The sequence below is a fragment of the Pseudomonas rhizophila genome, from assembly GCF_003033885.1.
Taxonomy (GTDB): Bacteria; Pseudomonadota; Gammaproteobacteria; order Pseudomonadales; family Pseudomonadaceae; genus Aquipseudomonas; species Aquipseudomonas rhizophila.
In genome coordinates, this window is record NZ_CP024081.1 from 5,666,551 (window position 1) to 5,724,221 (window position 57,671).

Sequence of the window (57,671 nt, forward strand, 5' to 3'; positions counted from 1 at the left end):
TGACGCCGACATTGAAGTCGCCATCGGTGGCCAGCAGGATGCGATTGATGCCTTTGTCGATAAAGCTTTCCTGAGCCATCTGATAGGCCAGCTCGATCCCCGACGCACCTGCGGTGGAACCGCCGGCGTCCAACTGATCGATTGCGTTGCGGATCTTGACCTTGTCGCGGCCCGAGGTCGGCTTGAGCACCACCCGGGATTCGCCGGCGTACACCACCAGAGACACCCGGTCCTGCTCGCGCAATTGCTCCACCAACAACTTCAGGGTGCTCTTGACTAGCGGCAGGCCCTCGCGTCGGTCCATGGAGCCGGAAACATCCACCAAAAACACCAGGTTGGCCGGCGCCAGGTCCGCCACGGCGCGATCGCTCGCCTTGATGCCGATACGCAACAGGCGCGTGTGAGGGTTCCATGGCGACGGGGCTACTTCAGTGGTCACGCCGAAGGGAGATCCGTCGGTGGGCAAGGCATAGTCGTAAGGGAAATAGTTGACCATTTCCTCCAGTCGTACGGCGCCTTCGGGCGGCAGGCTACCTTGATTGAGGAAACGTCGCACATTGGCGTAGCTGCCGGTATCGACATCGACGCTGAAGGTCGAGACCGGCGTTTCGGCAACACTATGAATAGGATTGTCCTGCAGTTTTTCATACTGCTCGCGGGGCTCGGCGCGGTAATCCCCCGCGACAGCATCGGTCCTCACCCTTGGCGAGGGCATCGAAGCCGGAGCGGCCATACGCTTGACCAGAGGCTCGCGCACGTTAGCAACTTCGCTTTGCCGCACCGGGGCGGGGGACGCAGACGGTGGTTCGGCCGGCGTGGCAGCCTCCCGGGACGAAGACAACCCACAACCGGCCAATGCCACCAGCAAGGTCACGGCGAAGCCCTGGGCAGCAGGACGTAGGAATGAAGGAGGACAGGACATGGGTTGAACCTCGTGAATGAATGATCCGTTCACAGGGTCAGACGCGAGGCACTCGTGGTTCGGGTTAACGACCACGATATTCTTTTAATACGCGAGCATGCCTAGCGGGACGGAATGGCCCGCAGGTCGTCGGCGATAAAGCGGCTCAGTTGGCCGGTGTAAAAGCCTTCGACATCCGAGTTACCTCTGTTGGTCAGAGCGCCCACCATGCTTCTCATGTTCTGAAATTGCCCGATCGCGTCATGCTCGCAACCAATTCACCACCAGGACGACTCAGCACCCAAGGCGTCACGTAACTGCGCCGCAGTAATGCGGCGCTGTCCCGGATCAAACGTCAGCGCCAAGCGCAACGCCGCCCAGCAACGCCTGGGCAAATTGCGCGGTGCCTTGAGTTCGCGCTCCATGCGGGCATCTCGAGCTTGGGTTGAAGGTAAACGGCGGAACGGGTGTTTGCCGCTCGCCAGTTCATACAGTAAGCAAGCCACCCCATAGGCATCGGCCCCCTCTGACAACGGTGCGCCGTCAAGCAACTCAGGGGCGGCGTAGCTCGGGGTCCAGGCGTTGAGGCGATCTCGACTCAGGTTTGGCAGGCTCTTCAAAGGCCCTTCTTGCGCCAGGCCCAAGCCGAAATCAAACAAACGCACCCCCTCCTCGCTGAGCATGACGTTGCTTGGCTTCATGTCCCCGTGCAGCACGCCCCGGCTGTGGGCATACGCCAAGGCGTCGAGCAGCGGCGCGGCGATGGCTTGCAATTCATACCAGGGCAAACCCAGCGGCCGCTCGCAAAGCAGTTGGTCCAAGGTCAAGCCACGCATCAGTTCCATGGTGATAAAAGCCCGTCGATGGTCAGCGTCCACTTCGAAGGTGTATGGACGCAACACGTTCGGGTGATGTAATCGCCTACTCAAGGCGAACTCACTGTAGAGCAGCGCGCTCGCGTCAGGTGAGCCATCGAATTGCTCACTGAGCATTTTCAACGCAACGTATGGATCGGGATCACCGTATTGTTCGTGTAGCAGGTCCCGTACGCGGTACACGATCCCCATGCCGCCTGCTCCGAGCAGGCGTTCTAGGCGATAGCGACCTGCGAGTATTTGCGATAGTCGCTGATACGACGCTCGCCCGATGCCATCGAAGCAGACGCATTGGCGAAGGCAGAATTCGTGGCATGGCTACCCGCCCCACCTATTTAGCACCCCTTTTCCATCAAGCTACGCATCCTTGCGCCTTTGCCTACAACTACGCCAGAATCCACCCGCTTGTGCGCCTTGCCCATGGGTTCTATCGTTTCCCTGCCACTGCCCATCAGTGGTCGGGTTTAGTAGCCCTGGTTGGAAATACATAATGGTTGCATGAGTCTCATCAGTCAGGCGTCGCCTGCATTTGATGGTGGCTGTGCGCATGGCGCCTTCGGGCGCGCCGGGCTTTTATGTATTTTCCACCGGTCTACTAACTTGCGCACAGCTGCCACCCCCTTCGTTTAGTAGCGAGATGGTTGCGGCCTACTAGAAGGAAAAATGCATATGTTCAAGATAACGCCGAACCCTCCAGAAACAGACCCAACCTCGACTCATTCCGGTAGCAAAAATAAAAAGCACGACGAAGCCGCCAAACGCGCCTTGGATCACTACCTGCTACCGAAACCGGAAAAGTCCGAAGAAGCATCCAAACCGGGCCAGTTGTTCACCGTGGCAAAAAACGCCGACAACGAATGCCTGCTCGCCAACCTCAGCGAAAACCTGGCATCCGCCGACGCGATGATCAGCAACCTGGCTTTCGACCTCGAAGGCCCCCGCCGCCACATCGCCCTCGGTGTCCAGCAACTGATCGAACTGAGTTCATTGCTTGCGAACCGGGTGCTGGATAACGTCGATCCGCGATAACAACCATCCGATATCAAACCCGACGTCTTGCGTCGGGTTTGAGGTATTTGCATCTGACCGCAGCTTTCCTAGCGAGCCTGTTTCATCTCATCACTGGGCTGCGCTTTCGTTTCGCTGCATCCCTTACAGACGCCTAGCAAACGGCCCAAAAACTAACGACTATCGACTCTTCTGCTATCGGCCAATAGCTGCCTTGCGGGTATTAAGGCTGCAGCTAGTAACCACAGTCGGTGATCGCGGTCAGGTCGTGCAATAGCGTGCTTGGTACGTTGATGGCTAAGCACCTACGTTGTGCCCGCCCGAAGATGGACGCCTAATCCTGTAAGTCCTTGTCAATGCGCGCCGAATAGCCGTCGACCGAATCGGCGCAGACGCGATGGTCCAAAATGCCCCAGTTGCTTTTCAACCTCGGCGGATACGGCATTCTGCTTAAGCGCAAACATCAGGCCAAGGAAACTGGTGAGATGAGCTGACAGCTTTGAGGACGTATCGTGGTTATTTTGCCACCGAATGTTCAAGTTTTTGAGTGTAGATACCAGCGTATTTCCGCAGATGGTCCATCCCGCAGACGGTTGGTGAAGCTCGCGCCAGCGCGAGAAAACCCAGTAAATGTAGATCGACGTCGGCAGATATCCCTCATACCACGCGAGGAATTCATCGAACTGGAGACTCCAGAATCTATCGAAGAATATCTCAGCTTCAACGTTAAGGCGTTCGGAGCTCCATGCACTTGCAAATCCTGAGGCCGATTCTGACTGTGCGATCAGCAGCTCACAGCGCTTCTTCTGAATTTCGTCAAATTGCTTGTGGAAGTGAATGATGAGGTCCGCTTGCTTGTTTTGAATGCTGAAGCGTGCATTCATATAAATAAAAACCAGAGTCAATAAGGATGTGGCGATCGGCATGATCTGCCAAAAACCGATTTCGGGTTGAGTGCTCATCTTTGCTCCCTAACGAACTTGACGTAAACACACGCTGCCTGTGGCGGGATACCCACATCGCTATGAGCATAGACCTGAACCGTCATTTGGTACTTTAAGGAGCTGCCTTAAGGCAACATTCGCGACCGACGGCTTTTGGCCGTTTTCTGCCTTTAGCGACAGGCAGAAAGCGGCCAGAAGCGGCCTGTTCCATGGTGCTTCAAGTTTGCTGCGAGCCGATTTTGGACTGGTATCTTTAGGTGCACACTGCGAGCGCCGCGGCGCTCGGGCTCTAGCAATCACGTCCCCCAGCGAGCATCATCACGAGGGCATTATTGCACCTACATTTTTCTCATTCTCTCCGAGATGATAGTCTCCTGATACAGCTTAATTAGATGGAATTAACAATGCTTACTGAAGAGATTCTCAACGCTCAGCGCCAAGTTCGGACTGACGCGTACCAAATGTCGATTGGCGAAATTGTAGGCATGTATGACAACAAAGAAATCATCATTGACCCAGAGTTTCAGCGCCTTTTCCGGTGGGACATCGGTCAGAAGTCAAAGCTGATTGAATCGTTGTTGCTTGGAATCCCGTTACCATCGATCTTCGTTTTCGAGCGGGACGATGGGGCTTGGGAGCTAATCGACGGTCTCCAGCGGATATCGTCAATCCTTGAATTCATGGGGCGCTTACGGCACCCAGACGATGGGTTGCTGGCGCCGTCCGTCTTAGAAGCCACTAAATATCTGCCCTCATTGCATAACGTGGTCTGGGAGACTTCCGACCTCGCTGACCTTCCAGCAGTGGACCAGCAGCCTCTCGACAAAACGCAACAGTTAGCCATCCGCCGAGCTCGACTCGGCGTCGAAATATTGAAACGCCCTAGCGATGACCAGACCAAGTACGATCTATTCCAGAGGCTGAATGCCGGAGGCACCCAAGCAAACGCTCAGGAACTTCGGAACTGCATAATGCTGATGATCAACCGTGACTACTTCCGGTCTGTGAAGGCCTCGGCGGAGCAGGACGCCTTTAGAAGTGTGGTATCTGTCAGCGATGAGCAGGCTGAAAAGCAAAGACATATGGAGTTGGCCGTACGGTTCTTAGTCCATACCCAGGTGCCGTACGATGGCCGTCTTGATGTTGAGGAATATATCGACGAGGGAATCGTGACCCTAGCGCAGAACGGAGATCCCGCGGACGCAGCATTGCTTATCAATCAAACGTTCCAGCTCCTTTACGAAGTTGCTGGAAATAGCGCCCTTCGACGCTTTCAAAATGGCGCACATGGCGGAAAAGTAGGCCTTGTCGGTCTAGAAGGGATAGCCGTAGGTGTAGCTAAAAATCTTCACGCGATCCTTGCTCTCGGTCCTGTGGCATCTCGAGATTTTGTAAGAGAGCGAATAGAAAACTTCTGGATACAGCCGGCGACCGCGACCTTCACGTCACTCGGCCTCCGCGGGACAGTTCGTATTCAGCGTACCGTTCCATTCGGAGAGGCATGGTTCCGTCCATGAGCAAACCCTATACCGAGGCTAACTTCTCCGAGCAAATAACAGAAGACCGCAACTGGCGTATCAAAGAAATCTCCGACCTAAAGACGGCAATCAGGCGAGGTGACGAGGGCGTACGTAGGGTACTGCTACGAGCCCTAGTTGCCATTTGTTACGCTCACTGGGAAGGCTACGTTAGGTTTTCTGCAAAGAAATACCTAGAGCATGTGGCGTTAAGAAAATTCCAATACGGTGAACTTAATACGCAATTCTTCCGTAACTACTTTCTGCCGAGATTAGCCGCCCTCTCTACGTCGAAAGCTAGCATCGCAGAGCGAAGTGCCTTAGTTGATGAGATTTTGAACTCTGCGGATCAACGCTTCACCAGGGTGAACGACGACCTAATCAATACAAAAGCGAACCTTAATTCTGAAGTGCTTACAGATATATGCTTAGTATGTGGAGTCCCTCCTGAGCCATTTGCAGAAAAAGCTACCTTCATAGACGTTGTTCTCCTTAAGCGAAGGAATGCCATTGCCCACGGTGAAAATACCTTAGTGGCACTCGCTGACCTCGACGAAATCACCAACGAGTCCATTGGGCTAATGCGAGCATTCGGTGACGCTTTAGAAAATCATGTGGTACTGCAAACTTATAAAGCTGTTTAGTTGATGTTGTATTCTCAGAATAGCGGAGGCCATGGCCCCCTCCGTCGCATTAGCATCCGCTTTTGGGCCAGGCTGTGTGAAAACATTTTAGAGCAGGTTTGAGGGTCCGATCCGGAATGAAAATCGCGCGCCTACGCAAATTTCAGGTCTGCTGACTAAACAAACGCTGGCGGATTTGACGTAGCGACGCAGACTTCAAAACGGTGCCTGCGTTTTTACACAGCCTGGGCCGTTTTCAGCCCTTCGCGACAGACAGAAATCGGCCATAAGCAGTCAGTCGGAAATGTCCACGAAACCATGGGCGACTCATCACAATTTTGAACGTCATCAAGATCGCCGAAGCACTAGATATAAAGCCTTCAGCCCTACTAGAAATAGCAGGGCTATAGGTCTCACAAATTCCTCTTAGAAACTAATCAATTATACAAACGAAATGGCAGGTCTTCTGCGACGGCTTGCCCAGGAGTGCATAGCCACTGCCACACTTGTTGTTGTGTTAGGCTTCCCTCGCACAATCGCAATAGAGCCTCACCCAAATCCCCGCTTTCAACTACGCTTAACCGGCCACAGGATGCAATTTGTTGTGGCACACTCGGATCTACTCCGGGATGGCAAAGAGTCACGCAAAAACAATCTCTAAAGCTATGAATTTCGGAGGCCGCCAAAACCTCTACCGCTTTATTGTAATCGACAAGCTTATCTCCCTCTTTAGATTTTAGCTCGACCACAACCGAAGGCGAATCGAAGAATTTGACTAGATAGTCGGGCGCTCCAGTTTTTGTTTTGTCATCTAATTTCTCAAACGCTACACCTAGCTGAACAAGCACCTGTTCGAACGCCACTTCAAACGCATCACCTTTTGCTTCATAATAGTTCTCAATTAGAACCTTGCTCTCGCATCTGCTAGCTCGTTTTAGATGCCTAACAGACATTCGCTTCCGCTGGTCAACTTTCCAATCTCGACAAGCGTCTCGTACCCAATTTGCTTTAGCTTGCGCATTAGGCTTAGATTTTACAAAAGCTAAAATTCTTGCTGAATTCGCCTCAGGACTGCCAAGCATAAGCAATTGCGGCGTTGTGACTCCATGGTGCTTCAAGAGCAACATTTCATGCCTATACAGCTTTAAAGCACTACCCGCCGCAGATACGCCTGTCATCCAGAGAATGTCGTCCGGCAATCCCTCTTGGACTCTGTATGCTAATCTTCGAATGTAGCGCGTCAGCTTAGATATAGCGCGCAGTAAAGTATCTTCCGCTCTTAATTGTGGCGGACGAAGAAGTGGCGGCACGCGCTTATCGGCGGCGGACATAGCTATCCCAGCTAATCCCTGTAGGACCCAGGATAGGTTTCTGTTCATTTCTTTGACAGCGCCAGCACTCAGAGATTTAACTTCACGCTCGATTGCCCTAATCTCAACACCGCTAGTCCATTTCTGGCACAACCATGCCGCATTAGTAGGTGCTGGATCAACTTGCCAAATTGATTCCATTAGGTCATCCGCGAGGTGCTGCGCATCATAAATTGGATCTTTCAACTGATAAGGCAGGAACCGAGTAGGTTTAACTCCATTTCTCGGACGAAACTCAGGGCTGGATAAGCATGCGGAAAAGATAAGCATCTCTAGCCTGGACTTGAGATCCGTCGATTCAAGATGCCCAATGAGCTCTGCCAAATAAAGTGATTTCCTAGACAGAAAGTTGATTAAAAACACCCCAGTTTCAGGTAGCAAACCACTGAACCCGACCGCTCGCCCCACAGGCGTAGGGCTTAGGTCCCCACCAGATGTTTCAACGACGAAGCCAGCATCAATCAACCCGGCCAGAGCAAGACCGACTTTACTCGGCCACGTCTTAAATGCAGTTAAGTTGTTATCTTCTTCCTTTAACGCACTGAACGTTGTGCAAACAAGCTCTTCAAGCTCGGCTCTGTTGTTGCACAACCCTGAAGATATCAGTTGCAGTGAAAGCTGACCGAACCTAGCAGGCACAATCCGCGCTTTGATTTCAGGAAGCTGCTCTATTGATAGATAACTTGTAGCTAATGCGCGTTGCGGCCCGGTACCAAAATATATTACACGCCCTTCTGCATGTTCAAACCCCATACGCCCGACCCGCCCGGACATGTTGTGGAACTCTGCGCTATCTATTGCGACATACTGCCTTTGCTGGCCGTCCCAACGCTCCCAATTGGCAAATACTGCTGCCCCTAGAGGGAAATTCACACCTGCTGCTAAAGTACTTGTAGCAAATACAACATCCAGCTTATTTTCTGACAAGTAACGCTCCACTACTCCTCGCTCTTCGTCAGTCAAGTCCGCATTATGACTCGCAACTCGGAGATCCAGTATCTTCGCCAGCATCGTGTTAGCTGAAGTTTCAGGCAAGGTATCGAACTCTAACGACAACTGTCCTTGCTTACCCTTGTGGTACGAAGCTACAAAAGCCTCAGCAAGATCATAAGTATCTTGCTTTTTCATGCAAAAAACTATGATTGGGAGTGGTGGGTTATCTTGCTTAAGCAGATATGTTAAAGCTGAAATCGTTTCCGCTTTAACTCCAGCAGGCAGTCGCTTGTCCGATTCCATCACATCAGGTTTCGCACTGCTTACTGAATAGATCTGATCGCCAATCCAGCATTCATACCGTAAATGTTTCTCGCGCTTTTGCTCGAAAATAAGCTGAACCCGCAGCCAGTTCGCTAAGTCCTGGGCGTCCTTGCTTTTTAACACTGCTGACAATCCTACAAACTGTTTCCAACCCGCGTTCCGCATAAGTGTTAAAAGGACTTCAACATTTTGCCCGCGGTTTTCGTCTCCCATCAGTTGAATTTCATCGCACACGACAATCGTATTTTGCATGCTTTTCGGCACCCCAGATGCCGACAGTAGCGCTAAATATTTTTCATATGTAGCAATTACCAGAGGAGCACTTAGAGGAGTCGCAGAATACTGTCCCGTGGCATCTTCGACATAGTCCCCCGTGGCAATAACTATGGAAGCACCATCGCCCTCCAAATATCTGTCCAACAACAACGTTTTGAAGTCTTCAAATTTCTGCTTGGCCAGTGCGCGATGGGTCACCAAATAAACTGTTTTATTCCCAGCGAGCAGCCCTTCAGCAATAGCCCAGAGCCCAATTTGAGTCTTTCCCGTGGAGGTAGGGGAAACCACCAGCATGCTTTGTCCATGCGCCACGCCAGACTCCAACGCGAGGTACTGAACATCAGTGAGGGAAATCGCCCCCTCGGATCGGTAGACCAACCCATCGGCCACAGATGCGGACAGACCGTGTTCTACTGGAAAGGTATCCCTCATGCCTAGCAACTCCTGTCATGCGTTGGGGTACAAGCGCCCAGAGCAATCTGGGCGCCGAGTGTCCGAATCCGGCAGAAGCATACGTAGCATTAAATGGCCATATTGGCCATCCTACTAAGCGTCAGAGCGACAATCTGGGGAAAACAGGGCGGTAAAATGCATAGCCATATAATCTGTAACTACATAATTTTTAATAGATTTACACTGGATCATGTAGTGGATTCGCTTTTTCACCACCACTTTAAATCGCGCCTAGTTTCTCAGAGACCGAATGACTGGTTCTGGCCGATAGCTGCCCGTCGGAACGAACCGCACAAGCCCGTATGCGCCCTATAGATTCACGCGGACAACCTCCAAGCGGCTTCAAAATTTGCAGTTCCCCCTAGCGCCCCGTAACTCAGCAGAAAAAATATCAATCTGCCACTATTGTTCCGCCCGATCCTGCCGACACAAGCAGCATCGTTTTTAAATCATAAGGACTTGATGCATGTCTTTTCACACCTTCCGCACCCTCGCTGCACTGACGTTACTCGCCTGCCTCACGCTCACCGGCTGTGCCCACGTTCAACCGCCAGTACCACTGGATCATCAATTCTGGGACGCCAAGGAGCCTACTATCGGCGTGGCGATTACCGTGGTGCCGGAGCCTGTGCTGGCGCTGACCGGCAACCAGGGTCTTCTGGATTTGGCCATCAACAAGGGTGTTAACAGCACGCTCAGCGACAATGTCGAGAAATGGCAAGTCAAGGACCTCAACACGCTGCCGGACGCCATTGTCGCCAAGTTGCAGGCCAAGGGTTACAAGGCCAAACGAATCGACGAGCCGGTGGATCTGAAGGTCTATAAGGAAGTCAGTTTCCGCGAAGGCTACACGGTCCGCGACCTGACGCCGCTCAAGGCGACTTACGGGGTGGATCGCCTGTTGTTGGTCAACATTCTGGCTACCGGCGCCACTCGCAGCTATTACAGCGTCGTGCCGACCAGCGTGCCGATGGCGCAGGTGGGCGGGCAAGGCATGGTGGTTGATCTGGCCGACAACAAGCTGCTGTGGTTCAAACCTTTTGCCGTCGTGCAGGCCGCTCAGGGTGAGTGGGACGAGCCCAACTACGCCAATCTGACCAACGCGTTCTATCAGGCGATGGATACCAGCCGCCAGCAAATGATCACCCCGTTCGAACAACAATGAAACGGGCACTGTTAGCGGCCGGCACGCTGGTCCTGCTGGTGCTGGCCGGTTGCGCGCAGAAGCCTGCGCCGCCGGCCGGTTTCAAGTCGCAAGAGGCGGTGACTTACGTCCAGGCCCATGGGGTCAAGGTGGATGTACAACTGCCGCCGGCGTTCGTGGGGGCCAGCACTGTGGTCGACGCCAAGGCCGCGCAGCAGGCCGCGTCGTCGAGCCATAATCTGATTGCCAGTTCCGGCAACACCGCCGGGCTTGCCGGTTTGCTGGTCGCCAGCCTGATCAATACCCAGATGGGCAGCGGCAGCTTGCAGCGGGATGCGGAAACCGCTGCGGCCAAGGAGTCGCGCCCGCTGGCCGACCTGTTGGCGGGCGTGCCGTTGCAGGAACGTCTGCAACAGCGTTTCCAGCAGGCTTCGCTGGCAGCCGGCCTCAAGCAGGGAGCGGGGCCCGTGACTGCGCGCCTGCTGGTGGAACCTAAACTGATGCTCACTCCCGATCGCGGCAGTTTCGTGCTGATCAATCAGGTGCAGGTCCAGGATATTGCCGGTTCGGCGCTGTACCGCATGCGCATCGAAGTCACCAGCCAGCCGATTCGGCGTTGCGGCAGCCGCTGCATTGATGATGGCAGCCTGGATCTGACGCAAGTCACGGCGGTGCTGGACGAGTGCATCGACGAATCGATGCGCGTGCTGACCACCGACCTGATGCTGCCGACCCCACCGCCAGCCGCCCAGGAAACCTTGCGTTATGTGCTCGATGGTCAGCGCGTGGTCGAGCGCGGTTATCAACTGGCCCACAACGGCAGTTACTGGCGTTATCGCAACCTCTACGGCGCGGTGAAATCAGTGCCGGTGCCGTTCGAGGATGCGCTGACAGAGGCGCAGTTGCAGAAGGTATACGGGCGTTAATCTAGGTTGCGCCGCCGAGCGGGGATAAATACCCTCGCCCAACCAACAGGCGGCCATCGCGAGCAGGCTCGCTCCCACATTGGCGGTTTGGGGCCTTCGACGTTCGGGAAAAAGCCATAAAAAAAGGGCATCCGACTCAATCGGCATGCCCTTTTTTTCTACCGCTTGCCCCCTAACTGGGGAACCCGCGGCGATTATGGATTGACGCTGGCCTTCAACATTTTGCCCGGCTTGAAGGCGACGGTGTTGCTGGCCTTGATCTTCACCGGCTCACCGGTCTGTGGGTTTTTGCCGGTACGCGCGCCGCGGTGGCGCTGCAGGAAGGTGCCGAAGCCTACCAGGGTGACGCTGTCCTTGCGGTGCAGGGCGCCGGTGATTTCTTCGAGAACGGCGTTGAGGACGCGGTTGGCTTGCTCTTTAGTGAGGTCAGCCTTTTCCGCGATGGCGGCGGCGAGTTCTGGTTTACGCATGAATGAAGCCCCTTTTGACGGTTTTTTTGTTGTTATGTCTGGGCTGTACTCATGGAAACAGCCCCTAAGGCGCCGCAGGCTCTACTCTGCGGCAGACGGGAGTGAGGATGGCACGGGGCCGCAGGCGGCGCCAGTGTCAGGGCGGCCTTTGTCGCGCCGAAAGCAGGGTATTTACGACAGAAGGACAGGCATTTACGCCAGCAACGCTGGAAGCTCTTTGTTCAGTGCCAGTTTTTCCATCACCGCCGCGCCGGTCAGGGCGTAACCCAGCAGATTGCCGTTGGCGTCGCGGCACAGGGCCTTGATGTCACTGCCCTGCCCTTCGACGCTCCACACGCCTTCGCTGCCCCGCGGTGGTGGCGAAACCACCAGTGGGCACACCGGGGTTTTCACGGTAATTGGCATGGCACCGTAGCGCACGGCGGTCGGGTTGCCGGCCAGGGTTTGGGCCAGGGCGCGGGCGCAGCTCATCAGCGGCATGACGTACAGCAGGTTCAGGCCGTCGACCTCGGCGCAGTCGCCCAGGGCGTAGATGTTGGCGTGGGAGGTTTTCAGGTGGCGGTCGACCACCACGCCGCGATTGACCACCAGGCCGGCAGCGGCGGCCAGGTCGATGCGGGGGCGCAGGCCGATGGCCGAGACCACCAGGTCGCAGGCGATCACCTGGCCGTCGGACAGGTGCGCCTCCAGCCCGTCGGCCACCCGTTGCAGGCGATTGAGCACCGGCCCCAGGTGGAAACGCGCACCGAGGCTTTCCAGCCCGGCCTGTACCGCAGCGGCGGCCGCAGGGTGCAGCAGGGTCGGCATGACTTGCTCGCACGGCGCGACCAGTTGCACTTCGTAACCGCCCAGGATCAGGTCGTTGGCGAATTCGCAGCCAATCAGCCCGGCACCGAGCAAGAGCACCCGGCGCTTGCCGGCGGCCGCTGCGCGAAAGCGTGCGTAGTCTTCCAGATCGTTGATGGGGAAGATCAGGTCCGAGGCATCACCCTGTACCGGCACGCGCACGGTTTCTGCGCCCCAGGCCAGGATCAGGTCGCGGTAGTTCACCGTTTCTTCGCCGATCCACAAGCGTTTGTGGCCCGGATCGATGCCGCTGATGCGGGTGTGGGTGCGCACTTCGGCGTTCAGTTGCTCGGCCATGGCGCCCGGCTCGGCCATGCTCAGGCCGTCGGCGTCTTTGTTTTTGCCAAAGCCTGTGGAGAGCATGGGCTTGGAGTAGGAGCGACCGTCATCGGCGCTGATCAGCAGCAGCGGAGTTTCGCTGTCGAGTTTGCGAAACTCCCGGGCCAGGTTGTAACCGGCAAGGCCCGTACCGACGATGACGACAGGTGCACTCATGTTGCTCTCCATGTAGCTCTCCATGCAGGAAACGATCAGATAGCGATCATTTCGAAATCCGATTTACCCACGCCGCAGTCCGGGCAGAGCCAGTCTTCGGGTACGTCTTGCCAGGCAGTGCCGGGCGCGATGCCGTCATCCGGCCAGCCAAGGGCTTCATCGTAGATCAGGCCGCAGACAATACATTGCCACTTTTTCATTCAGGTACTTCCTCAGGTGTCGGCATTTGCCGGTATGGTTGGGTCGATGTAAAGCTGCCCCTTCCGGCTCAGGGCGTTTTGTACTGATCGGTCGCGATAGATGCAAGCATGATCGACGCTAAGACCGCCCCGCTGAATCAAATTCGCCAACCGACATGGTAAGCTCGCGGCCTCATTTGCTGCCATTCAAGACCTCTGTGCCGCATACAAATTCGATATTTCCTACACTCCAATGGTTGCCCCAGCCCCTGCTGTCGCCTCGCCCTGACGCCTGTGTGCTCGACTGGCTGTTCGACGAAGGGTCCCTGACCCGGCGCCTGACGCGGCTGTCGGATGAGCGTTTCAGCGTGACGCCGCTGTTCGAAGGTTGGCAACCCTTGCGTGCCGATGAATGTGCCGCGCTGGATCTGGCCGAGGGCAGCGAAGGCTGGGTACGCGAGGTGTATCTGCGCGGCCATGGCGAGGCCTGGGTGTTTGCCCGCAGTGTGGCGGCGCGTAGCGCGTTGCAGGGCGACGGTTTGCAGATGGACGAGCTGGGCAGTCGCTCTCTGGGCGAGTTGCTGTTTTGCGACCAGGCGTTCCAGCGCCGGGCCATCGAGGTTTGCCATTACCCCGAACAATGGTTGCCGGCTGAGGTGCGCGCTCGTGAACTGTGGGGCCGCCGTTCGCGTTTTGATCGCGGAACGTTGAGTGTGCTGGTGGCGGAAATTTTCCTGCCGCGCCTGTGGACCGTCGCCCGCGCCTATTCGGAGAACTGCTGATGTACGTGCAACTGCTCAAATCCTTGAACCGCCTGAACCCGCGGGCGTGGGACTTCGTGCAACTGACGCGCCTGGACAAGCCCATCGGCATCTATCTGCTGTTATGGCCGACGTTGTGGGCTTTGTGGATTGCCGGGGAAGGTTCGCCGTCCCTGGCCAACATCGTGATTTTCGTGCTTGGCGTGGTTCTGACTCGCGCCGGTGGTTGTGTGATCAACGACTGGGCCGACCGCAAGGTGGACGGCCACGTCAAACGCACCGAACAGCGCCCGCTGGTGAGCGGCAAGATCAGTTCGAAAGAGGCGCTGGTGTTCTTCGCGGTGCTGATGAGCGTGAGCTTCCTGCTGGTGCTGTGCACCAATGCACCGACCATCTTGCTGTCCCTCGGCGGGCTGGCGCTGGCGTTCAGTTACCCGTTCATGAAGCGCTACACCTACTATCCGCAAGTGGTGCTGGGGGCAGCGTTCTCCTGGGGCATGCCGATGGCGTTCACTGCCGAAACCGGGAATTTGCCGGCGGCGGCCTGGCTGCTGTACATCGCCAACCTGCTGTGGACGGTGGGCTACGACACCTATTACGCGATGACTGACCGGGACGATGACTTGCGGATCGGCGTCAAGTCCACGGCCATTCTGTTTGGCGATGCCGACCGCGTGATCATCCTGACGCTGCAGGGCTTGGCCTTGGGTTGTCTGCTGCTGGCCGGGTCGAAATTCCAGTTGGGCGGCTGGTTCCACTTGGGGCTTGTGGCCGCTGCCGGGTGTTTTGCCTGGGAATTCTGGTACACCCGCAGCAGGGACCGGATGCGCTGCTTCAAGGCGTTTTTGCACAACCACTGGGCCGGGTTGGCGATTTTCGTGGGGATTGTGCTGGATTACGCGTTGCGGTGAGACCGCTGACCCAACGCTGAACCCACGGTCATGAAATCTTTGTGGCGGGGGAGCTTGCTCCCCGGCCACAAAAGCGTTTTAGCACCGATCAGCTACTTGGGCTTGGCAACCTTCCAGGCACCGCCCATCACGCCGTCACCGGTCTTGTCTCCGGCTTTCTTGTCCTTCACGAAGGTGTACAGCGGCTTGCCGTCGTAGGCCCACTGCGACGACCCGTCGTCGCGCGTAATCACGGTCCATTTACCCATGGGCATGGCAGCGCTTTCAGCCTTGAGCGGTGGCCAGTTCTCGGCACATTTGGCAACGCACGCTGACTTGCCGCCTTGGTCATTCTCAAAGGTGTACAACGTCATGCCCTTGTGGTCGGTCAGCATGCCATCTTTGATCATCGCCGGTTCGTCAGCCGCGTACGCCAGCGCCGGCAGCACCAAGGCAACCGCCAGGCCCAGAGCCTTGATGGATTGGGTAAGGTAAGTCATGGAAACCTTCTTTTGCAGTTGTCAGGAATCGGACTCAAAAGCTTAGTCCAGGATCCTCTACACTGCCGGGTGCCGAAACAAGTGTCACACGACTGCAATAATTCCGTTATCTAATGCGGCGCAAGACAGTTAAATGACAAGAGGATTACCCCATGGTTGGCAGGAGCATTCTGATCGTCGACGACGAAGCGCCCATCCGCGAGATGATCGCCGTTGCGTTGGAGATGGCCGGCTATGACTGCATGGAAGCAGAAAACTCCCAACAGGCCCACGCCATCATCGTCGACCGCAAGCCCGACTTGATTCTGCTGGACTGGATGCTTCCCGGTACGTCTGGCATTGAACTGGCGCGACGCCTCAAGCGCGATGAGCTGACCGGTGATATCCCGATCATCATGCTCACCGCCAAGGGCGAAGAAGACAACAAGATCCAGGGCCTGGAAGTCGGCGCCGACGACTACATCACCAAGCCGTTTTCCCCTCGGGAGCTGGTGGCACGCCTGAAGGCCGTGTTGCGGCGCGCCGGTCCGACCGATGGCGAGGCACCGATTGAAGTCGGCGGCCTGCTGCTGGACCCCATCAGCCACCGCGTGACCATCGACGGCAAACCCGCCGAGATGGGCCCGACCGAATACCGTCTGCTGCAATTTTTCATGACTCACCAGGAGCGCGCCTATACCCGTGGGCAGCTGCTGGACCAGGTCTGGGGCGGTAATGTTTATGTCGAGGAGCGCACCGTGGACGTGCACATTCGTCGCCTGCGCAAAGCCCTCGGCGATGCCTATGAGAATCTGGTACAAACTGTGCGCGGCACCGGTTACCGTTTTTCGACCAAGGCCTGACCCGAGCCCTTACCGCCCGACAAGCTGACAAGGACGCGCGTTCAATTGAATCAAAACTGGCATGGCACCCTGATTCGCCACATGTTGTTGCTAGTGACCGGCTGTCTGGTCGTGGGCCTGATCACCGGCTTCTACGGCTGGAGTCTGGCTGCGGGCCTGGCGCTGTACCTGGCCTGGACGCTCAAGCAATTGCTGCGCATGCATGAGTGGCTGCGCCTGCATAAACCCGACGAGGCCCCGCCCGACGGCTATGGCCTGTGGGGTGAGGTATTCGACAGCATCTATCACCTGCAACGGCGCGACCAGCGCGTGCGTGGCCGCCTGCAAGCGGTGATCGACCGGGTCCAGGAGTCCACTGCGGCGCTCAAGGACGCGGTGATCATGCTCGACAGCGATGGCAACCTGGAATGGTGGAACCGCGCCGCCGAAACCCTGCTGGGCCTCAAGACCCCCCAGGACAGCGGCCAGCCGGTGACCAACCTGGTGCGCCACCCTCGCTTCAAGGAATACTTCGAACAGGAAAACTACGCCGAGCCGCTGGAGATTCCTTCACCCACCAATGACCGGGTGCGCATTCAGCTGTACCTCACGCGCTACGGCAACAACGAGCACTTGATGCTGGTGCGTGACGTGACGCGCATCCATCAGTTGGAACAGATGCGCAAAGACTTCGTCGCCAATGTCTCCCATGAGTTGCGCACGCCGTTGACCGTGATCTGCGGGTATCTGGAAACCCTGCTGGACAATGTCGAGGAAGTGAACCCACGCTGGAGCCGGGCCTTGCAGCAGATGCACCAGCAAAGCGGGCGTATGCAGACCCTGCTCAATGACCTGCTGCTGCTGGCCAAACTTGAAGCCACCGATTACCCCTCGGACAACCAGCCGGTGCCTGTCGACGACTTGCTGCAAATCATTGTTGAGGATGCCCAGGAACTCTCCGGGCCCAAGAAGCAGACCATCACCCTTGAAGCCGACCCGAACGTGCAGCTCAAGGGCAGCGAGGCCGAATTGCGCAGTGCCTTCTCCAATCTGGTGTTCAATGCCGTCAAGTACACGCCGGAACAAGGCCGGATTCACGTTCGCTGGTGGGGCGACGGCCAAGGCGCACACCTGAGCGTGCAGGATTCGGGCATCGGCATCGACAGCAAACACCTGCCGCGCCTGACCGAACGTTTCTACCGCGTCGATTCCAGCCGCAACTCCAATACCGGCGGCACCGGGCTGGGCCTGGCGATCGTCAAGCACGTGTTACTGCGGCATCGCGGGCGCATGGAAATCAGCAGCGTGCCCGGCCATGGCAGTACGTTTACCTGCCATTTTGCCCCGGCACAGACGGTTCGCGCGCGCCTCACCCGCGCCGCCGATTGAGACCGGCCAGCACTCGCCACTAGGCAACGGCCCAGTCAGCCGCTACATTGGCTGACTTGTGCCTGCCTTTTCAGGCACTCATTTCCAATCCTTTCGAATATACGGAACCCGCAAAACTCCATCATGGACCCTTCCCCTGGCTTGTCCCTGGCAACACTCTTCGCCGAATTCGGCATGATTCTTTTTGCTCTGATCCTGGTTCTGCTCAACGGCTTTTTCGTTGCGGCCGAATTTGCCATGGTCAAACTGCGCTCGACCCGGGTCGAGGCCATCGCTGAGAAAAACGGCTGGCGCGGGCATATCCTGCGTACCGTTCACAGCCAGCTCGATGCTTACCTGTCGGCCTGTCAACTGGGTATCACCCTGGCCTCCCTGGGCCTGGGCTGGGTCGGTGAGCCGGCGTTCGCCCACGTTCTGGAGCCGCTGCTGGGCGCGGTCGGCGTTGAGTCACCGGAAGTGATCAAGGGCGTGTCGTTCTTCACCGCGTTCTTCATCATTTCGTACCTGCACATCGTGGTCGGTGAGCTGGCGCCCAAATCCTGGGCGATCCGCAAGCCCGAGCTGCTGTCGCTGTGGACCGCCGTGCCGCTGTACCTGTTCTACTGGGCCATGTACCCGGCGATCTACCTGCTCAATGCCAGCGCCAACGCCATCCTGCGTATCGCCGGCCAAGGCGAACCCGGCCCGCATCACGAGCACCATTACAGCCGTGAAGAACTGAAACTGATCCTGCACTCCAGCCGTGGCCAGGACCCAAGCGACCAGGGCATGCGTGTGCTGGCCTCGGCTGTGGAAATGGGCGAGCTGGAAGTGGTGGACTGGGCCAACTCCCGGGAAGACCTGGTGACGCTGGAGTTCAATGCGCCGCTCAAGGAGATCCTGGCGATGTTCCGTCGCCACAAGTTCAGCCGCTATCCGGTGTACGACAGCGATCGCCAGGAGTTCGTCGGCCTGCTGCACATCAAGGACCTGCTGCTGGAACTGGCGGCCCTGGATCACATTCCCGAGTCGTTCAACCTGGCCGAACTCACCCGCCCACTGGAGCGCGTGTCGCGGCACATGCCGCTCTCGCAGCTGCTGGAGCAGTTCCGCAAGGGCGGCTCGCACTTCGCCCTGGTTGAAGAAGCCGACGGCAACATCATCGGTTACCTGACCATGGAAGACGTGCTGGAAGTGCTGGTGGGCGACATCCAGGACGAACACCGCAAGGCCGAGCGCGGCATCCTGGCCTATCAGCCGGGCAAGCTGCTCGTGCGCGGCGACACGCCATTGTTCAAGGTCGAGCGCCTGCTGGGTATCGACCTGGACCACATCGAGGCCGAGACCCTCGCCGGGCTGGTCTATGAAACCCTCAAGCGCGTGCCGGAAGAGGAAGAAGTGCTGGAAGTCGAAGGCCTGCGGATCATCATCAAGAAGATGAAAGGACCGAAGATTATTCTGGCGAAGGTGTTGATGCTCGATTGAGCGTCAACCTGATATTGAACACCCCTGTGGCGAGGGGATTTATCCCCGCTGGGCTGCGAAGCAGCCCCAAAAGCTGACATTCCAGGGTGACGGGTCAATTGAGTTAGCAGTGCTGAGGCTCGCTTCGCGCCCCAGCGGGGATAAATCCCCTCGCCACAAGAGCCCCCTGCCTATTCAGGACTTACTGCTTGCCCAACGCAAAGTTGGGCAAGTCGCCCACCGGTTGATTGAACTGGTAGGGAATCGACACCAGCCCCAACCCGGTATTGCGCTGCACCACGAAATGCAGGTGCGGACCTGAACTGTTGCCGGTATTGCCCGACAGCGCCAGCGGCGTTCCCACCATCACCCGTTGCCCTTCCCGCACGCTCACCGAGCCTTTTTGCAGGTGCAGGTACACGCCCATGGTCCCGTCATCGTGCAGCACCCGCACGAAGTTGCCCGACGGGTCGGTGCCACGGCCGGTCTGGTGATTTTCCGTCTTGACCACCACGCCGCCGCGCGCCGCGATGATCGGCGTGCCCTCGGGCATGGCGATGTCCATGGCATAACGGTTTTTGGGGCCATAGTGGCTGTATTGACCGTTGGCCCCCTGGCTCAGCCGAAACGGACCACCACGCCACGGCAGCGGGTAGCGATAAGCCTGCGCCGTGCCTGCAGGGTCGCCCAGGGAGTATTCGAACCGCGGGGTATACACCAAAGGCTTTCCGGGGCGCGTGGCCGTGAGCAGCGCCAGACGCAGGTTACTGCGCGCCGGCAGCACCCGCCGGATCGGCCGGCTCGGTGCCCCGCTGACGTTGCGTAGCCCGGCAAAACTCAATTCGATCTCCACCGGCGCGTACAAGTCGTTGCGCACGAACACCGCGTCCGCGCCCTTCTGTTTCTTGATATCGAGAAACACCTGGCGCTCGAGACGTTCGACCATGCGATCACGGAACACGAACACCTGCGCGCCCTTGCTGGGGCGATCGCTGTAGGACACCACGCCATTGGCATCGGTGGATTTGTAGATCGTCATGGCCACGGCCGAGGTGGAGGCCAGGACAAGACCACAGGCAAACAGCAGGGACAAAAACATGGGCAAAAATTCTGTCGAAATGAAGGCCTGTACAGCAGCCTAGCAGCTGGATGGACCAGCGTAGTCGACGGATGTTTCAAAATGGGTAGGCCGATAGGGCTCTAGTGCCGCGGGTGACCCCATCGCGAGCAGGCTCGCTCCCACACTGGATCTGCTGTGGACACAAATTTTGTGAACAACAGAGATCACTGTGGGAGCGAGCCTGCTCGCGATGACTGACAGAAGGACGCCGCCGAATCAGGCGCCAGGTACGAAGTGCTTCTGCGCTGTACCGCGGGCAATCAGGCGGGAGATGTAGTCGAGCTTCTGTGGGTCTTTATCGACAAAACGGAAGGTCAGTTGCAGCCATTCGCTGTCGGGGGTCTGCTCGTGAGCAACGATGGCGTGCAAGTAACCGTTGAGGCGAGCGGTTTCGGCGTTGTCGCCCTGCTCCATGTCCAGCACGGCGCTTTCCAGCACCTGTGGCAGGGTGTCGGTGCGTTTGACCAGCAGCAGCGCTTCCTTGAGGCTCAGGGCCTTGATCACGCATTGCTGGGTGCCGCTGGAGAGGCGCAACTGGCCCTGACCACGGTTGGCGCCAGCCGGGGCGGTGGAGGCTGAAGGCGCCTTGACCGGCGGGCTGTTGAGCATGCCGCGGGCTGGAGCAGCAACAGCGGCGGGCGCGGCAGCTGCAACGACAGCAGGCTTGGCAAATGGATTGACCGCCGGAGCCGCCGCCGCAACCGGAGCCGCCTTGCCGCCGGTAAGCGCGCTGAGCGAATCATTGCCGAACGCCGAGTTCATCTTGGTCGGAGCGCTGTTCATCAGGGTATCGAGCTTGCCAACCTTGTGCAGGGCCTGCTTGACCTTGGTCAGCAGTTGCTCGTTGGTGAACGGCTTGCTGACGTAGCCGGAAACGCCGGCCTGGATCGCCTGGACCACGTTTTCCTTGTCGCCGCGGCTGGTGACCATCACAAACGGCATGCCCTTGAGATTGTCCTGCTGGCGGCACCAGGTCAGCAGCTCCAGGCCCGACATTTCCGGCATTTCCCAATCGCACAGCACCAGGTCGAACGCCTCACGGGCCAGCAGGGATTGGGCTTTCTTACCGTTCACCGCATCTTCGATGCGGATGCCCGGGAAGTAGTTGCGCAGGCACTTCTTCACCAGGTCACGAATGAACGAAGCGTCGTCCACGACCAACACACTGACCTTACTCATCCAGATACACCTCTAAAAAATCCCGGCAAGCATACCGCTTTTACTGATGGCATATTGCCAAAAAACCTTCAGTCACGCCGGGACTCTTCGTTCGCGGGGTGCTGCTTTCGATTAAAAAAGCCGCAAAAAAAAGCCCGACCAGAAGGCCGGGCGCTTTTCTTGGGCAATCTTACTTATCGTCAGTTTCGCCCGGAACATTAGCGGTTTCGGACGAGGTGCCCTCCACTTCGGCCTTCATGCGCTTGAGCCCCAAGTGCCGCACGTCGGTGCCGCGCACCAGGTAGATCACAAGTTCCGAGATGTTGCGCGCATGATCGCCGATACGCTCCAAAGAACGCAGCACCCAGATGATGCTCAGCACCCGGGAGATGGAGCGCGGGTCTTCCATCATGTAGGTCGCCAGCTCACGCAGCGCGGTCTTGTATTCGCGGTCGATGATCTTGTCATACTGGGCCACCGACAGTGCCAGGTCGGCGTCGAAACGGGCGAAGGCATCCAGTGCGTCGCGCACCATGTTGCGCACCTGGTCGCCAATGTGACGAACTTCGACGTAACCGCGCGGCGCCTCGCCTTCTTCGCACAGCTGAATGGCGCGACGGGCGATCTTGGTGCTTTCGTCGCCGATTCGTTCCAGATCGATCACCGACTTGGAGATGCTGATGATCAGGCGAAGGTCGGAAGCGGCCGGTTGACGACGGGCCAGGATGCGCAGGCACTCTTCGTCGATGTTGCGCTCCATCTGGTTGATCTGGTCGTCGATCTCGCGCACTTGCTGGGCCAGGCCGGAGTCGGCCTCGATCAGCGCGGTCACCGCGTCGTTGACCTGCTTTTCCACCAGCCCGCCCATGGCCAGCAGGTGACTGCGCACCTCCTCGAGCTCGGCATTGAACTGTGCGGAAATGTGGTGAGTAAGGCCTTCCTTCGAAATCATCTTGTGCGCTCCGCGAAAGTTGCAAGCTTCAAGCTGCAAGCTTCAAGCAGTTGAATGTTGATCCTGATACCGCACCGCTTCTGTATCGCCGCGTCAAACGTGCGGCTTGCAGCGGCCTCGACTAGCCATAACGACCGGTGATGTAGTCCTCGGTCTGCTTCTTGGCCGGGTTGGTAAACAGGGTGTCGGTGTCGCCGAATTCCACCAGTTTGCCCATGTACATGAAGGCGGTGTAGTCGGAAACCCGCGCCGCCTGTTGCATGTTGTGGGTCACGATGACGATGGTGAATTTGGATTTGAGCTCGTAGATCAGCTCTTCGACTTTCAGGGTCGAGATCGGGTCCAGGGCCGAGCAAGGTTCGTCGAGCAACAAGACTTCCGGCTCAACGGCGATGGTACGGGCAATCACCAGACGTTGCTGTTGACCACCGGACAGGCCCAGTGCCGATTCGTGCAGACGATCCTTGACCTCGTCCCACAGCGCCGCGCCCTTGAGCGCCCATTCCACGGCTTCGTCAAGAATGCGCTTTTTGTTGATACCCTGGATGCGCAGGCCGTAGACCACGTTCTCGTAGATGGTTTTGGGGAACGGGTTAGGCTTCTGGAACACCATGCCCACCCGACGACGCAGCTCGGCCACATCTTCGCCCTTGCGGTAGATGTCGTTGCCGTAGAGGTTGATTTCGCCCTCGACGCGGCAGCCGTCCACCAGATCGTTCATACGGTTGAAGGTGCGCAGCAAGGTTGACTTGCCGCAGCCCGACGGACCGATGAACGCGGTGACGCGCTGCTTCGGGATGTTCAGGCTGACGTCGTACAGCGCCTGCTTCTGGCCGTAAAACAGGTTCAGGCCGGGCACTTCGATGGCGACGGTTTCCTGAGCCAGGTCCAGGCTCTGCTTGTCGCGGCCCAGGGCCGACATGTTGATGCCGCGTGCTTGTGTCTCGTGTTGCATGGGAGGCTCCCTGTGCTAACAAATTCGGTTCGGTTGTCTGGGAGCGAGCCTGCTCGCGATTCAGGCAACTCGGTTTGGCTTTAAAACCGAGGTGATGCCATCGCGAGCAGGCTCGCTCCCACAAAAGATCAGTGTGAAATCAGCTATCGAGTGCTTTGTACTTCTCGCGCAGGTGGTTACGGATCCACACCGCCGACAGGTTGAGCGTGGCAATCACCAGCACCAGCAACAGCGCCGTGGCGTATACCAGCGGTCGCGCCGCTTCGACGTTCGGGCTCTGGAAGCCTACGTCATAGATGTGAAAGCCCAGGTGCATGATCTTCTGGTCCAGGTGCAGGTACGGGTAGTTGCCGTCCAGCGGCAGCGACGGGGCCAGTTTCACCACGCCTACCAGCATCAATGGCGCCACTTCACCCGCGGCGCGAGCCACCGCGAGGATCATGCCGGTCATCATCGCCGGGCTCGCCATGGGCAGCACGATTTTCCACAGTGTCTCAGCCTTGGTCGCGCCCAGGGCCAGGGAGCCTTCGCGCACAGTACGCGGGATACGCGCCAGGCCTTCTTCAGTGGCGACGATCACCACCGGCACCGCCAGCAGCGCCAGGGTCAGGGACGCCCAGAGCAGGCCCGGGGTACCGAATGTCGGTGCCGGCAGGGCTTCGGGGAAGAACAACCGGTCAACCGAACCACCTAACACATAAACGAAGAAGCCCAGGCCGAACACACCGTAGACGATGGCCGGTACGCCCGCCAGGTTGTTCACCGCGATGCGGATCAGGCGGGTCATCGGTCCCTGGCGAGCGTATTCGCGCAGGTACACCGCTGCCAGCACACCGAATGGCGTCACCACCATCGCCATGATCAGGGTCATCATGACGGTGCCGAAAATCGCCGGGAAGATCCCGCCTTCGGTGTTGGCTTCACGAGGATCGTCGCTGAGGAATTCCCAGACCTTGCTGAAATAGAAACCGATCTTGGTGAAAGTCCCCATGCCGTTCGGCTGGTAGGCATGCACCACTTTGCCGATCTCGATTTCCAGTTCTTTGCCATTGGCATCGCGGGCGGTCAGGCTGTCGCGGTTGAACTGCGAATGCAGGTCGCCCAGACGCGCTTCGATGTCTTTGTAGCGGGCATCGAGCTCGGCGCGGTCAGCGTCCAGGTCCGCTTGTGCAGCAGCGTCCAGCTTGCCTTCCAGCTCCAGCTTGCGGCCTTTGAGACGAATGCGCTCAAGCCCTGCGTTGATTGCGCCGATGTCGGATTTTTCCAGGGTCTTGAGCTCAGCCGCGAGTTTGTTGACCCGGGCCACGCGAGCTTGCAGTTCCGGCCAGGCCGCTTCGCCTTCGGCGATGACCTTGCCGTTCTCTTTGACGTTGACCAGGTAGCCGTAGAAATTACCCCACTCACGACGCTCGATGGCCATCAGCTCCGGCGGCGTGGTCTGGTTGGTCAGCCAGTCACCGACGATCCAGGTGAAATCCGTGCCGTTGAGGTCCCGGTTGCCGACCTTGATCAACTCGCGGGTCATGAACTCGGGGCCTTCGTCCGGCACCGGCAGGCCAGCGCTTTTCAGACGCTCGCGGGGCACTGATTCCTTCTGCACCACTTCGCCTACAACCAGATGCGCGGGCATGCCCGGCACGTTGTAGCTGGCGTGGATCAGGTCCGCCGGCCAGAAATGGCCCAGACCGCGCACGGCAATCACTGCCAGCAGGCCAATGGTCATGATGACCGCGATGGACACCGCACCACCGCTGATCCAGACGCCGGGGGCGCCGCTCTTGAACCATCCTTTCAGGGAGTTCTGTTTCACAGACTTCTACCTTTCTTAAAGCGACGAATATTTCTTGCGCAGACGCTGACGGATCAGCTCGGCGAGGGTGTTCATGATGAAGGTGAACAGCAGCAGCACCAGTGCCGACAGGAACAGCACGCGGTAATGGCTGCCGCCGACTTCCGACTCAGGCATTTCCACCGCCACGTTGGCCGCCAGGGTGCGCAGACCTTCGAACAGGTTCATTTCCATGACCGGCGTGTTACCGGTGGCCATCAGCACGATCATGGTTTCACCGACCGCACGGCCCATGCCGATCATCAGCGCCGAGAAGATGCCGGGGCTGGCGGTGAGAATCACCACGCGGGTCATGGTCTGCCACGGCGTGGCACCGAGGGCCAGCGAGCCCAGGGTCAGGCCACGCGGCACACTGAACACGGCGTCTTCAGCGATGGAGTAGATGTTCGGGATGACCGCAAAACCCATCGCCAGGCCGACTACCAGGGCGTTGCGCTGATCGTAGGTGATGCCCAGGTCATGGGAGATCCACATGCGCATGTCGCCACCGAAGAACCAGGCTTCCATGTACGGGCTCATGTACAGCGAGAGCCAGCCCACGAACAGGATCACCGGGATCAGCATCGCGCTTTCCCAGCCCTCTGGCACCTTCAGGCGCACGGACTCAGGCAAGCGGCTGAAGACGAAACCGGCCACCAGGATGCCAACGGGCAACAACATCAGCAGGCTGAAGATACCTGGCAGGTGCCCTTCGACGTAGGGCGCCAGGAACAGGCCGGCGAAGAAACCGAGGATCACCGTCGGCATCGCTTCCATCAGTTCGATCACCGGCTTGACCTTGCGGCGCATGCCCGGGGCCATGAAGTACGCGGTGTAGATCGCGGCAGCAATCGCCAGCGGCGCAGCCAGCAGCATCGCGTAGAACGCCGCTTTCAGGGTGCCGAAGGTCAGCGGCGAAAGGCTCATCTTGGGTTCGAAATCGGTGTTGGCCGCAGTCGATTGCCAGACGTATTTAGGCTCGTCGTAGTTTTCGTACCAGACCTTGCCCCACAACGCGCTCCACGAGACTTCCGGGTGCGGGTTATCCAGCAGCAACGGTTGCAACTTGCCGCCTTGCTCCACGATCAGACGGTTGGCCCGGGGCGACATGCCGAACAGGCCCTGGCCGTCGACCACCTGGTCCACCAGCAAGGTGCGGTGAGCGGTACTGTGGAACACGCCGAGTTTGCCGGAAGCGTCCAAGGCCACGAAACCTTTACGCCGTTCCTCGGCGGTGATCTCAACGATCGGCGCAGTGCCCATCTGGAACGTACGAATCTGTTTCAGGCGTTGCTCACCGTCCGCATCGCGGGCCATGAACCACTGAGCCAGGCCACCTGTGGAGTCACCAATGATCAGGGAAATCCCGCCTACCAATTGGGTGCTGGCGGTGACCTGGGCGTCGCCGTTCTCAAGCAGCTTGTAGCGACCGTTGAGGCTCTTTTCCCGCAGGCTGAACACATCGGCCTGGGCACGCCCGTTGACCACATACAGCCATTGCTGACGCGGGTCGACGAAGATGTTTTTGACCGGCTCGGTCATCTGCGGCAGATCGATACGCGTCTGCTCGCTGGTGACTTCACCGGTCATCATGTTTTCTTCGCTGGTGATCGACAGCACCTGCAGTTGCGCGCCCGTGGAACCGGCGAGCAACAGGGTCGAATCAGTGGCGTTGAGCGATACGTGCTCCAGCGGCGCGCCCTGCTCGTTGAGCACAATCGGCGTTTCGCCGTACGGGTACTCGATGGCCGGCGAAATGGTTTTCTTGCCGTCCGGATAGCTGACTTTATAGGTATGACGCACCACCAGTGCCTGGCCGTTGGACAGACCGATCACCACCAGCGGGCTGCCGGGTTGGTCTTCGCCGATGGAGGTCACGCTGGCACCCGCCGGCACCGGCAGGTCGACACGACGCAGCTCTGCTCCGGTATCGATGTCGAAGAACAGCGCCTGACCCTTGTCGGAGATCCGCATCGCCACCTGGTTCTGCTCTTCGATGGCGATCATCAGCGGTTTGCCGGCGTCCTGCATCCAGGCAGGAGTAATCGAGTCCTTGGAGGTCAGGTCCGCGCCCTGGAACAGCGGGAGGACCACATACGCCAGGAAGAAGAAAATCAGGGTAATGGCCGCCAGCACGGCGAGCCCGCCGACCAGAACGTACCAGCGGGTCAGGCGATCCTTGAGCGCGCGGATACGGCGCTTGCGTTGCAGTTCAGGCGTATTGAAGTCAATGCGCTTGGGAGGGGAAGTCGTAGTCATTGTGGAATTGGCCAGATCATTCATGCGCACACCCTAGCGATCCTGTATGACAGAAAGATGACAATGCAGTGACGCAACAAATCCGCCGCCCGTGAATACCGGCAGCGGACAGAAATTGGGGTGTGGGGGGGCTTGCTCGGGATGGGGTCATCACATTCAAACCTCAATGTTGACTGACCTACCGCTATCGCGAGCTAGCTCGCCCCCACAAAAGCCCGGGTGTGGCCCGGGCTCAGGTGTTACTTCTTGGCGACGTTGCCGCCTTCGGACAGACCCAGGTCAGCCAGGGCCTTGGCGGCAACCTTGGCTGGCAGCGGGATGTAGCCGTCCTTGACCACAACTTCCTGACCTTGCTTGGACAGAACCAGCTTCAGGAACTCAGCTTCCAGCGGGGCCAGAGGCTTGTTCGGAGCCTTGTTGATGTAAACGTAGAGGAAACGCGACAGTGGGTACTTGCCGTTCAGGGTGTTTTCTTCGGTGTCTTCGATGAACTCGCCGCCTTCTTTCTTGGCAAGAGCAACGGTTTTCACGCTGGCGGTCTTGTAGCCGATGCCCGAGTAGCCAACGCCGTTGAGCGAGCTGCTGATGGACTGTACAACCGACGCCGAACCAGGCTGTTCATTGACGTTGGACTTGTAGTCGCCTTTGCACAGGGCTTCTTCTTTGAAGTAGCCGTAGGTGCCGGATACCGAGTTACGACCGAACAGCTGGATTGGCTTGTTGGCCAGGTCACCGGTCACGCCCAGGTCACCCCAGGTCTTGACGTCAGCCTTGGCGCCGCACAGGCGGGTCGACGAGAAAATTGCATCGACCTGAGCCATGGTCAGGCCTTTGATCGGGTTGTCCTTGTGTACGAACACCGCCAGGGCGTCCACGGCCACTGGAACAGCAGTAGGCTTGTAACCGTATTTGGTTTCGAAGGCCTGCAGCTCGTTGTCCTTCATCTTGCGGCTCATCGGGCCCAGGTTGGAGGTGCCTTCAGTCAGAGCAGGTGGCGCAGTGGAAGAACCGGCGGCCTGAATCTGGATATTTACGTTCGGGTATTCTTTCTTGTAGTTCTCGGCCCACAGGGTCATCAGGTTGGCCAGAGTATCGGAGCCGACGCTGGACAGGTTGCCCGACACACCGGTGGTCTTGGTGTAGCTCGGGATGGCTGGGTCGACAGCGGCAACCGCGTGGGCGGTCGCAACGCCAGCGGCGACAAAGGTCATTGCCGTCATCAAACGCTTCAGTTTCATGCCTTACTCCTAGCAGATAGGTGTGTTAAGTCGGCCAAGTATCGGTAAGCCGTGTGAACACTCTATGGCTGAAATATGACAATTGGATGAAAGGCCATTATTGAGATTTAAAAGACGATCGCGCAGGCCCAATCGCGAGCAGGCTCGCTCCCACAGGGGATGTGCGGTGAACGCAGATCCGGTGTGGGAGCGAGCCTGCTCGCGATGAAGTCAATACAGTCAATAACTGCTTAACGACCTTCCTTCCAGAGATACGCCCCCACCGCAATCCCGATACCGCAGATAACCGCCACGTAATAGGCCGGCCCCATCGGGCTTTCCTTGAGCAGCAAAGTGACGATCATCGGAGTCAGGCCGCCGAAGATTGCATAGGCCAGGTTGTAGGAGAACGACAGGCCGCTGAAGCGCACCACGGCCGGAAACGCCTTGACCATGACATAGGGCACCGCGCCGATGGTGCCCACCAGCAGCCCGCTCAGGGCATAGAGCGGAAAGAGCCAGTCGGGGTGGTTGAACAGGCTGTGGTAGAAGGTCCAGGAGGTGATCAACAGCAACGCGCTGCCGAACACGAACACTCGCCCGGCACCGAAGCGGTCGGCCAGCACGCCCGAGCCGATGCAGCCAAAGCTCAGGAATACGATCGCCAGGCTGTTGGCCTGCAACGCGGTGGTCGGGCTGAAGTGATACACCGTTTGCAGCACGGTCGGGGTCATCAGGATGATCACGATGATGCCGGCCGACAGCAGCCAGGTCAGCAACATCGAAAGGGCAATGGCGCCACGATGATCACGCAGCACCGCTCGCAACGGTACTTCCGCAGCCAGGGCCTTGCGCAGTTGCAGCTCGGCGAATATCGGGGTTTCGTGCAGCCAACGGCGCAGGTACACCGAGAACAGGCCGAACACACCCCCCATCAGGAACGGAATCCGCCAGGCGTAATCCGCGACCTCCACCGGCGTATAGATGCTGTTGATGGCCGTGGCCACCAACGAACCCAGCAAAATCCCCACGGTCAGGCCACACGTCAGCGTGCCGCAGGCGTAGCCGATGTGGCGCGCCGGAACGTGCTCGGAAACGAACACCCAGGCTCCCGGCACCTCACCACCAATGGCCGCGCCCTGGATCACGCGCATCAGCAACAGCAGAATCGGCGCCCACATGCCGATCTGGGCATAGGTCGGCAGCAATCCCATGATGAGGGTCGGCACGGCCATCATGAAAATGCTCAAGGTGAACATTTTCTTGCGTCCCAGCAGGTCACCGAAGTGAGCCATGATGATCCCGCCCAGCGGCCGGGCCAGATAACCGGCGGCAAAAATGCCGAACGTCTGCATCAAGCGCAGCCACTCAGGCATTTCGGCGGGGAAGAACAATTTGCCAACCACGGTGGCGAAGAACACGAAAATGATGAAATCGTAGAACTCCAGCGCACCGCCCAAGGCAGAAAGCGACAGGGTCTTGTAATCGTTACGGGTCAACGGACGAGCCGATTGAACGGGTGTCGCCGTGCTCGAAGGCGCAGTGGTCATGGCAAGGGCTTCTCTTATAGTCAGTTCTGCAACCCCGGACAACGGTGGGCAGGCTCGGCACGATAGCAAATTGTTCAAAAAAGCACATAGAGGTGCGTAATTGACAGTCAAAATCGGAACCGGGTGGTCGTCTCGACGTCTATCGCTCGATATACTCGCAACCTTGCAACACTCTGTAAGGGGTTGCTGTGCGAAAACGTCGTTGGTGGCGTAGTAACCTGCCAGCCGGTTTCGCAGAGTTTCCCTTTGGCACGCCTTTACGAAAAACGTGACGAACGCATGTTCGGGCTGAATCGTTTTTTTCAAAGACGGCTATTCACCTGATACATAAGACAGAGTTACGGGTCAGAGGCACCCCCGGCATGATAGAGCTCGAACAGGAAGATCCAATCCCGCAAGGCGACCTGGCCCTGCAAATCACCGCGCTTCCCCGCGAAACCAACGGCTTTGGCGATATTTTCGGCGGCTGGCTGGTTTCCCAGATGGACTTGGCCGGCACGGCCATGGCCAGCAAAGTGGCCGGTGGACGCGTGGCCACCGTGGCGATCGACCGCATGGCATTTCTGGTGCCGGTGGCCGTGGGTGCCCAGCTGTCTTTTTATACCCAGGCGCTGGAGATCGGCCGCAGTTCGATCCAGATGATGGTCGAGGTCTGGAGTGACGATCCGCTGTCCAGCGAATGGCGCAAGGTCACCGAGGCGGTGTTTGTGTTCGTCGCCATCGATGGCAGTGGCCGTACCCGCTCGGTTCCGCCGCGCGCCCGTTAAACACGGGGGCCGTTTTGCGGTCCATTGCAGTTCATGTTCCTGAGCGAGACTTGCAGTATGCCTACGCCCCATGTCGAAGCCGTCAAACTGGATGAACTGAACGGCTGGCGCATCCGCCACGGTCAGGCCGAGTTGCTGGTGGCCCAGCAAGGCGCGCACATCCTCAGCTATCAGGTCGACGGCCAGCCGCCGCTGATCTGGCTCAACGACCAGGCAACGTTCAAGGCGGGCAAGAGCATCCGTGCCGGGGTGCCGGTGTGCTGGCCGTGGTTCGGCAACCTGACGCGCAACCCCGACAGCGTGCAGGCCATGCGCGTGAGCAACGATCCGGCCACCGCTCACGGCCTGGTGCGGGCCATGGATTGGGAGCTCAAGGGCATCGAAGCCCAGGGCGAGAGCCTGAAAGTGGAATTCGTGCTGCCCTACCCCGAAAACGGCCTCTCGGGCTGGCCCCATCAGGTGGACCTGACGCTGACTATCGTGATGGACGAGCAGTTGCACATCCACCTCACCAGCCATAACCGCGGCAGCGAAACCGTCAGCCTGAGCCAGGCGCTGCACAGTTACTTCGCTGTCAGTGACGTGCGCAACGTGCATGTCGAAGGCGTGGATGGCTTGCGTTATATCGAAACACTGGACGACTGGAATACCGTGACCCAGGCCGGCGATCTGCACTTTGCCGGCGAGACTGATCGCATCTATCTCGATACCCCAGCGAAGCTGAGCATCGTTGACCCGCACTGGGAACGACGCATCGAACTGACCAGCAGCGGTTCACGCTCGGCGGTGATCTGGAACCCCTGGACCGAACGCGCCAAGGCCTTCAGCGACATGGCCGACGATGGCTGGCAGCGCATGCTGTGTATCGAGACGGCGAATGTGATGGACGATGTGGTAACGCTGTTGCCGCAGGCCAGTCATACCCTCGGGGTGAGCATCGGTAGCAAGCCGCTCTAAGCCACACCACAAAACTTTGTGGGAGCGAGCCTGCTCGCGATAGCGGACTGACCGTCAATATCGTTGAGACTGACCCACCGCTTCGCGAGCAGGCTCGCTCCCACATTGGGATTTGTATCAGGCCAGCCGGCCGTTACAGATCCGCCTCCTGCACCACCCTCACCTTTTCCGCTTCCAGCGCGTACGCCGCGCTGGCCAGGTCGTTGTCGACCTTTTCGATCTTCAGCGTGCCGGTCACCCAGAGCGGTGTGTAGATGTCGTCCAGCTTCAAACCCTTGGGATAGCGCACCAGTATCAGTTGATTGGGCGGTGGTGGCGGGACGTGAATGCAGGCGCCGGGGTAAGGCACCAGGAAGAACAGCGTGCTGCGGCCCTTGGCGTCGGACTCCAGCGGCACCGGGTAGCCGCCCAGGCGGATATGCCGGTCGTTCATCGACGCCACGGTCTTGCTCGAATACATCACCGCCGGTAAGCCCTTGCTTTGTTTCAAGCCACCTTTTTCGGTGAAGGTGCCGCTGGCTTCGGGGGTGTTGTGGTCAATCTCGGGCATGGCCTCGAGGGCTTTCTGATCCGACTTGGGCATCAGTTCGAGCCAGTCGGTTTCCGGCAGTTCGGCGGCGTGGGCCAGGCCGCTGCCCAGCAGAAGGAGGGTCAAGACTAAACGGCGCATGAATGAGCTCGGCAATAAGTAGGAAGTACGACGCCGGGCATTCTAGCCCTCCCTGCGCGCCAACGCAGAGGGGGCTTTGTCACAGAATCAGTTTCTTTTGATCAGACCGTAGATCACCAGCAACACCACCGCGCCCACCAGGGCACCGATGAAACCGGCGCCTTCGCCAGCCTGGTAGATGCCCAGGGCCTGGCCGCCGTAAGTGGCTGCCAACGAACCGCCGATACCGAGCAGGATGGTCATGATCCAGCCCATGCTGTCATCGCCCGGCTTCAGGAAGCGCGCCAGCAGGCCCACGATCAAGCCGATAAAGATGGTTCCAATGATTCCCATGGCATTTCCCTCTGAGGTAAGTCGCTAGACCAAAGCCCGTTCGGGCTTTGGCACCTAGCCATCAGAGAAGTTAGCCGACCAATGGTTCCACCGACACTGAAGACTATTGTTCGGCGATCAGTGTCTCGACCTTGATGATCTGCTGGGCCAGCGTGGCCCGGTCAGCGCAGCGCAGGTTGGCGTGACCGACCTTGCGCCCGGCCTTGAACGCCTTGCCATAGTGATGCAGGTGGCAATCGGCAATCGCCAGGACTTTCTCGCTGTCCGGCACCTTGCCGATGAAATTGAGCATCGCGCTTTCGCCGACTTTGGCGGTCGAGCCCAGCGGCAGCCCGGCCACCGCCCGCAGGTGGTTTTCAAACTGGCTGCACTCGGCGCCTTCGGTGGTCCAGTGCCCGGAGTTGTGCACGCGCGGGGCGATTTCATTGGCCTTGAGGCCGCCGTCCACTTCAAAGAACTCGAACGCCATCACGCCGACATAGTCCAGTTGCTTGAGCACACGGCTGGAGTAGTCCTCGGCCAGGGCCTGCAGCGGATGATCGGTGCTGGCAACGGACAGCTTGAGAATGCCGTCCTTGTGGGTGTTGTGCACCAGCGGATAGAAACGGATTTCCCCGTCGCGAGCCCGCACGGCGATCAACGAGACTTCCCCGGTGAACGGTACAAAACCTTCCAGCAGGCAGGCCACGCTGCCCAGCTCGGCGAACGTGCCGGCCACATCCTCAGGATTGCGCAGGACTTTCTGGCCCTTGCCGTCGTAGCCCAGGGTGCGAGTCTTGAGGACGGCCGGCAGGCCGATGGAAGCAACGGCGGCTTCCAGGTCGGCCTGGGACTGGATGTCGGCGAACGCGGGTGTAGGGATGCCCAGGTCCTTGAACATGTTCTTTTCGAACCAGCGGTCGCGGGCGATGCGCAAGGCTTCGGCACTCGGGTAGACCGGGACGAACTGGGACAGGAAGGCAACGGTTTCGGCCGGGACGCTCTCGAACTCGAAGGTCACCAGATCGACTTCATCGGCCAGTTGGCGCAAATGGTCCTGATCACCGTAGTCGGCCCGCAGGTGTTCACCCAGCGCGCTGGCGCAGGCGTCCGGCGCCGGATCGAGGAAAGCGAAGTTCATTCCCAGCGGCGTTCCCGCCAGGGCCAACATGCGACCCAACTGGCCGCCACCGATTACACCGATCTTCATTCGTCAACCACCTCAGGCAATGCGTGGGTCTGGATTGTCCAGGACGCTGTCTGTCTGCTCAGCACGGAATTTTTTCAGCACGGTATGAAATTGTGGGTGCTTGGCGCCCAGGATGCTCGCCGACAGCAGGGCCGCGTTGATCGCACCGGCCTTGCCGATGGCCAGGGTCGCGACCGGAATGCCGGCCGGCATCTGCACGATCGACAGCAGCGAATCGACGCCCGAGAGCATCGACGACTGCACCGGCACGCCCAGCACCGGCAGGTGAGTCTTGGCCGCACACATGCCTGGCAGGTGGGCCGCGCCACCGGCACCGGCGATGATCACCTCGATGCCACGCGCCTCAGCCTCTTCGGCGTACTGGAACAGCAGGTCCGGGGTGCGGTGGGCGGAGACCACTTTCACCTCGTAAGGGATGCCGAGCTTTTCCAGCATATCGGCGGTGTGGCTAAGGGTGGACCAATCGGACTTGGAGCCCATGATCACGCCAACCAGTGCACTCATCGTCGTGCCTCTTCTCTCTGGGCGCCCGCAGGCGCGTCAAAAAACAACAAGCCACGCAGGAAACCGGCGTGGCTTGTTGTACGAATTATGGCCGATCTGGACCGGCCGAAGGCCGCGCAGTATACCTCAATGAAATAGATAAACAGCCCCTGTCGCGACCATCTGTCATTTGTGGTTAAACGGCGGTTTTATTGACTCTCAGGTCAGCGAAAAAGCACCACAATTCCCCTGTGGGAACGGGCTTGCTCGCGATAGCGGACTGACATTTAACATCATCGTTGCCTGACACACCGCTATCGCGAGCAGGCTCGCTCCGACAGAGGATCTTCGTGGTATCAGGTGCCAGTCACGCCTTGCGCCGCGCCGCCCTCGAGCTTGCGCCACAACAAGCGCACGTTGGCCTTGCGCACCAGCGCGCAGCGATACAGGCGGATTTCCAGGGGCACGTGCCATTGCGCGCCGCCGCAGACCACCAGTTCGCCTCGGGCCAGTTCGGCACGCACGCTCAGTTGTGGCACCCAGGCGATACCCAGGCCCTCCAGCGCCATGCTTTTGAGGCTGTCGGCCATGGCCGTTTCGTAAACCGTGGTGAAACGCAGGGCCCGCTGGCGCAGCAACTGGTTCACCGAGCGTCCGAGAAATGCACCGGCGCTGTAGGCCAGCAAGGGCACGCTGGCCTCGCCTTCAAGGTCAAACAGCGGTTTGCCCTCAGCATCGGCGGCACACACCGGCAGCATTTCGGTCTGGCCCAAGTGCAGCGAGGGGAAAATCTCCGGGTCCATTTGCATGGCCGAATCCGGGTCATAGAAGGCCAGCATCAGATCGCAACCCCCTTCACGCAACGCATGCACGGCGTCGCCGACGTTGGTCGCCACCAGCCGCGTGGCGATGTTCAGGCCTTCGTTGCGCAGTTGTGCGATCCAGCGCGGGAAGAAGCCCAGCGCCAGGGAGTGCGCGGCCGCCACTTGCATCACTTCGCCCTGCCCGCCTTCCAGATGGTGCAGATGACGCAGCACTTCACCCAGTTGCTCGACCACGGTGCGCGCCGTCACCAGGAACAACTGCCCCGCTGCTGTCAGTTCGATCGGTGTGCGAGAGCGGTTGACCAGGGTCAGCCCCAGCGCCGCTTCGAGGCTGCGGATGCGTCGGCTGAAGGCCGGTTGCGTCACGAAGCGCCGTTCGGCCGCCTGGGAAAAACTGCGAGTCGCGGCCAGGGCACTGAAGTCCTCGAGCCATTTGCTTTCTAGATTCATCACGTCCTCCCAAGGCACGCACCAAAACAGGTCACACGCTCGCCGTACCGTCGGCGTCACACCCGCATTATGCCGAATGTGCATAGGGCAGTGTTTAACAGCATTGGCCCTAATTTTTCTGAAAGCCTAGGATTCACAGCGTTCCGGCTCAGACCGGGTCCTTATCGAGATGATTTCTATCATGTCTTCCGCTGCATCATTCCGCACAGAAAAAGACCTGCTTGGCGTACTTGAAGTACCGGCGCAAGCGTATTACGGCATCCAGACCCTGCGAGCGGTGAACAACTTCCGTCTCTCCGGCGTCCCGATCTCGCATTACCCCAAGCTGGTGGTCGGTCTGGCAATGGTCAAACAGGCCGCCGCTGATGCCAACCGCGAGCTGGGCCAACTCAGCGAAGCCAAGCACGCCGCTATCAGCGAAGCCTGTGCACGACTGATCCGCGGCGATTTCCACGAAGAGTTCGTGGTGGACATGATCCAGGGCGGCGCTGGCACTTCAACCAACATGAATGCCAACGAAGTCATCGCCAACATTGCGTTGGAGGCCATGGGCCACAACAAAGGCGAATACCAGTACCTGCACCCCAACAACGACGTGAACATGGCGCAGTCCACCAACGACGCCTATCCGACCGCGATTCGCCTGGGTCTGCTGTTGGGTCACGACGCGTTGCTGGCCAGCCTCGACAGCCTGATCCAAGCCTTTGCCGCCAAGGGTGAAGAGTTCAGCCACGTCCTGAAAATGGGCCGCACCCAACTGCAGGACGCTGTGCCGATGACCCTCGGCCAGGAATTCCGCGCCTTCGCCACCACCCTGAGCGAAGACCTGGCACGCCTCAAAACCCTGGCGCCTGAACTGCTCACCGAAGTAAACCTGGGCGGTACCGCCATCGGCACCGGCATCAACGCCGATCCGCGCTATCAGGCCCTGGCCGTGCAGCGCCTGGCAACCATCAGCGGCCAGCCGCTGGTACCGGCCGCCGACCTGATCGAAGCCACGTCCGACATGGGTGCCTTCGTACTGTTCTCCGGCATGCTCAAGCGCACCGCGGTCAAGCTGTCGAAGATTTGCAACGACCTGCGCCTGCTGTCCAGCGGTCCTCGCACCGGCATCAACGAGATCAACCTGCCGGCTCGCCAGCCAGGCAGCTCGATCATGCCGGGTAAGGTCAACCCGGTGATCCCCGAAGCGGTCAACCAGGTAGCGTTCCAGATCATCGGCAACGACCTGGCCCTGACCATCGCGGCCGAAGGCGGGCAACTGCAATTGAACGTGATGGAGCCGTTGATCGCTTTCAAGATCTTCGACTCGATCCGCCTGCTGCAACGGGCCATGGACATGCTGCGCGAACACTGCATCGTCGGCATCACCGCCAACGAAGCGCGCTGCCGCGAACTGGTCGAGCACTCGATCGGCCTGGTCACCGCCCTGAACCCGTACATCGGCTATGAAAATGCCACCCGTATCGCCCGTGTTGCGCTGGAAAGCGGCCGCGGCGTACTGGAACTGGTGCGCGAAGAAGGCTTGCTCGACGACGCCATGCTCGACGACATCCTGCGCCCCGAAAACATGATTGCTCCGCGTCTCGTCCCGCTGAAGGCGTGATCGACGCAATGACTGCTCACCAGGTCGAGGGACTAGACACCTCTCACCTTTTGAGGGCTTGGGGATTTATTCCCCAAGCCCTTTTTTTTAACTGATAGCTACAAACGATTAGAGAACCTGTAGGAGCGAGCCTGCTCGCGATAAACGATGACGCGCTGCCGTTTGAAAAAACCGCGTCGCCAGCCATCGCGAGCAGGCTCGCCCCCGCAAGAACCTGACCGCGAGGCCAGGTGATTCAAAGGTCCGTTTCGTCGCACGCACCACAATCGTGCAGACGGGCGCCGCACTGGTAGGTATAGTGCCGCCCCTCTTCGCGTGAGCGGTCGTCAGAAACGAGACCCCCAACACATGCGAAAACCGAACTAATAACAAACCCGCAATCTGGACCGGGACGGAACATCGCCTCACCTGTCGTGCCGCGCACCGACCGATGTAACACGATGTTTCCAAATGGCCAGCATTTGCTTAAACAAAAAACAGCGAGGAATACTCATGCTCGAAGTCATCAACGACTTCCTCTCAGGGAAAGTGCTGATCGTGCTCATTGTCGGGCTCGGTAGCTACTTCACGATCCGCTCGCGTTTCGTCCAGTTCCGTCATTTCTTTCACATGTTCGCGGTGTTCCGTGACAGCCTCAAAAGCAGCGCCGGTCAGCTCAGTTCCTTTCAGGCCCTGATGCTCAGCCTGGCCGGTCGTGTCGGCGCGGGCAACATCGCCGGTGTCGGCATCGCCGTCACCCTCGGCGGGCCCGGCGCGGTGTTCTGGATGTGGGTGACCGCGCTGGTCGGCATGTCCAGCAGCTTCTTCGAATGTTCCCTCGGCCAGCTCTACAAGCGCTGCGACGCCGAAGGCCAATTCCGTGGTGGCCCGTCCTATTACATCCAGCACGGCCTGCAGAAGCGCTGGCTGGGCATGATCATGGCGTTCCTGCTGCTGATCACCTTCGGCTTCGCCTTCAACGGCCTGCAGGCCCATGCCGTGACTCACTCGCTGAACAACGCTTTCGGTTTCGACACCACCTACACAGGCATTGGCCTGGCGGTGCTGTTGGGCCTGGTGTTCATCGGTGGAATCAAGCGCATCGCCAAGGTCGCTGACCTGCTGGTGCCGGTCAAAACCCTGGCGTACATCGGCGTCACCCTCTACGTGATCGTGCTGCAGTTCGATCAGGTGCCGGCCATGCTGACCACCATCGTCAAAAGCGCCTTCGGCCTTGACCAGGCCTTTGGCGGCCTGATCGGCAGCGCCATCGTCATGGGCGTCAAGCGTGGCGTGTTCGCCAACGAAGCGGGCCTGGGCAGTGCGCCAAACGTCGCCGCCGTGGCCTCGGTCGAGCACCCGGTGGCTCAGGGTGTGATTCAGGCGTTCAGCGTGTTCCTCGACACCTTTCTGATCTGCACCTGCACCGCGCTGCTGATCCTGCTGTCGGGCTTCTACACCCCGGGCTTCGAAGGTGACGGTATTGCCCTGACCCAGAACTCCCTCGCCGCCGTGGTGGGTGACTGGGGGCGGGTATTCATCTCCGTGGCCCTGTCGCTATTCGTGTTTACCTCGATCCTCTACAACTACTACCTGGGCGAGAACAACCTGCGCTTCATGGTCGGCGAAAACCGCAAGGTGCTGATCGGCTACCGCACCCTGGTACTGGTGTTGATCTTCTGGGGTGCCATCGAGAACCTCGGCACCGTGTTCGCCTTCGCCGACATCACCATGACCCTGCTGGCGTTCGTGAACCTGATCGCGCTGTTCCTGCTGTTCAAGGTCGGCATGCGCATCCTGCGTGACTACGATGACCAGCGTTCGGCCGGCATCAAGGTTCCGGTTTTCGATTCCAGCAAGTTCCCGGACCTGGATCTGGACCGCAAGGCCTGGCCAGCCAACCCTTCGGCACCGGTAGCCGCGCCTGGAAAGGCTTCGGCAGGCGTGGCCGCCGCGCAACGCTGATCGGTAGGCTGTTGGAAAAACCGGGCGCACCCTCTGCGCCCGGCGTGACACAGCGTAAGGTCGGCGTCATGCTCGACCTTATGTTGTGACAGCCCGATGAGCTGTCGCTTTCGTCCTCGGAGAACACCCATGAATTTCTCGACCTACCCTGCCGCCCAGCACGTCATGGTGCTCTACACCGGTGGCACCATCGGCATGCAGGCCAGCGCCCATGGCCTGGCCCCGGCATCCGGTTTCGAAGCACGGATGCGCGATTACCTGCACAGCCAACCCGAACTCGTCATCCCGCAATGGCGTTTCCGGGAAATGTCGCCGCTGATCGACAGCGCCAACATGACCCCGGCCTACTGGCAGCAACTGCGCGAAGCCGTGGTCGATGCCGTGGATGTGCAGGGCTGCGACAGCGTATTGATCCTGCACGGCACCGATACGCTGGCCTACAGCGCGGCCGCCATGAGCTTCCAGTTACTCGGCCTGCATGCGCGGGTGTGTTTCACCGGCTCCATGTTGCCCGCCGGCGTGACCGACAGCGATGCCTGGGAAAACCTCAGTGGCGCGCTGGTCGCCCTCGGCCAGGGGCTGGCGCCGGGTGTGCATCTGTATTTCCACGGCGAGCTGTTGGCCCCGACCCGTTGCGCCAAGGTGCGCAGCTTCGGTCGCCATCCGTTCAAACGCCTGGAGCGTCAGGGCGGTGGCATCAAGGCAACCTCGCTGCCGGCACAGCTCAATTACGACCAGCCCAAGCAACTGGCGAACGTCGCGGCGCTGCCGCTGTTTCCCGGCATCAGCGCCGAAATTGTCGATGGCCTGCTGGGCAGCGGTATCCAGGGCCTGGTGCTGGAATGCTACGGCAGCGGCACCGGCCCGAGCGACAACCCGGCCTTCCTCGCCAGCCTCGAGCGGGCGCGGGACAGCGGCGTGGTGGTCGTGGCCGTGACTCAATGCCATGAAGGTGGCGTCGAGCTGGATATATACGAGGCCGGCAGCCGTTTGCGGGGCGCTGGCGTGCTGTCCGGCGGCGGCATGACCCGCGAAGCCGCGCTCGGCAAGTTGCAGGCGTTGATCGGCGCCGGGCTGCCGGTGGATGAGGTTCGCCGGCTGGTTGAGCTGGATCTGTGTGGCGAACTCACCTAATTCAAGCCGGGCATCAACTTGTGGCGAGGGGATTTATCCCCGCTGGGGTGCGGAGCGCCCCCACTGCCTCAACGCCGCGCTTTATCAGATAGAACTCAGGGGGGCCGCTGCGCGGCCCAACGGGGATAAATCCCCTCGCCACAGATAAATTCCTTTGCCGCTGTGGTTCATGCTGAAAAACCGCCCGGCACACAACTTGCTCCATTTCCAGCCTCCTCCGGCCGGAAACGAACATGCTTCACTCCCACCTGACCACACTCAACGCCGTCTCCCTGGTACTCAATACCTTCAAGCACGAAGGCCTGCCCAGTGATGCATTGCTGACCGGCAGCGGCATCAGCGCGGCGGATCTGAGCCGGGCCGACACGCGCATCACCACCAATCAGGAGATGCAGGTCTGCGCCAATGCCGTGGCCCTCAAGCGCGACATCGGCCTGGAACTGGGCTTGCGCATGCACGTGTCGTCCTACGGGATGCTGGGGTATGCCCTGCTCAGCAGTGCCACTTTGGGTGACGCTTTGCGTTTGGCGCTGCGCTATCCGGCGCTATTGGGAACACTCTTCGACCTGCATCTGGAAGAAGGCCATGAAACGGTCTGGCTCAGCGCCAGCGATTATCGGGAGAACCCGGCCCTGGCGGTGTTCAACGCCGAGTTCTGCATGGTTTCGCTCAAAGTCATCTGCAACGACCTGCTCGGCCAGACGCTGCCCCTGCGCGCGGCGCGCTTCGAACATTCGGCGCCCGATTACCAGGCGCGCTACGCAGCGCTTTTCGACTGCCCAGTGCGTTTCGACAGCGTCGACAACGCGTTTGCCTTCGACCGTCACTGGCTGGAACAACCACTGCCCCTGGCCGACCCCATCACCCACCACGCCATGGCCGAACGCTGCCGTCGGCAGAACACCGAGTTCACCGGTCGCCAGGCCTGGCTGGGGCGGATTCGCCAACTGCTCAGTGCACAATTGAACGCCGCTCCCGGCCTGGAAGGCTTGGCAGAACAAATGAACTGCTCGTCGCGCACCTTGCGTCGTCACCTCAAAAATATGGGCTGCAGCTATCAAGAACTCCTCGACGAACTGCGCTTCGAACGGGCCAAGCAGATGCTGTGCGAGGATAAATTGCCGATCTATCAGATTGCCGAAATGCTCGGTTTCAGCGAAACCGCCAGTTTTCGACATGCCTTTGTGCGCTGGAGTGGGGTGGCGCCGAGTCAGTTCAGGTCCTGAGCTTTCGTTAATCGCCGCTTTCACGCACAACACCTAACCCTGTGGGAGCAAGGCTTGCCCGCGATGGCGTCCGCTCAGACACATCCGGCGTCCTAAAGGCTGACGCCAGGCAGACCGCAACAACCGGTCTACGACGGCTGCGCCGCCGAGCGGGAGCAAGCTCCCTCGCCACGGACCTCTTACATCCGTTAGACCAGGCTGCAATGTGCCGCCGCCTTCGCGAGCAGGCTCGCTCCCACAGGGGCTTCCATGCCCCACCCACGCGCACCCCCGCGCCAACAAGGGGCGATTTACGGTCAAACCTTTTGGCCATTTCAATCCCCTTTTGGCCTCTCCTGCCGTTCTCTGAAACGCCGCACGCCGCAAGACTGTGTTCAAACCGACCAGCCTTGCGGAGAACAAAAAAATGCTGACGATCTATTCAGACGATCACCACCTGCACCACGGGCGTTGCGAGTTGATGGACGGGCAATTGATGCCCTGCTTCGAGATGCCGTCCCGGGCCGATCATGTGTTGGAGCGGGTCAAGGCGCGGGGACTGGGGCCGGTGGAGGCGCCGCAGGATTTTGGCCTGGAGCCGATCCAGCGCATCCACAGCGCGGCGTATCTGGAGTTTTTCAAAGGTGCTTGGGACCGCTGGGCCAAGTACAACCGCGAGGGCGATTTGTTGCCCTTCACCTGGCCGGCGCGGACCTTTCGCACGGTCATACCCACGAGCCTGCACGGCCAGTTGGGTTATTACAGTTTCGACGCCGGCGCGCCGATCACCGCTGGCACTTGGCAGGCAGCCTACAGCGCCGCCCAGGTCGCCCTAACCGCCCAGGCCGAGATCCAGCGCGGCGCTCGCAGTGCCTTCGCGCTGTGCCGCCCGCCGGGGCACCACGCCGCCGGCGACTTGATGGGCGGCTATTGCTACCTCAACAACGCCGCCATCGCCGCCCAGGCTTTTCTCGACCAGGGCCATAAGAAGGTCGCGATCCTCGATGTCGATTACCACCACGGCAACGGCACCCAGTCGATTTTCTACGAGCGCAGCGACGTGCTGTTCGCTTCGATCCACGGCCACCCGGAAGCCGAGTTTCCATTCTTCCTTGGCTACGCCGACGAGTACGGTGAAGGCGCCGGTGAAGGCTTCAACTTCAACTACCCTTTGCCGGCCGGCTCAGGTTGGGACACCTGGAGCGTCGCGCTGGAGCAGGCCTGCGGGCAAATCCAAGGCTACGACGCCGATGTCATCGTCGTGTCCCTGGGCGTGGACACCTTCAAGGACGACCCGATTTCGCAGTTCAAGCTCGACAGCCCGGATTACCTGGCGATGGGCAAGCGCATCGCCGCGCTCGGCAAACCGACCCTGTTTGTGATGGAAGGCGGCTATGCGGTAGCAGAAATCGGCATCAATGCCGTGAACGTTCTCGAAGGTTTTCAAAGCGCCCAATGAGGAAATAACAGCATGAACAGACTCAAGCGTTTGATGGTTCCCAGCCTGTGCGCCGCGCTGCTGTGCGGCGCTGCCCAGGCCGAAGAGCGCACCCTGCGTGTCTACAACTGGTTCGACTACATCACGCCCAAGGCCCTGGAGGATTTCAAGGCGCAGAACAGCCAGGTCAAACTGGTCTACGACATCTTCGACACCAACGAAGCGCTGGAGGCCAAGCTGCTGACCGGCAATTCCGGCTACGACGTGGTGGTGCCGTCCAACGTGTTCCTGGCCAAGCAGATCGAGGCCGGGGTGTTCCAGCCCCTGGACCGCAGCAAGCTGCCGAACTGGAACCACCTCGATCCCAAGCTGATGAAGCTGATCGAAGCCAACGACCCCGGCAACAAATTCGCCGTGCCCTACATGTACGGCACCATCCTGATCGGCTTCAACCCGGACAAAATCAAAGCTGCCCTGGGTGACAACGCGCCGGTGGACAGCTGGGATCTGATCTTCAAGGAAGAGAACATCAGCAAGCTCAAGCAGTGCGGCGTGGCGCTGCTCGATTCACCGTCGGAGATCCTGCCCCTGGCCTTGCAGCACCTGGGCCTGGACCCCAACAGCAAGAAGCCGGCGGACTACGCCAAGGCCGAAGCGCTGCTGATGAAGATCCGCCCGCACATCACCTATTTCCACTCGTCCAAGTACATGGCCGACATCGCCAACGGCGATATCTGCGTGGCGGTCGGTTACTCCGGTAGCTTCTCCCAGGCGGCCAACCGCGCCAAGGATGCCAAGAACGGCGTGACCGTGGACATGCGCCTGCCCAAGGAAGGCGCGCCAATCTGGTTCGACATGCTCGCCATCCCTAAAGGGGCGAAAAACCCGGACGACGCCTACACCTTTATCAACTACTTGCTGCAACCGGAGGTGATCGCACCGGTCAGCGATTTCGTTGGCTATCCGAACCCCAACAAGGACGCCACCGAAATGGTCGACCCGGCGATCCGCAGCAACCCCAACCTGTATCCGACCGAGGCGGCGATGGCTACGCTCTACACCTTGCAACCGTTGCCCAGGGACGCCGAGCGCGCGCGGACGCGGGCCTGGACCCGGATTAAATCCGGCCAGTAAAGGCTCTGCGGCAAGGGGTTTATTCCCAACCGGGCATTGTCAGCCGGCCTATACATAGTTACCACCTTCCCTGTCTTGTACCTCCCTAGCATGGAATCCCCGAAGCATTCAGCGGCGGGGATTCCACCTATCGCAAGACAGGGAGCGTCAGATGACCAGAACCTCTACAACCACGAACACTACACCTGAAGCCAGCCTCAAGAATGCTGTGCTCAACCAGCTACTCGCAGGGCCTACCTCCCCGGAAGTTGCCGCCGTGCTCCTGCGCAGGGCCCTCAAGAAAATGTATCCGACACTGGACCTCGATCCGCTCAACACAGTCGTTGGCGAGCCTCGCTGGGACATTGTCGACGGCGAAATCCTGGAACTGCCCACCCGTTACGAAACCCTCAGCGATATGGTGGCCGAACGAGTAGGCGCGAGCGATTCGACCATGCTGATCGAAGGCGTGCACTTTTTGACTCAGCTACCGATCAGCACCCCGGAGGTGCATCTGCCGGTACGTATCGAACAGATCGGAGCCCTGATCAACGAACTGGAGCCCGTCATGTTGTCCGCCTGCCAGGAACAACAACTGGCGTACTGGAACGCGCCAGTGGGCACATCCGGACCACGCTGGCATGAGCTCTCCAGAACGCTGCGCAAGATCTGGGACGTCAAAGAGGTCAATGGCTGGACCGCGACTGAGTGCGACATGGCCAGGCAATTGTTCCTTTACCCCAACCCGGAGGACCGCAAGCAACATGATCGCTACGACACTCACGCGTACCTGATCGACATCGATGAAGTTGACGGGACCAAAGTGAGCCGCCTGAATGAAAACTCGTTGGTGGTACTGATCGGAACCATCGCCAGCAAAGAGGTCATCCTTACGTACTCGCTGCGCGACAGCTATAAAAAATTCGATTCACAGCAAGCGCTGGGGCAATTTCTCCCGACGCAACTGGACACCACGTTCCGCAAGAAAATCCAGTGGCGGCTGTATGAGCCCACCGGCAACATCTTCGATCAAAAGGCCTGCGGCCTGATCGCCATGCAGGTCAAGATCCTCGGTTCCCCCAGCTTTCTGAAAAAAATTGCATCCATCGAAGACGAACAGCCAGTGACCAGCGGGCTGGACGCAGAAAAAGGTCTTGGCGCGACGTGGTTCGATAAAAAGATCCCCGACTGGCTGCTGGCAGCGTCGATATCCGATCAGATTCTGTTCGCCCAGCACATGAAAAACCTTTCGGCGTTGAGCAGTTCCCATGCCGGCAAGACCTACCTGGACGATATTGCTCCTATCAAGGAGTTTGCCTTGAACGCCCTCAAGAAGCAGATGCAAGCGGACCATGCCGACGCTGCGACACTCGATCCGGAAAAAATCGAGATCCAGATTCGCAGCCTCGTGGCCTGGGGGTCTTTTATCGTTCCGGGCAAATTCGAGACCACCCGGTTCAATCTCGTTGAGCTGGCCTTGCAAAACCTGATTGCACTGCCCCTGGGCAACAAAACCGTCAGGTCCCTCACCGGCAAGGTGTTGCCCACCTGGATGACGACCGACTACATCGAAAGCCTGATCACCAAAATCGATATCGGTCGCGTCTATCCCGATCTGGTGAAGAGCAAACTGCTCGACGATCCGACCGAATCGGCCCGCCGCGAAGAGTTGTACACCTCCCAGTTGCGCATTCAACTGCCCATGCTGGCGCTGGAGGGAAAGATCCGAGGGCGTGGGAACATCGACGAACGGGGTTACCGTTATGTCGCCGCACTGATGGAGCCGGAGGAAGCCGATCGTAAGGTCGACGGACAACCCATCGTCTTGCGCAGGCTGGCCTTCATATCCCAACAGAAACTGATCCCCTCGGAAGACATCGTGACCAACATGTTCGTGATCGGTCCGAAGAATCCAGACGCCGGTCCCTGCCTGCTTTATCGACCGCTGCTTGAGCCGCAGTTGTGCCAGTACCCCTCCTCCAGCAACCTGTTGTATGCGATCAGGCAAATCCCTGAATTGCGCCAATCGGTCCTGGCCTGGCTGCCCGATGAGGTGCGCAGCAATTACAGCCGATACATTTTCTCGGGCCCGCTGCCCTCACCCTGGGTCATCGTTGAGTTTGCGACGGACCCTTTTACATCATGGCTCGATAGCGCCCCCGTCGGTTTGAGCGAAAAAACCCTGGGCCCCGATTTCCTGCCACTGTTGTTCAAGGCCAATGCCAATGCCCTGGTCGAGCTTGCAGACCGGCAATCGGTCTCCAACAGCGAAACCCGCTGGAGTACGTTCAAGCAGGCAGGCTGGCTGATTTTCAACCTGGCCCTGCCTTATCTGGGCGCTGCCGTGGGCACCGCCGTCTGGCTCTGGCAAATTCTGGATGACATTGAAACGCTGATGCAGGACAGCGAACACGCCAACGACCAAGCCACATGGGAGGCATTCGTCGACCTGCTGCTGAACCTGGCCATGGCGATCACCACCCACGCTATCGACCATGCCAGAGAAGGCACACGCAGTCGCAGGGCAGCGGCGCCGGAGGTGTTAGAGGAGCCGGTCAAGCTGGTTAAACCCAAGCTCATTATCGAAAAACTCGCGCCTTCCACCGCTAAGCAACCGCACCCCGAACACTATGAGTCCATCCATTCCAGCGGTGCCTTGACAGGCAAATCGGGAGAGGGTGCCAAGCTCCTTGAGAGTTTCAGTGTCGACGCGCCCGAAACACCAGGGCAGGCCCATACCGATGGCATGTCCAAAGGGCTCTATCAACGCCAGGGGCGGTGGTACGCCAAAGTGGGAGAAAAATGGTTCAACGTGCTGATGGTGGGCGATAAGGTCTGCGTCGTCGACGGGAAGAATCCCTCGCGCCTGGGCCCTCCCCTGAGGCTGGATGTACACGGCAATTGGCATATCGACATCCGTCTGCGCCTGCGCGGAACGGGCTCAAAAGGTGCGATGGAAAAAGTCATCGCCGACACTCACCGCCGCAGCGTTCAACTGCTGGCCGAACTGAACCGCTTCGAAGAAAAAAAACCGGAGCACCAGGCACTGCTGACAATGAATGCGCAAGAATTGAACAGCGCCTCGGGCTCCGCCAAGGAGACCAAGCGCAACGTTTACTTGAGCACCTTGAAAACCCAGCGCGAAAGCTATGAAGAAGCGCTGAACATACTGACGCAATGGCCCGTCTTCCAATCAAGACCCGACGCGCCTAAAGCCAGGCTTGGCTACCTGAACGCACAGATCAACTTCACGTTCGAAGAGATAGACGCGCTGAAAGAGCGGTTTACCCCAGCCCTGAGAACAGCCATGGACATGGCCACCACCGGCGTCGCGGTCGTGGAGCAGCAGCACGTCGATGCAGCCGAAAGCATGATCCGGGTCGGCGAGGATATGAACGAGCGCCTGGATTACATGGAGACCCGTTTTTCCAGGCTCAAGATACTGGGGCGTGAAGGTTTTGAGTTTATCCGGCAGCACCGTGGAAGAATGCCGACCTACAAGAGCGACGGTATTCGTCTTATCCAGTTGGACATGTATCGCCACCTCTGCCTGTCGCTCGACAGCATCAATACAGTGCCCGAAGGTTGGGCGGTCATTAACCAACTGGTTGATAGCGCCACGATCGCCTTCCAAAGCCTGCACGACGCCATCGAGGAACGCAGCGTGATCCGGCTGGATGAGCAAATCGATGCATTTGGCAGTCTCACGGAACAGTTCACCGCCCTTGAAGAACAACTCGAATACGTGGGCACTGAATACAAGGACAGCGCCCGGCCGGCCGAACTCAATCGGCTGAACAAGCAGATCGGCTGCCTGAAAAAACGGGCACTGCAACATTTGGCCCAGGCCCTGGATGAGAGAAGCAACCGGCGCAGCATGGGCAACCCTTACGAGCCACGCCCCAGGTTCAGGAAGAAGTTCATCAGGGCACGCTTTTGGGGCCTTGTCAGTGGTGAGCCTCGTTTAACGAAAATGCAGGAAGAAACCGATTGGGTCGATGTGAAGAACCCGGTCACGGACAAGATCATCGCCACCTTCCACCGCAAGGGAACCGGTGAGTGGGTGCCCCATGCGCTCGCCGACACGCCGCAGATCGTCCCGCCACTGGCAACCAGCCTCGCAAAGGGCCAAGCCCTGATCGATGGGCTGGAGGCGTTCCAGGCGCAGGTCGAGGAGCACATGAATGCGCCAGGCCGATCGCCCACCGGTCTCGGAATGATCCTGAACGCCCATGCAAACAGGATGGAGAAAGTCGGCATTGCAATCAAAAAGGCAGTGGACAGTGCCTCGAACGAAACCGTTGAAGTGTCAGTAAAACAACAGCGTACCGCCGAAGCCCTGCGCATGGCACTCAAGACGCAAGCGAAGGCCCTGTACGAGGAAGCCTTCGATGCCGTACTGAATGTCATCAAACATCGCCCTCCGACCATGGATGGCGTCATTTGGCTTAAAAGCCGCAACCGTATTTCCATCACCAAACTAAAGAACCGACAAAAAAACAAAGGCCCTCTTCGCGGCTATCTCGACCGGTATGAGATCAGGGACGTGAAGGAAAACAAAACGCTTTGGTTTGCCGATTTCCGTTACTCCACCGACTGGGTCCCCGCCCACGCCTACCTTTCCGGTCGCTTGAAAACACCGGAACAAGTCAACAAGGGAGCACGCGCCGACGCCACCCAGGATCTCACCCAGCGTCAATTGATCGATCTTTACCGCAGCGAAATTGCGGTGGATCAGGCCAGGGAAGTGTTCTTTCCAAAGCGGCCCTCATAACGGTCAGGATCTGAATCTGTGGGAGCGGGCTTGCTCGCGAAAGCGGTGGATCAGCCAGCCGCCATGTTGGATGCGCCCACGTCTTCGCGAGCAGGCTCGCTCCCACAGGGATTGTGCCAGGCGCTCAGCCTCCTGTTCTCCAGGCCTTGGCCAGGCTCGCCAGCGCGGTGCCAATCGCTGCTGGCGGGACGGCCGCGAACCCCAGCACCAGCCCGGCTCGCACTGGCGTCGTCGTGGTGGGCAACCAATAACCACTCAAGCCATTGATTTCGACACCGGCATGGGTCGCTCGGGCTATCAGCTCTTGCTCACGCTCGACGCTGTCCACCGGCACAGTGACGTGCAGGCCCGCCACCACCGTGGGCATGGCGCCAACCCCTGGAACCGCCTTCGGCCAGCCGGCCAGCAGCGCGTCGCGCCTGGCCAGGGCGGCCCGGCGCATACGCCTGATGTGCCGTTGGAAATGCCCGGCGGCCATGAATTCGGCCATCACCGCCTGGGTACTGACTTCAGAGTGGCGTACATCCACCGCACGACGTCGGGCGAAGGCGTCTACCAGGCCGGGTGGCAACACGAGATAACCCAGGCGCAAGGCCGGGAACGCGACTTTGCCGAACGTCCCGACATAAAGAACCCGCCCCTGGCGATCCAGTGCAGCCAGAGGCGCCAGCGGCGCACCGCTGTAGCGATACTCGCCGTCATAGTCATCCTCGACGATCCAGCCATTATTGCGCTCGGCCCAGGTCAGCAGCTCCAAGCGCCGCGCAAGGCTCATGACGACCCCGGTCGGGTACTGATGGGACGGCGTGACATAAGCCAGCCGACAGTGGTTCAACGCACCCAGCGCCGCGCAATCCAGACCATCGCCATCCACGGGCACCCCTCTGACCTCGGCACCGGCGACCGAGAACGCATGCCCGGCAGCGCGATAGCCGGGGTTTTCCACAGCCACGACGTCACCCGGGTCCACCAGTAGCTGTGCACAAAGGCTAATGCCCTGCTGAGCTCCGCTGGTGATCACAATTTGTTCAGCTGTGCAGTGCAGGCCTCGGGAGCTGCGCAGATACGCTGCGATAAGACCGCGCAAGCGCGCATCACCTTGGGAATCGCCATAGCACAGTTGCTGCAGATCCGGCTTGCGCCAGAAAGCCGCGTTCAGCTTGGCCCAAACCTCGAAAGGAAACAGATCGAACGCCGGAACACCGACCCGAAATGCCCTTGGCGGCCCCTGGGGTGGTTGGGGCAAATGGTGCTTTCCGACCCGTTCCAATGCACCGCTGTGGATAACTTTACTGGATGGACCCACAGGTAAATCCAGCCAATCTGTGGATAAACCAGTGGATAAGCCTGTTGAAAACCCTGTGGATACTTTTGTGGATATGTTTTTCAGCGGCAGGGCCGTCGACGACAGTTTTGCCACATAAGTGCCGTCACCGACCCGTCCTTCGATGAAACCCTCGGCGTAGAGCTGGTCATAGGCCCGCACCACGCTATTGCGGGAAATCGCCAAGGCCGCCGCCAGATCGCGACTGGCCGGCAGACGCGTACCGCTGGCCAACCGCCCATCCAGCACCCGCATACGCAAAGCCTGGTAAAGCTGGCGACTGAGCCCCTGACGGCGGTCCAGCTCAATGCCGGCGGGGTTGAACGACAGTGGCGGCACGGCATTGTTCATGAGAGTCCTCGCAAATGGACCTATCGAATTGGTCATAAGTGGCTCTTACAACAGACCAATAGCCTGCCTAGGATGCTCGCATTCGCCAAGGAAAATCGTCATGTACAACCCACAAGCCTTTGTCGTCGAAGACCTGCCCCAACTGCATGCCATGATGGGTGATTGCCGCCTGGCTGTATTGATCACTCACGGTGAACACGGCTTGCAGGCCAGTCATTTGCCACTGTTGCTGGACCCGCAACAAGGCCCCAATGGCAGCCTCTACGGCCACATGGCCCGGGCCAATCCACAATGGCATGACCTGGAAGCCGGTGCCGAAGCATTGGTGGTTTTCGCCGGGGCCGACGCCTACGTCAGTCCCGGTTTCTATCCCAGCAAGGCCGAACACGGCAAAGTCGTGCCGACCTGGAACTATCTGGCCGTACACGCCTATGGCCGCGCAGAGGTGTTCAGCGATCCCCATCGCCTGCGTAACCTGGTGGGCGCCCTGACCGATCGTCACGAAGCCGGCCGCGCCCAGCCCTGGAAAATCGATGATGCACCGGCGCAGTACATCGACAGCATGCTCAAGGCCATCGTCGGTTTCACCCTGCCCATCCAGCGCCTGGAAGGCAAACGCAAACTCAGCCAGAACCGCAGCCCCGCGGACATCAGCGGGGTACGTCACGGTCTTGCCGCCAGCCTGGACCCGCAGGACCAGGCCCTCGCACACCTGATGCATGACCTATCGTCCAAGGAGTGAACATGAGCCATCCCCAGATCCGCCTCGTCAGCGCTGACGATCACGCCGCCTGGTTGCCGTTGTGGCAGGCCTACCTGCGTTTCTACAACACCGAACTGCCGCAGGCCGTGAGCCAAAGCACCTGGCAACGTCTGCTCGATGACCGCGAACCGACCCACGGCGCCCTCGCCTGGAACGGCGACACGGCGGTAGGCCTGGTGCACTTCATTTATCACCGGTCGAACTGGAGCATCGAAAACTCCTGCTACCTGCAAGACCTGCTGGTGACAGAGCACAGCCGCGGCACCGGGGTCGGTCGCCAGCTCATCGAATTTGTCTACACCACCGCCAAGGCCGATGGTTGCTGCAAGGTGCATTGGCTGACCCACGAAACCAACGCGACGGCGATCCAGCTCTATGAGCGCATCGCCGAACGCCCGGGTTACATTCAATTTCGCAAAGCCCTGTAAGGAGCGCAGCATGTCGATTTCCCTCGCCGATTGGAAAGGCGCTCCGGCGCCGTCTACGCAGTTGCTCGAAGGGCGCTTCATCCGCCTGGAAAAACTCGATCCGGCGCGTCACGCCGACGGCCTGTGGCAAGCCCTCGAAGGGCCCGGTGCCGACCCGAAACTCTGGGATTACTTGCCCTACGGCCCGTTCAAGGATCGCAGTGCGTTCGATGCGTGGCTGGCCAATCACGCCGCCAACGTCGACCCGTATTTCTTCAGCGTGATCGACCGCGCCAGTGGCGAGGTGCAGGGCATCCTCAGCCTGATGTCGATCGTGCCAGCACAAGGCCGCATCGAGATCGGCCATGTGACCTTCGGCGCGCCGATGCAGCGCTCGCCGAAAAGCACCGAGGCGATTTATCTGTTGGCCAAGGAATCTTTCGCTCTGGGTTATCGGCGTCTGGAATGGAAGTGCAACAACGCCAATGCCCGTTCCAAATACGCTGCCGAGCGGCTGGGCTTCACCTTTGAAGGGGTGTTCCGCCAGCATATGGTGGTCAAGGGCCAGAACCGCGACACCGCGTGGTACTCGATGCTGGATTCGGAGTGGCCGGCGATCCGGGCAGGATTCGAGCGCTGGCTGAGTGAGGAGAACCAGAGCGCGGGTGGGCAGGTGCTTGGGTTGGTGGAGTGTCGCTCTTGAATTGTTTCGCCTGACAGTCAGCTATCGCGAGCAGGCTCGCTCCCACAGGAGCCCAGGGCGAATGCAGAATCTGTATTCGCCGCCAATCCCTTGTGGGAGCGAGCCTGCTCGCGATGGCTAGTGGGCAGTCGACACATTCGTCGCCTGCCCACCGTCAAATCACTCCAACCTCTTCACCTCACCAAACTGCTTGAGCGAGTCAGGGGTCACGCCCCGTCGTGCATACTGCCAGGCCCACTCCGGGATGCTCAGATGACTTTCCAGGTACACGGCAAAATCCAGACGGCTATGCCCCAAGCGGTTAGTTGGGAAGTTAAAGTTGTAGAGATAGAGCTGGGCCCGTCGTTGGCCGATGGCGAACAGGGTCTGGATGATTCGATTCGCACGGGCTTCTTCTGCCCCCAGGCTTTCTCTTAATGCCAATCCAAATTCCAGTCCAGTACGCAGCGACCCCGGTCGTCCAAGCGCCTGCCGAATAGTCGCATCGCTAAAATGCGGCCCAATCAGGTCAAGCCAGATCTGCATGGCGTAATCGGCTTGCAGACGCATAAGGTTCCCCACTAACCCCGGGGTATTTAACAAGATGGCCACCCGATTATTGGACGGCGACTCCCCTGGAGGGCTAAACAACTTCGCGACGGCAGGTACGTCTATGCTCTCAACGTTCTTCCGCGCCCCGCCCAGGAACTTCATGAACGCCATCAAATTAAGTCGATAAACGAGAATGTTTTGCAGGTTCTGATCATTGAACACCTGCATCCAGTCAAGGTCGATGCGTCCCGTACGCTCCAGTTCGGCATAACGGGCGTCTGCATACGCGGCAATGAGTTCAAAGCGCCTGTCGGACAGCGCCGGGTTACGGATCCACCTCGCGACGTCACTCACGGACAACATGCCACCGAGGTTGTGAGCGATAACGCGGGATCTCAGGATAATGTTGGCCCGCCGCAGCAGATCAGGGAAGCGCCCAAGGGCCGTTCTGAATAAATCAACGGTCCGCTCGACCATGTCGGCATACATGAACTGATCAAACAGCTCAGCATCGTCATCGACGAACTTGTCCCGAACGCGCATCAGCTGGTCTTTTACGTCATCCAAATCATTGCGATCCACGAGACGGGCACCGTCCAGCAGCCTTTCAAGCTCATCCGGGTCCAGATGATTATGCAGTGCCTCCTCATGCCTGACATAGGCCAGGCTATTGCGGGGATGATGACCGACCAACTGCCGGGCGGTGACCCCATACTCCAACATGATATGGGCCACGTCTTTGGAAACCAGCAGGTACTTGTCATCGAGCAGCCGGAGAATGTTCTGATCATCGACAGGCGGCAGCAGAATGTCCTCGAACAGTTGCTTCATGGTGACTTTTTCCTGCGCGGAAAAAGGGCCGCTGGTGCCCGCCGTCAGGTTCGCCGGAGACCGGGGCGATAACATGCGGCCGACTTCCTGCAGGATCTCAGGGGGTAACTTAGTCCCTGGCGCCCCAGTAATTGCCATACGAACAGTTCTGTTTGCATGCAGGTCCAAGTAATCCAAGGTCGGTTGGAACAAGCGCTGCGGGTTGGGCGTTCCGTAGACGATCCGGGTGAGATCGAGCATCGCCGCATTGTCCAGAAGATTGACCAGCGATGGCGCATTCTCAAAAAGCGCTTGCTGCACTCTGGAGACTGGCGGCGCCACGTATTGACTCAACTCCGGATGTTGGTCGACATGATCGGCTGCCGCATCACGCAGCCCCTGCATCGTGAACGTCTCCTGGGCCTGCCCTTCATTCAACCCAGCCGCCAAGGCCTTGAATAGGCAATCACCATCGGCATCGATATCCACCACGCGCTCACCCAAGAGCAAACTGTAATGGTCATGACCGGTTCGTCTCAAAACGACATCTGTATCTGCTCTATCCGGATGCTCGGCCACCGGATAAATCGTTTCATGTTGCCCCGGGGTAAAACGCACCGACCAGGCACGTTGTGCGGATATTTCATCAATGATCAGCAAGCTGCGGTTTTGTGGCCAGATCGCCAGGCGCGTCATGATTGACGGCACCAGGTCTATGATCCGATTGTTCCAACTGCCGGGCGTGCGTATCGAATTGGAAACAGCGGAAACCGATAGGGCAGGCTTCTTTGACGGGCCCGGTTGGGCAGGCGTCTGCGCCGGCCGTTTGCCGCCGCCCCGGCCAAAGCCCACGGCACGCCACTGCCCATCGGACATGCGCGCCACGGTGCTGCGCATCACCCCACTGGAGCGGATGTCCAGCCCCGTCATCGGGTTGACCAGGGTGGCTTCGGTTGCATCCAGCTTCGTGTGGTCATGCACACGGAACACCGTCCCGTCGGGTTGTCGCACATACACGGGGCGAGCCGTCACACTGCCGGTGGCCACATTGCTGATCGTGGCACGATAAAAGCCTCGCGCGTCCGCGGTCAGCCCACGGATCACCGAGACATCCTTCACCGCATAAGGAGCATAGATCGCCATGTCCAATGGCAACCCGGACAGCGCTTCATCCTGACTCTGGCGCGCGGTCACCGCGCGGAAAAAAGATTGGCCCCGAGAGGGCACGGTGCCTCGGGCAAGACGCGATCCGCCATGGTTCGCTACCGCATGTACGAGCGCCAGAGTCTTCAGGTTCAGCGGAATAGCCCCGGTCCTGTACACCAGCAAGCCGGTCTTGACGGCGCTCTTGAGCATCTGGAAACCCGGCGCCAGGAACATACCGGCCAACTCCATGACAACCTCGATCGCCATCTGCCCGAACCTGCCATAGGTTTGATGACGGACATCGCGGTTACTGTTGGAGCGTTGATCGGCATGGGCACTGTGAAAGTTGATGTGCGCCCGGTGGAGGGCTTCAAGAAGGTCGCCGGTGATCAACGAACCGCGAATCAGCGGACGCCCCCCTTGCTGCCCCAGCGTGCGTTTTATCTCGGAAGGGTTACGCGTGGAGATACGCGAACGGAAATACGCCTGCCAATCCTCCCGTGACAACAGCTCGGCAACGCCCTCGCTCAGATCGGCAAACTCGTGGAAGTCCTCGCCCTCGGGACTGTCGGGAAAATAAACCCCCACGGTGCCCTTGATATCCGGCCCTTCCTGATCGGAAAACACCAGCACACCATTGATGCTGACCGCATTGCCCATATGGGCGTGTCGGCCGCCGACGGCCATGCTTCCACCCAACATCAGACCGTACACATGCACGCTGCGCCCCATGACGGAGGCGCGGGCCTCTACCGACGGCGAGCTCAGGACAGCGTCCAGCCAGAGGGCGAGTTTCTTCGTTGATTTGGGTGGGTTGAAGGTCTTATCGACCACCAGGGCCTTGAACACTGTGTCGCCCTTGAGCGAGGCCTCATAGCCTTTGAATTTCAGATTGGCCAGGTACGCTGTCTGCCAGGCCTTCTTGTAGGCCGGTTTATTCATTTGCTCCCTGAGCATGGCCTCATAACTGCCACCGGCATCGATGCTCGTCACCATCTTGGCCAGTTCGCGCCCGCTCAACGTAATGAAATAGCCGTTGGCCGGGTTGCGGATACGCTCGCCGTCTGGATCGATCAGGTAAGCGCTCAGTACCTCCCTCATTGCATTCGGGTGCTGAGACGGTCGCAGGTTATCCAATAGCAACTGGGTCAGGCTGCTGACACGGGACTGCCCCGGGTTGGCCCTCTTCCCATAGAAAAACGTAACCATGGACAGGTCCGGATCGGGGTCTATGTCCGCGTGCACGACCTTTTGCAGATATTGCCTGATCTTCTGGCGGGTGAACTGCAACAACGTCTGGATATCACTGGCTGCCGATTTATAGGCGGCTTCCAATACCAGCAGCTCCAGACCGCGATAATGCGATTTTTCCGCAGAGGTCGCCGTTTTAAAGAAATCGGGGCGATTGTCTTCAACCAGGGTTTCCTGGCGCGCAGCCAGTGGCCCGGCAAGGGACAGCATGGGCAGGTCCAGCGCATTTTCGACATTCAGGGCAAAGGCAGGCAAGGCGAGTGTTTCGTTTACAGGCGCATTCAGAAACGTTTCCAGCGCGGCACTTTGAAACCGCAGCAGGTCATCTGCGGCGATTTCAAAGGCGTGTCCAGACAATTCAGAGGCGATATCCCGAATCCTGCGTTTTTGTCCCTCATAGACAGGGCTGACCTTATTGACCAGATCCTTGAAGGAACGGAATTTCTGGATCCCTCCTTCCAGCGAGTACAGGAACAATGCGGACTGATCGGCCCGTTTGATGGCCATTGCAGCGGGCCATTTGCGGGGCGCTGCGGCACCCATGTCGAGCATGACGGCATAAACATGGGGAATGGGCGCCCGCAACAGGCGGTTTCTGTCCGTCATGCGAGGATGGGTCGTGATGAGGTCCAGCAGGCGATCCTCATCGTTCTGCAGGTTGCGCTCACTCAGAGTCAATTGGAGGGCCGGATCCCGATCAGCCTTGTACAGATCGAACAAATACAAGAAGCGCCGGTACAGCAAAAAAGCAAGCGCCGCTTCAGCTGTGGATGGGCTTGGTGTATCGAGCCAGTCCGCTACGTACTTACCCGTGCGAAACGCAAGGAGGTCATCCTGAAACTGCCGCTTGAGACTTTCGTTGGTGGCCGGTTGAGCGACATAGAATGCCGACTCCATGATCGCTGCAGTTTTCCGATCCAATGGGCTGACAAATAGGCTGTCAGCCTCTTCCACCGTATCCGCACGACTGAAGAATCCCACGCCATCGACCGTGTAGGTGGGCCGTGTGTCCGTTGTCAGGCAGCTCAACATGACGTCGGTAAAGCGCTGCGAGGAGATCAACGCACGCTTACCCATCGAGTCGACGCTAAAGTGGTTCACGTAGCAGTGATCCGGGTCCAGGTGCTCAAACGCCGAGGCACGGAATTTCCCTTGCGCAAGCTTTGCCTTGATTCTGCCGACCAGCAGACTCTTGAGTACCGTGTCGAACGTTGGAAGCGCGGCGAGCAACCGGGCCAGCTTCACCTGATTGGCATCCAGAAGCCCCAATTGCCGGAGCTGCTCTTTTTCACGGGCGCCGAGCAGATTGCCGTGAGCATCCACCTCGGTGATGAGGGGCTGTCCAGTGCCCTGATAACCGGGCTCGATGCC

The 57,671-nt window shown here is 59.2% G+C and carries 44 protein-coding genes and 1 pseudogene (2 of these 45 only partly in view); 22 read left to right on the forward strand and 23 right to left on the reverse strand.

Annotated features, from left to right (window positions below; all coding sequences use genetic code 11):
- A protein-coding gene (locus tag CRX69_RS26265; RefSeq protein WP_107323126.1) for a vWA domain-containing protein crosses the window boundary here: on the reverse strand, positions 1-922 show its 5' portion. 740 nt of this gene lie to the left of the window's left edge; 922 of the gene's 1,662 nt are visible here — the first part of the coding sequence; it begins with the start codon at positions 920-922; its stop codon lies beyond the left edge, outside the window.
- A 257-nt stretch (positions 923-1,179) separates the two neighbouring features.
- Positions 1,180-2,019: pseudogene (locus tag CRX69_RS26270) on the reverse strand (serine/threonine-protein kinase); the annotation flags it as partial.
- Positions 2,020-2,445: 426 nt separating this feature from the next.
- Between CRX69_RS26270 and CRX69_RS26275 the strand changes: the two are divergent.
- Positions 2,446-2,805: a DUF6124 family protein gene (locus CRX69_RS26275; RefSeq protein WP_107323128.1), complete on the forward strand. Its 360-nt coding sequence runs from the start codon at positions 2,446-2,448 to the stop codon at positions 2,803-2,805.
- A 332-nt stretch (positions 2,806-3,137) separates the two neighbouring features.
- Here CRX69_RS26275 and CRX69_RS26280 read toward each other — a convergent pair whose 3' ends face one another.
- Positions 3,138-3,746, reverse strand: coding sequence for a hypothetical protein (locus CRX69_RS26280; RefSeq protein ID WP_107323129.1), 609 nt, complete (start codon positions 3,744-3,746; stop codon positions 3,138-3,140).
- A 386-nt stretch (positions 3,747-4,132) separates the two neighbouring features.
- Here CRX69_RS26280 and CRX69_RS26285 point away from each other — a divergent pair, with 386 nt between their 5' ends.
- Together CRX69_RS26285 and CRX69_RS26290 are read left to right on the forward strand one after the other, a co-directional pair.
- Positions 4,133-5,245 carry a DUF262 domain-containing protein gene (locus CRX69_RS26285; protein ID WP_107323130.1) on the forward strand — a complete coding sequence of 371 codons (1,113 nt, stop codon included), beginning with the start codon at positions 4,133-4,135 and terminating at the stop codon, positions 5,243-5,245.
- The gene (locus CRX69_RS26290) at positions 5,242-5,889 is read left to right on the forward strand and encodes an MAE_28990/MAE_18760 family HEPN-like nuclease (RefSeq protein ID WP_107323131.1); all 648 of its coding nucleotides are present in this window, start codon (positions 5,242-5,244) and stop codon (positions 5,887-5,889) included. The genes CRX69_RS26285 and CRX69_RS26290 overlap by 4 nt, the downstream gene beginning before the upstream one ends.
- Positions 5,890-6,305: 416 nt before the next feature.
- On the opposite strand, the gene CRX69_RS26295 is transcribed toward CRX69_RS26290, so the two are convergent.
- On the reverse strand, positions 6,306-9,203 hold the full coding sequence (locus CRX69_RS26295; RefSeq protein ID WP_107323132.1) for a DEAD/DEAH box helicase: 2,898 nt from the start codon (positions 9,201-9,203) through the stop codon (positions 6,306-6,308).
- Positions 9,204-9,690: 487 nt separating this feature from the next.
- On the opposite strand from CRX69_RS26295, the gene CRX69_RS26300 reads away from it, so the two are divergent.
- Positions 9,691-10,389: a hypothetical protein gene (locus tag CRX69_RS26300; RefSeq protein WP_047226735.1), complete on the forward strand. Its 699-nt coding sequence runs from the start codon at positions 9,691-9,693 to the stop codon at positions 10,387-10,389.
- On the forward strand, positions 10,386-11,294 hold the full coding sequence (locus CRX69_RS26305; RefSeq protein WP_047226734.1) for a hypothetical protein: 909 nt from the start codon (positions 10,386-10,388) through the stop codon (positions 11,292-11,294). The genes CRX69_RS26300 and CRX69_RS26305 overlap by 4 nt, the downstream gene beginning before the upstream one ends.
- A gap of 194 nt (positions 11,295-11,488) precedes the next feature.
- On the opposite strand, the gene CRX69_RS26310 is transcribed toward CRX69_RS26305, so the two are convergent.
- The 3 genes from CRX69_RS26310 to CRX69_RS26320 form a co-directional block, all read right to left on the reverse strand.
- Positions 11,489-11,764: an HU family DNA-binding protein gene (locus tag CRX69_RS26310; RefSeq protein ID WP_047226733.1), complete on the reverse strand. Its 276-nt coding sequence runs from the start codon at positions 11,762-11,764 to the stop codon at positions 11,489-11,491.
- Between the two features lie 192 nt (positions 11,765-11,956).
- Positions 11,957-13,105 (reverse strand): NAD(P)/FAD-dependent oxidoreductase, encoded by a 1,149-nt coding sequence (locus CRX69_RS26315; RefSeq protein WP_047226792.1) that lies wholly within the window; start codon positions 13,103-13,105, stop codon positions 11,957-11,959.
- Between the two features lie 35 nt (positions 13,106-13,140).
- Positions 13,141-13,305 carry a rubredoxin gene (locus CRX69_RS26320; protein ID WP_047226732.1) on the reverse strand — a complete coding sequence of 55 codons (165 nt, stop codon included), beginning with the start codon at positions 13,303-13,305 and terminating at the stop codon, positions 13,141-13,143.
- 197 nt (positions 13,306-13,502) lie between these two features.
- Here CRX69_RS26320 and CRX69_RS26325 point away from each other — a divergent pair, with 197 nt between their 5' ends.
- Both CRX69_RS26325 and ubiA read left to right on the forward strand, forming a co-directional pair.
- Positions 13,503-14,066: a chorismate--pyruvate lyase family protein gene (locus tag CRX69_RS26325; protein WP_047226791.1), complete on the forward strand. Its 564-nt coding sequence runs from the start codon at positions 13,503-13,505 to the stop codon at positions 14,064-14,066.
- Positions 14,066-14,956: a 4-hydroxybenzoate octaprenyltransferase gene (gene ubiA, locus CRX69_RS26330; protein WP_107323133.1), complete on the forward strand. Its 891-nt coding sequence runs from the start codon at positions 14,066-14,068 to the stop codon at positions 14,954-14,956. The genes CRX69_RS26325 and ubiA overlap by 1 nt, the downstream gene beginning before the upstream one ends.
- A 92-nt stretch (positions 14,957-15,048) precedes the next feature.
- Here ubiA and CRX69_RS26335 read toward each other — a convergent pair whose 3' ends face one another.
- Positions 15,049-15,435 (reverse strand): COG4315 family predicted lipoprotein, encoded by a 387-nt coding sequence (locus CRX69_RS26335; protein WP_107323134.1) that lies wholly within the window; start codon positions 15,433-15,435, stop codon positions 15,049-15,051.
- A gap of 152 nt (positions 15,436-15,587) precedes the next feature.
- Between CRX69_RS26335 and phoB the strand changes: the two genes are divergently transcribed.
- From phoB to CRX69_RS26350, 3 genes are all read left to right on the forward strand, one after another.
- Positions 15,588-16,277 (forward strand): phosphate regulon transcriptional regulator PhoB, encoded by a 690-nt coding sequence (gene phoB, locus CRX69_RS26340; protein ID WP_003177195.1) that lies wholly within the window; start codon positions 15,588-15,590, stop codon positions 16,275-16,277.
- Positions 16,278-16,358: 81 nt separating this feature from the next.
- Positions 16,359-17,645 (forward strand): phosphate regulon sensor histidine kinase PhoR, encoded by a 1,287-nt coding sequence (gene phoR / locus CRX69_RS26345; protein ID WP_240539613.1) that lies wholly within the window; start codon positions 16,359-16,361, stop codon positions 17,643-17,645.
- Positions 17,646-17,768: 123 nt separating this feature from the next.
- Entirely contained in the window at positions 17,769-19,109 is a 1,341-nt protein-coding gene (locus tag CRX69_RS26350; RefSeq protein ID WP_076383211.1) for a hemolysin family protein, read from the forward strand.
- Between the two features lie 181 nt (positions 19,110-19,290).
- Here CRX69_RS26350 and CRX69_RS26355 read toward each other — a convergent pair whose 3' ends face one another.
- The 8 genes from CRX69_RS26355 to CRX69_RS26390 form a co-directional block, all read right to left on the reverse strand.
- A complete protein-coding gene (locus CRX69_RS26355) occupies positions 19,291-20,187 on the reverse strand; it encodes a peptidoglycan DD-metalloendopeptidase family protein (protein WP_107323136.1) in 897 nt (298 codons plus the stop codon).
- A 237-nt stretch (positions 20,188-20,424) separates the two neighbouring features.
- Complete coding sequence (locus tag CRX69_RS26360) at positions 20,425-21,387, reverse strand: response regulator (RefSeq protein WP_047226726.1); 963 nt, start codon at positions 21,385-21,387, stop codon at positions 20,425-20,427.
- 169 nt (positions 21,388-21,556) lie between these two features.
- On the reverse strand, positions 21,557-22,318 hold the full coding sequence (phoU, locus tag CRX69_RS26365) for a phosphate signaling complex protein PhoU (RefSeq protein ID WP_047226725.1): 762 nt from the start codon (positions 22,316-22,318) through the stop codon (positions 21,557-21,559).
- 121 nt (positions 22,319-22,439) lie between these two features.
- The gene (gene pstB, locus CRX69_RS26370) at positions 22,440-23,273 is read right to left on the reverse strand and encodes a phosphate ABC transporter ATP-binding protein PstB (protein ID WP_047226724.1); all 834 of its coding nucleotides are present in this window, start codon (positions 23,271-23,273) and stop codon (positions 22,440-22,442) included.
- 139 nt (positions 23,274-23,412) lie between these two features.
- Positions 23,413-25,083 (reverse strand): phosphate ABC transporter permease PstA, encoded by a 1,671-nt coding sequence (gene pstA / locus CRX69_RS26375; RefSeq protein ID WP_047226723.1) that lies wholly within the window; start codon positions 25,081-25,083, stop codon positions 23,413-23,415.
- Positions 25,084-25,098: 15 nt separating this feature from the next.
- Positions 25,099-27,132, reverse strand: coding sequence for an ABC transporter permease subunit (locus CRX69_RS26380; protein ID WP_172833810.1), 2,034 nt, complete (start codon positions 27,130-27,132; stop codon positions 25,099-25,101).
- Between the two features lie 467 nt (positions 27,133-27,599).
- A complete protein-coding gene (locus CRX69_RS26385; RefSeq protein WP_076383209.1) occupies positions 27,600-28,598 on the reverse strand; it encodes a phosphate ABC transporter substrate-binding protein PstS family protein in 999 nt (332 codons plus the stop codon).
- A gap of 230 nt (positions 28,599-28,828) precedes the next feature.
- Positions 28,829-30,127 carry an MFS transporter gene (locus CRX69_RS26390; protein ID WP_047226720.1) on the reverse strand — a complete coding sequence of 433 codons (1,299 nt, stop codon included), beginning with the start codon at positions 30,125-30,127 and terminating at the stop codon, positions 28,829-28,831.
- A gap of 362 nt (positions 30,128-30,489) precedes the next feature.
- Here CRX69_RS26390 and CRX69_RS26395 point away from each other — a divergent pair, with 362 nt between their 5' ends.
- Positions 30,490-30,894 carry an acyl-CoA thioesterase gene (locus CRX69_RS26395; protein ID WP_003177184.1) on the forward strand — a complete coding sequence of 135 codons (405 nt, stop codon included), beginning with the start codon at positions 30,490-30,492 and terminating at the stop codon, positions 30,892-30,894.
- Positions 30,895-30,951: 57 nt separating this feature from the next.
- Positions 30,952-31,851, forward strand: a complete 900-nt coding sequence (locus CRX69_RS26400) for a D-hexose-6-phosphate mutarotase (RefSeq protein ID WP_047226719.1) — start codon at positions 30,952-30,954, stop codon at positions 31,849-31,851.
- 133 nt (positions 31,852-31,984) lie between these two features.
- Here CRX69_RS26400 and CRX69_RS26405 read toward each other — a convergent pair whose 3' ends face one another.
- The 5 genes from CRX69_RS26405 to CRX69_RS26430 all read right to left on the reverse strand — a co-directional run bounded on the left by CRX69_RS26405 (position 31,985) and on the right by CRX69_RS26430 (position 35,800).
- Positions 31,985-32,521, reverse strand: coding sequence for a DUF3299 domain-containing protein (locus CRX69_RS26405; RefSeq protein WP_107323137.1), 537 nt, complete (start codon positions 32,519-32,521; stop codon positions 31,985-31,987).
- An 87-nt stretch (positions 32,522-32,608) separates the two neighbouring features.
- On the reverse strand, positions 32,609-32,854 hold the full coding sequence (locus CRX69_RS26410; RefSeq protein ID WP_039593587.1) for a GlsB/YeaQ/YmgE family stress response membrane protein: 246 nt from the start codon (positions 32,852-32,854) through the stop codon (positions 32,609-32,611).
- Between the two features lie 103 nt (positions 32,855-32,957).
- Complete coding sequence (locus CRX69_RS26415) at positions 32,958-34,043, reverse strand: 5-(carboxyamino)imidazole ribonucleotide synthase (protein WP_047226717.1); 1,086 nt, start codon at positions 34,041-34,043, stop codon at positions 32,958-32,960.
- 12 nt (positions 34,044-34,055) lie between these two features.
- The gene (gene purE / locus CRX69_RS26420; protein WP_003196369.1) at positions 34,056-34,547 is read right to left on the reverse strand and encodes a 5-(carboxyamino)imidazole ribonucleotide mutase; all 492 of its coding nucleotides are present in this window, start codon (positions 34,545-34,547) and stop codon (positions 34,056-34,058) included.
- 335 nt (positions 34,548-34,882) lie between these two features.
- Positions 34,883-35,800 (reverse strand): LysR substrate-binding domain-containing protein, encoded by a 918-nt coding sequence (locus tag CRX69_RS26430; protein WP_047226716.1) that lies wholly within the window; start codon positions 35,798-35,800, stop codon positions 34,883-34,885.
- Between the two features lie 181 nt (positions 35,801-35,981).
- On the opposite strand from CRX69_RS26430, the gene aspA reads away from it, so the two are divergent.
- The 7 genes from aspA (at position 35,982) to CRX69_RS26470 (ending at position 49,014) form a co-directional block, all read left to right on the forward strand.
- Positions 35,982-37,406: an aspartate ammonia-lyase gene (gene aspA / locus CRX69_RS26435; protein ID WP_025216214.1), complete on the forward strand. Its 1,425-nt coding sequence runs from the start codon at positions 35,982-35,984 to the stop codon at positions 37,404-37,406.
- A gap of 492 nt (positions 37,407-37,898) precedes the next feature.
- Positions 37,899-39,350 (forward strand): alanine/glycine:cation symporter family protein, encoded by a 1,452-nt coding sequence (locus CRX69_RS26440; protein WP_047226715.1) that lies wholly within the window; start codon positions 37,899-37,901, stop codon positions 39,348-39,350.
- 129 nt (positions 39,351-39,479) lie between these two features.
- Positions 39,480-40,484 carry an asparaginase gene (locus tag CRX69_RS26445; RefSeq protein WP_107323139.1) on the forward strand — a complete coding sequence of 335 codons (1,005 nt, stop codon included), beginning with the start codon at positions 39,480-39,482 and terminating at the stop codon, positions 40,482-40,484.
- A 233-nt stretch (positions 40,485-40,717) separates the two neighbouring features.
- On the forward strand, positions 40,718-41,710 hold the full coding sequence (locus CRX69_RS26455; RefSeq protein WP_107323141.1) for an AraC family transcriptional regulator: 993 nt from the start codon (positions 40,718-40,720) through the stop codon (positions 41,708-41,710).
- A 406-nt stretch (positions 41,711-42,116) separates the two neighbouring features.
- Positions 42,117-43,148 (forward strand): histone deacetylase family protein, encoded by a 1,032-nt coding sequence (locus CRX69_RS26460; protein WP_107323142.1) that lies wholly within the window; start codon positions 42,117-42,119, stop codon positions 43,146-43,148.
- 12 nt (positions 43,149-43,160) lie between these two features.
- Positions 43,161-44,261 carry a polyamine ABC transporter substrate-binding protein gene (locus CRX69_RS26465; RefSeq protein ID WP_107323143.1) on the forward strand — a complete coding sequence of 367 codons (1,101 nt, stop codon included), beginning with the start codon at positions 43,161-43,163 and terminating at the stop codon, positions 44,259-44,261.
- Between the two features lie 1,033 nt (positions 44,262-45,294).
- The gene (locus CRX69_RS26470) at positions 45,295-49,014 is read left to right on the forward strand and encodes a dermonecrotic toxin domain-containing protein (protein ID WP_240539573.1); all 3,720 of its coding nucleotides are present in this window, start codon (positions 45,295-45,297) and stop codon (positions 49,012-49,014) included.
- Positions 49,015-49,138: 124 nt separating this feature from the next.
- Here CRX69_RS26470 and pdxR read toward each other — a convergent pair whose 3' ends face one another.
- Positions 49,139-50,689, reverse strand: coding sequence for a MocR-like pyridoxine biosynthesis transcription factor PdxR (pdxR, locus tag CRX69_RS26475; protein ID WP_107323145.1), 1,551 nt, complete (start codon positions 50,687-50,689; stop codon positions 49,139-49,141).
- 100 nt (positions 50,690-50,789) lie between these two features.
- Here pdxR and CRX69_RS26480 point away from each other — a divergent pair, with 100 nt between their 5' ends.
- From CRX69_RS26480 to CRX69_RS26490, 3 genes are read left to right on the forward strand one after another with little or no spacing between them, the layout of a single operon-like run.
- A complete protein-coding gene (locus CRX69_RS26480; protein ID WP_076383202.1) occupies positions 50,790-51,431 on the forward strand; it encodes an FMN-binding negative transcriptional regulator in 642 nt (213 codons plus the stop codon).
- Positions 51,432-51,433: 2 nt separating this feature from the next.
- Complete coding sequence (locus tag CRX69_RS26485) at positions 51,434-51,880, forward strand: GNAT family N-acetyltransferase (protein ID WP_047226707.1); 447 nt, start codon at positions 51,434-51,436, stop codon at positions 51,878-51,880.
- 10 nt (positions 51,881-51,890) lie between these two features.
- A complete protein-coding gene (locus CRX69_RS26490) occupies positions 51,891-52,562 on the forward strand; it encodes a GNAT family N-acetyltransferase (RefSeq protein WP_047226706.1) in 672 nt (223 codons plus the stop codon).
- Positions 52,563-52,721: 159 nt separating this feature from the next.
- Here the strand turns inward: CRX69_RS26490 and CRX69_RS26495 are convergent, their stop codons facing one another.
- Positions 52,722-57,671: the 3' portion of a dermonecrotic toxin domain-containing protein gene (locus CRX69_RS26495; RefSeq protein ID WP_107323146.1), read on the reverse strand. Its footprint extends 396 nt past the window's final position; only the last 4,950 of its 5,346 coding nucleotides appear in the window; its start codon lies off the right edge, out of view; its stop codon occupies positions 52,722-52,724.

Excerpts from the sequence above, each read along its gene's own strand:
- CRX69_RS26275 (WP_107323128.1), top strand. The coding sequence starts at position 2,446 with ATGTTCAAGATAACGCCGAACCCTCCAGAAACAGACCCAACCTCGACT.
- CRX69_RS26280 (WP_107323129.1), bottom strand. The coding sequence starts at position 3,746 with ATGAGCACTCAACCCGAAATCGGTTTTTGGCAGATCATGCCGATCGCC.
- CRX69_RS26285 (WP_107323130.1), top strand. The coding sequence starts at position 4,133 with ATGCTTACTGAAGAGATTCTCAACGCTCAGCGCCAAGTTCGGACTGAC.
- CRX69_RS26290 (WP_107323131.1), top strand. The coding sequence starts at position 5,242 with ATGAGCAAACCCTATACCGAGGCTAACTTCTCCGAGCAAATAACAGAA.
- CRX69_RS26295 (WP_107323132.1), bottom strand. The coding sequence starts at position 9,203 with ATGAGGGATACCTTTCCAGTAGAACACGGTCTGTCCGCATCTGTGGCC.
- CRX69_RS26300 (WP_047226735.1), top strand. The coding sequence starts at position 9,691 with ATGTCTTTTCACACCTTCCGCACCCTCGCTGCACTGACGTTACTCGCC.
- CRX69_RS26305 (WP_047226734.1), top strand. The coding sequence starts at position 10,386 with ATGAAACGGGCACTGTTAGCGGCCGGCACGCTGGTCCTGCTGGTGCTG.
- CRX69_RS26310 (WP_047226733.1), bottom strand. The coding sequence starts at position 11,764 with ATGCGTAAACCAGAACTCGCCGCCGCCATCGCGGAAAAGGCTGACCTC.
- CRX69_RS26315 (WP_047226792.1), bottom strand. The coding sequence starts at position 13,105 with ATGAGTGCACCTGTCGTCATCGTCGGTACGGGCCTTGCCGGTTACAAC.
- CRX69_RS26320 (WP_047226732.1), bottom strand. The coding sequence starts at position 13,305 with ATGAAAAAGTGGCAATGTATTGTCTGCGGCCTGATCTACGATGAAGCC.
- ubiA (WP_107323133.1), top strand. The coding sequence starts at position 14,066 with ATGTACGTGCAACTGCTCAAATCCTTGAACCGCCTGAACCCGCGGGCG.
- CRX69_RS26335 (WP_107323134.1), bottom strand. The coding sequence starts at position 15,435 with ATGACTTACCTTACCCAATCCATCAAGGCTCTGGGCCTGGCGGTTGCC.
- phoB (WP_003177195.1), top strand. The coding sequence starts at position 15,588 with ATGGTTGGCAGGAGCATTCTGATCGTCGACGACGAAGCGCCCATCCGC.
- phoR (WP_240539613.1), top strand. The coding sequence starts at position 16,359 with ATGTTGTTGCTAGTGACCGGCTGTCTGGTCGTGGGCCTGATCACCGGC.
- CRX69_RS26350 (WP_076383211.1), top strand. The coding sequence starts at position 17,769 with ATGGACCCTTCCCCTGGCTTGTCCCTGGCAACACTCTTCGCCGAATTC.
- CRX69_RS26355 (WP_107323136.1), bottom strand. The coding sequence starts at position 20,187 with ATGTTTTTGTCCCTGCTGTTTGCCTGTGGTCTTGTCCTGGCCTCCACC.
- CRX69_RS26360 (WP_047226726.1), bottom strand. The coding sequence starts at position 21,387 with ATGAGTAAGGTCAGTGTGTTGGTCGTGGACGACGCTTCGTTCATTCGT.
- phoU (WP_047226725.1), bottom strand. The coding sequence starts at position 22,318 with ATGATTTCGAAGGAAGGCCTTACTCACCACATTTCCGCACAGTTCAAT.
- pstB (WP_047226724.1), bottom strand. The coding sequence starts at position 23,273 with ATGCAACACGAGACACAAGCACGCGGCATCAACATGTCGGCCCTGGGC.
- CRX69_RS26380 (WP_172833810.1), bottom strand. The coding sequence starts at position 27,132 with ATGCAGGACGCCGGCAAACCGCTGATGATCGCCATCGAAGAGCAGAAC.
- CRX69_RS26385 (WP_076383209.1), bottom strand. The coding sequence starts at position 28,598 with ATGAAACTGAAGCGTTTGATGACGGCAATGACCTTTGTCGCCGCTGGC.
- CRX69_RS26390 (WP_047226720.1), bottom strand. The coding sequence starts at position 30,127 with ATGACCACTGCGCCTTCGAGCACGGCGACACCCGTTCAATCGGCTCGT.
- CRX69_RS26395 (WP_003177184.1), top strand. The coding sequence starts at position 30,490 with ATGATAGAGCTCGAACAGGAAGATCCAATCCCGCAAGGCGACCTGGCC.
- CRX69_RS26400 (WP_047226719.1), top strand. The coding sequence starts at position 30,952 with ATGCCTACGCCCCATGTCGAAGCCGTCAAACTGGATGAACTGAACGGC.
- CRX69_RS26405 (WP_107323137.1), bottom strand. The coding sequence starts at position 32,521 with ATGCGCCGTTTAGTCTTGACCCTCCTTCTGCTGGGCAGCGGCCTGGCC.
- CRX69_RS26410 (WP_039593587.1), bottom strand. The coding sequence starts at position 32,854 with ATGGGAATCATTGGAACCATCTTTATCGGCTTGATCGTGGGCCTGCTG.
- CRX69_RS26415 (WP_047226717.1), bottom strand. The coding sequence starts at position 34,043 with ATGAAGATCGGTGTAATCGGTGGCGGCCAGTTGGGTCGCATGTTGGCC.
- purE (WP_003196369.1), bottom strand. The coding sequence starts at position 34,547 with ATGAGTGCACTGGTTGGCGTGATCATGGGCTCCAAGTCCGATTGGTCC.
- CRX69_RS26430 (WP_047226716.1), bottom strand. The coding sequence starts at position 35,800 with ATGAATCTAGAAAGCAAATGGCTCGAGGACTTCAGTGCCCTGGCCGCG.
- aspA (WP_025216214.1), top strand. The coding sequence starts at position 35,982 with ATGTCTTCCGCTGCATCATTCCGCACAGAAAAAGACCTGCTTGGCGTA.
- CRX69_RS26440 (WP_047226715.1), top strand. The coding sequence starts at position 37,899 with ATGCTCGAAGTCATCAACGACTTCCTCTCAGGGAAAGTGCTGATCGTG.
- CRX69_RS26445 (WP_107323139.1), top strand. The coding sequence starts at position 39,480 with ATGAATTTCTCGACCTACCCTGCCGCCCAGCACGTCATGGTGCTCTAC.
- CRX69_RS26455 (WP_107323141.1), top strand. The coding sequence starts at position 40,718 with ATGCTTCACTCCCACCTGACCACACTCAACGCCGTCTCCCTGGTACTC.
- CRX69_RS26460 (WP_107323142.1), top strand. The coding sequence starts at position 42,117 with ATGCTGACGATCTATTCAGACGATCACCACCTGCACCACGGGCGTTGC.
- CRX69_RS26465 (WP_107323143.1), top strand. The coding sequence starts at position 43,161 with ATGAACAGACTCAAGCGTTTGATGGTTCCCAGCCTGTGCGCCGCGCTG.
- CRX69_RS26470 (WP_240539573.1), top strand. The coding sequence starts at position 45,295 with ATGCAGGTCAAGATCCTCGGTTCCCCCAGCTTTCTGAAAAAAATTGCA.
- pdxR (WP_107323145.1), bottom strand. The coding sequence starts at position 50,689 with ATGAACAATGCCGTGCCGCCACTGTCGTTCAACCCCGCCGGCATTGAG.
- CRX69_RS26480 (WP_076383202.1), top strand. The coding sequence starts at position 50,790 with ATGTACAACCCACAAGCCTTTGTCGTCGAAGACCTGCCCCAACTGCAT.
- CRX69_RS26485 (WP_047226707.1), top strand. The coding sequence starts at position 51,434 with ATGAGCCATCCCCAGATCCGCCTCGTCAGCGCTGACGATCACGCCGCC.
- CRX69_RS26490 (WP_047226706.1), top strand. The coding sequence starts at position 51,891 with ATGTCGATTTCCCTCGCCGATTGGAAAGGCGCTCCGGCGCCGTCTACG.